The 53,647-nt window shown below is 61.7% G+C and carries 69 protein-coding genes (1 of these 69 cut by a window edge); 21 read left to right on the top strand and 48 right to left on the bottom strand.

The window, feature by feature from the left end; genetic code table 11:
* The 4 genes in view from L0962_RS13610 to L0962_RS13595 are tightly spaced (at most 57 nt apart) and all read left to right on the top strand, a layout consistent with a single transcriptional unit that may run on beyond the window.
* Positions 1–1,282, top strand: the 3' portion of a protein-coding gene (locus L0962_RS13610; RefSeq protein WP_234086999.1) for a methyl-accepting chemotaxis protein. Its footprint begins 803 nt before the window's first position; 1,282 of the gene's 2,085 nt are visible here — the last part of the coding sequence; its start codon lies off the left edge, out of view; it ends in the stop codon at positions 1,280–1,282.
* Positions 1,283–1,339: 57 nt separating this feature from the next.
* A complete protein-coding gene (dacB, locus tag L0962_RS13605; RefSeq protein ID WP_234086998.1) occupies positions 1,340–2,743 on the top strand; it encodes a D-alanyl-D-alanine carboxypeptidase/D-alanyl-D-alanine-endopeptidase in 1,404 nt (467 codons plus the stop codon).
* Entirely contained in the window at positions 2,740–3,477 is a 738-nt protein-coding gene (locus L0962_RS13600) for a hypothetical protein (protein WP_234086997.1), read from the top strand. Before dacB ends, L0962_RS13600 begins: the two co-directional genes overlap by 4 nt.
* A 45-nt stretch (positions 3,478–3,522) precedes the next feature.
* Complete coding sequence (locus L0962_RS13595) at positions 3,523–3,981, top strand: CopD family protein (RefSeq protein ID WP_234086996.1); 459 nt, start codon at positions 3,523–3,525, stop codon at positions 3,979–3,981.
* A gap of 13 nt (positions 3,982–3,994) precedes the next feature.
* On the opposite strand, the gene L0962_RS13590 is transcribed toward L0962_RS13595, so the two are convergent.
* From L0962_RS13590 to L0962_RS13545, 10 genes are read right to left on the bottom strand one after another with little or no spacing between them, the layout of a single operon-like run.
* The gene (locus tag L0962_RS13590) at positions 3,995–4,402 is read right to left on the bottom strand and encodes a hypothetical protein (RefSeq protein WP_234086995.1); all 408 of its coding nucleotides are present in this window, start codon (positions 4,400–4,402) and stop codon (positions 3,995–3,997) included.
* A gap of 43 nt (positions 4,403–4,445) precedes the next feature.
* Positions 4,446–4,922 (bottom strand): N-acetyltransferase, encoded by a 477-nt coding sequence (locus L0962_RS13585; protein ID WP_234086994.1) that lies wholly within the window; start codon positions 4,920–4,922, stop codon positions 4,446–4,448.
* A gap of 2 nt (positions 4,923–4,924) precedes the next feature.
* Positions 4,925–6,400, bottom strand: a complete 1,476-nt coding sequence (ubiD, locus tag L0962_RS13580) for a 4-hydroxy-3-polyprenylbenzoate decarboxylase (RefSeq protein WP_234086993.1) — start codon at positions 6,398–6,400, stop codon at positions 4,925–4,927.
* Positions 6,397–7,272, bottom strand: a complete 876-nt coding sequence (gene ubiA / locus L0962_RS13575) for a 4-hydroxybenzoate octaprenyltransferase (protein ID WP_234087345.1) — start codon at positions 7,270–7,272, stop codon at positions 6,397–6,399. The genes ubiD and ubiA overlap by 4 nt, the downstream gene beginning before the upstream one ends.
* A gap of 14 nt (positions 7,273–7,286) precedes the next feature.
* On the bottom strand, positions 7,287–8,048 hold the full coding sequence (locus L0962_RS13570; RefSeq protein ID WP_234086992.1) for a hypothetical protein: 762 nt from the start codon (positions 8,046–8,048) through the stop codon (positions 7,287–7,289).
* Positions 8,049–8,086: 38 nt separating this feature from the next.
* A complete protein-coding gene (locus L0962_RS13565; protein ID WP_234086991.1) occupies positions 8,087–9,967 on the bottom strand; it encodes an MFS transporter in 1,881 nt (626 codons plus the stop codon).
* Positions 9,964–11,214, bottom strand: coding sequence for an amidohydrolase family protein (locus L0962_RS13560; protein WP_234086990.1), 1,251 nt, complete (start codon positions 11,212–11,214; stop codon positions 9,964–9,966). Before L0962_RS13560 ends, L0962_RS13565 begins: the two co-directional genes overlap by 4 nt.
* A complete protein-coding gene (locus L0962_RS13555; RefSeq protein ID WP_234086989.1) occupies positions 11,198–11,554 on the bottom strand; it encodes a hypothetical protein in 357 nt (118 codons plus the stop codon). The genes L0962_RS13560 and L0962_RS13555 overlap by 17 nt, the downstream gene beginning before the upstream one ends.
* Positions 11,555–11,571: 17 nt before the next feature.
* A complete protein-coding gene (gene aas, locus L0962_RS13550) occupies positions 11,572–13,713 on the bottom strand; it encodes a bifunctional acyl-ACP--phospholipid O-acyltransferase/long-chain-fatty-acid--ACP ligase (RefSeq protein ID WP_234086988.1) in 2,142 nt (713 codons plus the stop codon).
* Positions 13,713–14,024, bottom strand: coding sequence for a helix-turn-helix transcriptional regulator (locus L0962_RS13545; protein WP_234086987.1), 312 nt, complete (start codon positions 14,022–14,024; stop codon positions 13,713–13,715). The genes aas and L0962_RS13545 overlap by 1 nt, the downstream gene beginning before the upstream one ends.
* Positions 14,025–14,623: 599 nt before the next feature.
* Between L0962_RS13545 and L0962_RS13540 the strand changes: the two genes are divergently transcribed.
* From L0962_RS13540 to L0962_RS13530, 3 genes are read left to right on the top strand one after another with little or no spacing between them, the layout of a single operon-like run.
* Entirely contained in the window at positions 14,624–14,929 is a 306-nt protein-coding gene (locus L0962_RS13540) for a DCL family protein (protein ID WP_234086986.1), read from the top strand.
* Between the two features lie 21 nt (positions 14,930–14,950).
* Positions 14,951–15,874: a DUF1837 domain-containing protein gene (locus L0962_RS13535; RefSeq protein WP_234086985.1), complete on the top strand. Its 924-nt coding sequence runs from the start codon at positions 14,951–14,953 to the stop codon at positions 15,872–15,874.
* Positions 15,874–17,997 carry a DEAD/DEAH box helicase gene (locus tag L0962_RS13530; protein ID WP_234086984.1) on the top strand — a complete coding sequence of 708 codons (2,124 nt, stop codon included), beginning with the start codon at positions 15,874–15,876 and terminating at the stop codon, positions 17,995–17,997. The genes L0962_RS13535 and L0962_RS13530 overlap by 1 nt, the downstream gene beginning before the upstream one ends.
* Positions 17,998–18,286: 289 nt before the next feature.
* Here the strand turns inward: L0962_RS13530 and L0962_RS13525 are convergent, their stop codons facing one another.
* Entirely contained in the window at positions 18,287–18,721 is a 435-nt protein-coding gene (locus tag L0962_RS13525) for a Fur family transcriptional regulator (protein ID WP_234086983.1), read from the bottom strand.
* A gap of 136 nt (positions 18,722–18,857) precedes the next feature.
* Here L0962_RS13525 and dksA point away from each other — a divergent pair, with 136 nt between their 5' ends.
* Genes dksA through L0962_RS13485 form a run of 8 tightly spaced genes read left to right on the top strand, consistent with a single transcriptional unit; the run spans position 18,858 to position 25,362 of the window.
* Complete coding sequence (gene dksA, locus L0962_RS13520; protein WP_234086982.1) at positions 18,858–19,268, top strand: RNA polymerase-binding protein DksA; 411 nt, start codon at positions 18,858–18,860, stop codon at positions 19,266–19,268.
* Between the two features lie 8 nt (positions 19,269–19,276).
* Positions 19,277–20,362, top strand: coding sequence for a GTP-binding protein (locus L0962_RS13515; protein ID WP_234086981.1), 1,086 nt, complete (start codon positions 19,277–19,279; stop codon positions 20,360–20,362).
* Positions 20,356–20,949, top strand: coding sequence for a 6-carboxytetrahydropterin synthase (locus tag L0962_RS13510; protein ID WP_234086980.1), 594 nt, complete (start codon positions 20,356–20,358; stop codon positions 20,947–20,949). The genes L0962_RS13515 and L0962_RS13510 overlap by 7 nt, the downstream gene beginning before the upstream one ends.
* Positions 20,946–22,286 (top strand): dihydroorotase, encoded by a 1,341-nt coding sequence (locus L0962_RS13505; RefSeq protein ID WP_234086979.1) that lies wholly within the window; start codon positions 20,946–20,948, stop codon positions 22,284–22,286. The genes L0962_RS13510 and L0962_RS13505 overlap by 4 nt, the downstream gene beginning before the upstream one ends.
* A 46-nt stretch (positions 22,287–22,332) precedes the next feature.
* Complete coding sequence (locus L0962_RS13500) at positions 22,333–22,830, top strand: DUF2796 domain-containing protein (RefSeq protein WP_234086978.1); 498 nt, start codon at positions 22,333–22,335, stop codon at positions 22,828–22,830.
* Between the two features lie 17 nt (positions 22,831–22,847).
* Positions 22,848–23,498, top strand: coding sequence for an ABC transporter ATP-binding protein (locus L0962_RS13495; protein ID WP_234086977.1), 651 nt, complete (start codon positions 22,848–22,850; stop codon positions 23,496–23,498).
* Entirely contained in the window at positions 23,495–24,778 is a 1,284-nt protein-coding gene (locus L0962_RS13490) for an ABC transporter permease (protein ID WP_234086976.1), read from the top strand. Before L0962_RS13495 ends, L0962_RS13490 begins: the two co-directional genes overlap by 4 nt.
* Positions 24,775–25,362, top strand: a complete 588-nt coding sequence (locus L0962_RS13485) for a DUF3299 domain-containing protein (RefSeq protein ID WP_234086975.1) — start codon at positions 24,775–24,777, stop codon at positions 25,360–25,362. Before L0962_RS13490 ends, L0962_RS13485 begins: the two co-directional genes overlap by 4 nt.
* Before the next feature lie 16 nt (positions 25,363–25,378).
* Here the strand turns inward: L0962_RS13485 and L0962_RS13480 are convergent, their stop codons facing one another.
* On the bottom strand, positions 25,379–27,583 hold the full coding sequence (locus tag L0962_RS13480) for an OsmC domain/YcaO domain-containing protein (protein ID WP_234086974.1): 2,205 nt from the start codon (positions 27,581–27,583) through the stop codon (positions 25,379–25,381).
* 154 nt (positions 27,584–27,737) lie between these two features.
* Positions 27,738–28,484: a M48 family metallopeptidase gene (locus L0962_RS13475; RefSeq protein ID WP_234086973.1), complete on the bottom strand. Its 747-nt coding sequence runs from the start codon at positions 28,482–28,484 to the stop codon at positions 27,738–27,740.
* 128 nt (positions 28,485–28,612) lie between these two features.
* Between L0962_RS13475 and L0962_RS13470 the strand changes: the two genes are divergently transcribed.
* Together L0962_RS13470 and L0962_RS13465 are read left to right on the top strand one after the other, a co-directional pair.
* Entirely contained in the window at positions 28,613–29,509 is an 897-nt protein-coding gene (locus L0962_RS13470; protein ID WP_234086972.1) for an alpha/beta fold hydrolase, read from the top strand.
* Between the two features lie 32 nt (positions 29,510–29,541).
* Positions 29,542–30,069, top strand: a complete 528-nt coding sequence (locus L0962_RS13465; RefSeq protein ID WP_234086971.1) for a putative metalloprotease CJM1_0395 family protein — start codon at positions 29,542–29,544, stop codon at positions 30,067–30,069.
* On the opposite strand, the gene recG is transcribed toward L0962_RS13465, so the two are convergent.
* Both recG and L0962_RS13455 read right to left on the bottom strand, forming a co-directional pair.
* Complete coding sequence (gene recG / locus L0962_RS13460; protein WP_234086970.1) at positions 30,070–32,106, bottom strand: ATP-dependent DNA helicase RecG; 2,037 nt, start codon at positions 32,104–32,106, stop codon at positions 30,070–30,072.
* Positions 32,103–32,486, bottom strand: coding sequence for a RidA family protein (locus tag L0962_RS13455; RefSeq protein ID WP_234086969.1), 384 nt, complete (start codon positions 32,484–32,486; stop codon positions 32,103–32,105). The genes recG and L0962_RS13455 overlap by 4 nt, the downstream gene beginning before the upstream one ends.
* Positions 32,487–32,526: 40 nt before the next feature.
* Between L0962_RS13455 and L0962_RS13450 the strand changes: the two genes are divergently transcribed.
* Together L0962_RS13450 and L0962_RS13445 are read left to right on the top strand one after the other, a co-directional pair.
* Positions 32,527–32,856 carry a tetratricopeptide repeat protein gene (locus L0962_RS13450; RefSeq protein ID WP_234086968.1) on the top strand — a complete coding sequence of 110 codons (330 nt, stop codon included), beginning with the start codon at positions 32,527–32,529 and terminating at the stop codon, positions 32,854–32,856.
* Positions 32,857–32,948: 92 nt separating this feature from the next.
* On the top strand, positions 32,949–33,257 hold the full coding sequence (locus L0962_RS13445; protein ID WP_234086967.1) for a hypothetical protein: 309 nt from the start codon (positions 32,949–32,951) through the stop codon (positions 33,255–33,257).
* A 9-nt stretch (positions 33,258–33,266) separates the two neighbouring features.
* Here L0962_RS13445 and L0962_RS13440 read toward each other — a convergent pair whose 3' ends face one another.
* From L0962_RS13440 to L0962_RS13430, 3 genes are read right to left on the bottom strand one after another with little or no spacing between them, the layout of a single operon-like run.
* Positions 33,267–34,079, bottom strand: coding sequence for an SPOR domain-containing protein (locus tag L0962_RS13440; protein ID WP_234086966.1), 813 nt, complete (start codon positions 34,077–34,079; stop codon positions 33,267–33,269).
* Positions 34,080–34,086: 7 nt separating this feature from the next.
* A complete protein-coding gene (locus L0962_RS18340; RefSeq protein WP_234086965.1) occupies positions 34,087–34,641 on the bottom strand; it encodes a DUF2802 domain-containing protein in 555 nt (184 codons plus the stop codon).
* Positions 34,642–34,647: 6 nt separating this feature from the next.
* Positions 34,648–35,829: an OmpP1/FadL family transporter gene (locus tag L0962_RS13430; protein ID WP_234086964.1), complete on the bottom strand. Its 1,182-nt coding sequence runs from the start codon at positions 35,827–35,829 to the stop codon at positions 34,648–34,650.
* Between the two features lie 202 nt (positions 35,830–36,031).
* On the opposite strand from L0962_RS13430, the gene L0962_RS13425 reads away from it, so the two are divergent.
* Positions 36,032–37,846 (top strand): ABC transporter ATP-binding protein/permease, encoded by a 1,815-nt coding sequence (locus L0962_RS13425; RefSeq protein WP_234086963.1) that lies wholly within the window; start codon positions 36,032–36,034, stop codon positions 37,844–37,846.
* Positions 37,843–39,420, top strand: coding sequence for a SpoIIE family protein phosphatase (locus L0962_RS13420; protein ID WP_234086962.1), 1,578 nt, complete (start codon positions 37,843–37,845; stop codon positions 39,418–39,420). Before L0962_RS13425 ends, L0962_RS13420 begins: the two co-directional genes overlap by 4 nt.
* A 53-nt stretch (positions 39,421–39,473) precedes the next feature.
* On the opposite strand, the gene rplQ is transcribed toward L0962_RS13420, so the two are convergent.
* From rplQ to L0962_RS13270, 30 genes are all read right to left on the bottom strand, one after another.
* Entirely contained in the window at positions 39,474–39,875 is a 402-nt protein-coding gene (gene rplQ / locus L0962_RS13415) for a 50S ribosomal protein L17 (protein WP_234086961.1), read from the bottom strand.
* Positions 39,876–39,931: 56 nt separating this feature from the next.
* Positions 39,932–40,906 (bottom strand): DNA-directed RNA polymerase subunit alpha, encoded by a 975-nt coding sequence (rpoA, locus tag L0962_RS13410; protein WP_234086960.1) that lies wholly within the window; start codon positions 40,904–40,906, stop codon positions 39,932–39,934.
* A 24-nt stretch (positions 40,907–40,930) separates the two neighbouring features.
* Entirely contained in the window at positions 40,931–41,560 is a 630-nt protein-coding gene (rpsD, locus tag L0962_RS13405; RefSeq protein WP_234086959.1) for a 30S ribosomal protein S4, read from the bottom strand.
* A 12-nt stretch (positions 41,561–41,572) separates the two neighbouring features.
* Positions 41,573–41,962 carry a 30S ribosomal protein S11 gene (gene rpsK / locus L0962_RS13400; RefSeq protein ID WP_234086958.1) on the bottom strand — a complete coding sequence of 130 codons (390 nt, stop codon included), beginning with the start codon at positions 41,960–41,962 and terminating at the stop codon, positions 41,573–41,575.
* 12 nt (positions 41,963–41,974) lie between these two features.
* Positions 41,975–42,337, bottom strand: coding sequence for a 30S ribosomal protein S13 (gene rpsM, locus L0962_RS13395; RefSeq protein WP_234086957.1), 363 nt, complete (start codon positions 42,335–42,337; stop codon positions 41,975–41,977).
* A gap of 50 nt (positions 42,338–42,387) precedes the next feature.
* Complete coding sequence (gene rpmJ, locus L0962_RS13390; protein ID WP_121458103.1) at positions 42,388–42,501, bottom strand: 50S ribosomal protein L36; 114 nt, start codon at positions 42,499–42,501, stop codon at positions 42,388–42,390.
* 74 nt (positions 42,502–42,575) lie between these two features.
* The gene (gene infA / locus L0962_RS13385) at positions 42,576–42,794 is read right to left on the bottom strand and encodes a translation initiation factor IF-1 (protein WP_234086956.1); all 219 of its coding nucleotides are present in this window, start codon (positions 42,792–42,794) and stop codon (positions 42,576–42,578) included.
* Positions 42,795–42,799: 5 nt separating this feature from the next.
* A complete protein-coding gene (gene secY / locus L0962_RS13380) occupies positions 42,800–44,122 on the bottom strand; it encodes a preprotein translocase subunit SecY (protein ID WP_234086955.1) in 1,323 nt (440 codons plus the stop codon).
* Positions 44,123–44,139: 17 nt separating this feature from the next.
* Positions 44,140–44,574, bottom strand: a complete 435-nt coding sequence (gene rplO, locus L0962_RS13375) for a 50S ribosomal protein L15 (protein WP_234086954.1) — start codon at positions 44,572–44,574, stop codon at positions 44,140–44,142.
* A gap of 3 nt (positions 44,575–44,577) precedes the next feature.
* Positions 44,578–44,760 (bottom strand): 50S ribosomal protein L30, encoded by a 183-nt coding sequence (rpmD, locus tag L0962_RS13370; RefSeq protein ID WP_205201544.1) that lies wholly within the window; start codon positions 44,758–44,760, stop codon positions 44,578–44,580.
* Between the two features lie 5 nt (positions 44,761–44,765).
* Complete coding sequence (gene rpsE / locus L0962_RS13365) at positions 44,766–45,293, bottom strand: 30S ribosomal protein S5 (protein ID WP_234086953.1); 528 nt, start codon at positions 45,291–45,293, stop codon at positions 44,766–44,768.
* Positions 45,294–45,320: 27 nt separating this feature from the next.
* A complete protein-coding gene (gene rplR, locus L0962_RS13360) occupies positions 45,321–45,677 on the bottom strand; it encodes a 50S ribosomal protein L18 (RefSeq protein ID WP_234086952.1) in 357 nt (118 codons plus the stop codon).
* A 9-nt stretch (positions 45,678–45,686) separates the two neighbouring features.
* A complete protein-coding gene (rplF, locus tag L0962_RS13355; protein ID WP_234086951.1) occupies positions 45,687–46,217 on the bottom strand; it encodes a 50S ribosomal protein L6 in 531 nt (176 codons plus the stop codon).
* Between the two features lie 14 nt (positions 46,218–46,231).
* Positions 46,232–46,627, bottom strand: a complete 396-nt coding sequence (rpsH, locus tag L0962_RS13350; protein WP_234086950.1) for a 30S ribosomal protein S8 — start codon at positions 46,625–46,627, stop codon at positions 46,232–46,234.
* A gap of 14 nt (positions 46,628–46,641) precedes the next feature.
* The gene (rpsN, locus tag L0962_RS13345; RefSeq protein WP_234086949.1) at positions 46,642–46,947 is read right to left on the bottom strand and encodes a 30S ribosomal protein S14; all 306 of its coding nucleotides are present in this window, start codon (positions 46,945–46,947) and stop codon (positions 46,642–46,644) included.
* 7 nt (positions 46,948–46,954) lie between these two features.
* Positions 46,955–47,494, bottom strand: a complete 540-nt coding sequence (gene rplE / locus L0962_RS13340; RefSeq protein ID WP_234086948.1) for a 50S ribosomal protein L5 — start codon at positions 47,492–47,494, stop codon at positions 46,955–46,957.
* A gap of 9 nt (positions 47,495–47,503) precedes the next feature.
* Positions 47,504–47,821 carry a 50S ribosomal protein L24 gene (gene rplX, locus L0962_RS13335; RefSeq protein ID WP_234086947.1) on the bottom strand — a complete coding sequence of 106 codons (318 nt, stop codon included), beginning with the start codon at positions 47,819–47,821 and terminating at the stop codon, positions 47,504–47,506.
* Positions 47,822–47,830: 9 nt separating this feature from the next.
* Entirely contained in the window at positions 47,831–48,199 is a 369-nt protein-coding gene (gene rplN / locus L0962_RS13330; RefSeq protein ID WP_028994194.1) for a 50S ribosomal protein L14, read from the bottom strand.
* A gap of 151 nt (positions 48,200–48,350) precedes the next feature.
* Positions 48,351–48,617, bottom strand: a complete 267-nt coding sequence (gene rpsQ, locus L0962_RS13325; protein ID WP_234086946.1) for a 30S ribosomal protein S17 — start codon at positions 48,615–48,617, stop codon at positions 48,351–48,353.
* The gene (gene rpmC / locus L0962_RS13320) at positions 48,614–48,808 is read right to left on the bottom strand and encodes a 50S ribosomal protein L29 (protein ID WP_234086945.1); all 195 of its coding nucleotides are present in this window, start codon (positions 48,806–48,808) and stop codon (positions 48,614–48,616) included. Before rpmC ends, rpsQ begins: the two co-directional genes overlap by 4 nt.
* A gap of 2 nt (positions 48,809–48,810) precedes the next feature.
* Complete coding sequence (gene rplP, locus L0962_RS13315) at positions 48,811–49,224, bottom strand: 50S ribosomal protein L16 (protein WP_028994191.1); 414 nt, start codon at positions 49,222–49,224, stop codon at positions 48,811–48,813.
* 1 nt (position 49,225) lies between these two features.
* Positions 49,226–50,011, bottom strand: a complete 786-nt coding sequence (rpsC, locus tag L0962_RS13310) for a 30S ribosomal protein S3 (protein WP_234086944.1) — start codon at positions 50,009–50,011, stop codon at positions 49,226–49,228.
* 9 nt (positions 50,012–50,020) lie between these two features.
* Positions 50,021–50,350, bottom strand: a complete 330-nt coding sequence (rplV, locus tag L0962_RS13305) for a 50S ribosomal protein L22 (RefSeq protein WP_234086943.1) — start codon at positions 50,348–50,350, stop codon at positions 50,021–50,023.
* A gap of 9 nt (positions 50,351–50,359) precedes the next feature.
* A complete protein-coding gene (rpsS, locus tag L0962_RS13300; RefSeq protein WP_234086942.1) occupies positions 50,360–50,635 on the bottom strand; it encodes a 30S ribosomal protein S19 in 276 nt (91 codons plus the stop codon).
* Positions 50,636–50,645: 10 nt separating this feature from the next.
* Positions 50,646–51,473 (bottom strand): 50S ribosomal protein L2, encoded by an 828-nt coding sequence (gene rplB, locus L0962_RS13295; protein ID WP_234086941.1) that lies wholly within the window; start codon positions 51,471–51,473, stop codon positions 50,646–50,648.
* On the bottom strand, positions 51,473–51,775 hold the full coding sequence (gene rplW / locus L0962_RS13290) for a 50S ribosomal protein L23 (RefSeq protein ID WP_234086940.1): 303 nt from the start codon (positions 51,773–51,775) through the stop codon (positions 51,473–51,475). Before rplW ends, rplB begins: the two co-directional genes overlap by 1 nt.
* Positions 51,772–52,395, bottom strand: a complete 624-nt coding sequence (gene rplD, locus L0962_RS13285; protein ID WP_234086939.1) for a 50S ribosomal protein L4 — start codon at positions 52,393–52,395, stop codon at positions 51,772–51,774. The genes rplW and rplD overlap by 4 nt, the downstream gene beginning before the upstream one ends.
* A gap of 9 nt (positions 52,396–52,404) precedes the next feature.
* The gene (rplC, locus tag L0962_RS13280; RefSeq protein ID WP_234086938.1) at positions 52,405–53,043 is read right to left on the bottom strand and encodes a 50S ribosomal protein L3; all 639 of its coding nucleotides are present in this window, start codon (positions 53,041–53,043) and stop codon (positions 52,405–52,407) included.
* 110 nt (positions 53,044–53,153) lie between these two features.
* Entirely contained in the window at positions 53,154–53,465 is a 312-nt protein-coding gene (gene rpsJ / locus L0962_RS13275) for a 30S ribosomal protein S10 (protein ID WP_028994183.1), read from the bottom strand.
* Between the two features lie 63 nt (positions 53,466–53,528).
* A partial coding sequence (locus L0962_RS13270) for a hypothetical protein (RefSeq protein ID WP_234087344.1) occupies positions 53,529–53,647 on the bottom strand: 119 nt, incomplete at its 5' end.

Here is a 53,647-nt window from a genome sequence, read left to right as displayed (position 1 = left end):
CGAAACCCGCGAACGCTTTTCCAAGGAAGGCGTCAACGCCGCCCGCGAACTGCTCAAGGCAGGCAGTTACACCGAAGCCAACGTCGTCCTGCTGCGCAACATCAACCCGCTGTACGCGGAAATGCAAAAGGATGGGCAAGCGCTGGTCGACGAACTGGCGAAGTCCGCCAGCGAACGATTCGGCAAGGCGGAAATCCACTACGCCGAAATCCGCAATCTGAGCATCGGCCTGCTGGTTGCCGCCATCGCCATCGGCACCATCGGCAGCCTGCTGCTGGTCGGCGCCATCGTCGGCCCGATGCGGCGGGCGATCGCCCATTTCGAGCAGATCGCCGGCGGTGACCTGACCGAGGAAATCGACATCAGCGGCCGCGACGAAACCGGCATCCTGATGTGCAACCTGGCGACCATGCAGGGCACGCTGAAGGCGATTCTCGACGAGATCACCTCGGCCTCGCGCGCCATCGACAACCGCAGCAAGGAACTCGAAGCGCAGATGGCACTGGTCGCCCAGCAATCCGAGCAGCAGCAGTCCAGCGTCGAAGGCGTGGCCGCCGCCACCGAGGAATTCAGCCAGTCGGTCCAGGAAGTCGCCGCCAACGCCGAGGAAACGGCCGGCGCCGCCCGCGAATCCCAGGAACAGGTCAGCCAGAGCAACCACAACATCAATCAGAGCATGGAAGCGACGACCCGGGTCGTCGAGGCGGTCACCGCGTCCAAGCAGACGATCGACCAGCTCAACCGCTCGATCGCCAAGATCGGCGACATCACCCGGGTGATCGCCGACATCGCCAGCCAGACCAACCTGCTGGCGCTCAACGCCGCCATCGAAGCGGCACGGGCCGGCGAACAGGGGCGCGGCTTCGCCGTGGTGGCCGACGAAGTGCGCAAGCTGGCCGAGCGCACGACCTCCTCGACCGCCGACATCAACAACACGGTCAACGAAATCCAGTCGGTCACCGCGCAGGCGGTGTCGAGCATGGAAATCGCCGCCGATGAAGTCGATACCGGCATCGGCAAACTGCGCGAAAGCGTTTCCGGGCTGGCCGGTATCACCGAATCCTCCGGCCAGGTGTCGCTGATGGCCGGCCAGATTTCGGATGCGGCACGCCAGCAGGGCATCGCCAGCGAGGAAGTGGCGGCCAGCATGCAACAGATCACCGACCTGATCGAGCAGAACACCACCGCGGCGCGTTCGGCCCGCCAGGCGGCCGACGATCTGCTCGGCACCGCCCGCCAGCTCGACACGCTGATTTCCGGCTTCGTACTCTACCGGCGCTGAGCGGAGCCGCTTAGAATCCGGGGAGGCTGCGGCCTCCCCTTTTTCATTTCCGTGATCATGCTCGCCCGTTTCCTCTGTTTCTGCCTGGCCCTGCTCGCCAGCCCCCTGCTCCATGCCGAACTGCCGCCGGAAGTCGCCGACGCGCTGCGCGCCGCGCGCATTCCCGAAAGCGCCGTCGGCGTCGTCGTCCAACCGGTCGATGCCGGTCGCCCGCTGCTCGAACACAATGCCCGCCAGGCGATGAACCCGGCGTCGGTGATGAAGCTGCTGACCACCTATGCCGGCCTCGATCTGCTCGGCCCGGCGTGGACCTGGCAGACCGGCGTCTGGACCGACGCGCCTGCGGTCGACGGTGTGCTGAAGGGAAATCTCTACCTCAAGGGCAGCGGCGACCCGCGGCTGGCCATCGAGGACCTGTGGGCGCTGCTGAGAAAACTGCGCGTCCGGGGCGTCGACCGCATCGCCGGCGACATCGTCCTCGACCGCAGCGCCTTCGCCCCCTTCCCCTTCGACCCGGCCGCCTTCGACAACAAGCCGCAGCGCCCTTACAACGTCGGACCGAACGCGCTGCTGCTCAATTTCCAGGCCTTCAACTTCACACTTGCTGCGGTCGACGGCAACGCCCGCGCCATTCTCGAAACGCCCAGCGAAGGCCTGCAGTTCGACAACAAGCTGCGCCTGACGCCAGGCGCCTGCGGCAGCGACTGGAAGGAACGGATCAGCCTGCGCCTGCTGCCCGGCCCGCGGCTGGAAATGAACGGCAGCTACGGCGAGCAATGCGGCGAACGGGCGCTCAACCTGTCGCCGCTGTCGCCGGAACAGCACGCCGACGGGCTGATCCGCGTGCTGTGGCGCGAATTGGGCGGCAAGCTCGATGGCCGCGTGCGCGACGGCCGCACGCCGGAACGGGCGATGCCGCTCGTCCGTCACGAGTCGGCGCCGCTCGCCGACATCGTTCGCGACATCAACAAGTACAGCAACAACGTGATGGCCCGCCAGCTGTTCCTGACGCTGTCCGGCGACGGCGCGCCGGCATCGACCGAACGCGCGACGCGCCGCCTGCTCGACTGGCTCAACGCACGCGGGCTGGCTTTCCCGGAACTGGTGGTCGACAACGGCTCAGGCCTGTCGCGCAGCGAACGCATCGCCGCCGGCAGCCTCAACCGGCTGCTGCTCGATGCCTGGCGCAACCCGGTGATGCCCGAGCTGATCGCCAGCCTGCCGCTGGCCGGTGTCGACGGGACGATGAAGAAGCGCCTGAACGGCTCGCCGGCGGTCGGCCGCGCGCACATCAAGACCGGCACGCTGGATGGTGTGAAGAGCGCCGCCGGCTATGCCCTGGACGGCGACGGCCGGCGTTACGCGGTGACCTTCCTGATCAACGACCCGCGCGCCGCCGCCGGCGGACCGGCGATCGACGCGCTGCTGACCTGGGTCGCCCGGCGCGGCGACCGGCCATGAGCAGCCCGGCCGCACCGCATCCCGAGCTTTTCCCCGACGGCGCGCTGGCCGACGCCGGCCTCAATCTGTGCCACATCTTTGCGGTCGACGCGCTGCCCGACGACATTCGCCGGCAACTCGGCGCCGAGGCCGGCGAAACCCGGCTGATCCTGCTCGGCCACGCCGGCCGGCGCCTGTGGGACTGCGTGCAGGCCGGCGGCATCGCCGGCGACCATCCGATCGACACTTACACGCTGGCTACGGTCGACCGCGTGTTTCGCGAAAAAATGCCGGAACGGCGCTGGCGTGCGCTCTACCCTGCCGCCGTCGAGCCGGATCGACCGATCGGCCTGCAGACGCTCGGTGCGCTGGCCGGCTGGCATCACGATTCGCCATTCCGCGTCGGAGTCGATCCGCACTGGGGCAGCTGGTACGCCTACCGCGCGCTGCTGCTGTGCGACGGCGATTTTTCACCCTCCGTGCCGGTCGACCGCAGCAGTCCTTGCGCCGACTGTCGCGACCGGCCGTGCGTCGCGGCCTGCCCGGCCGGCGCCTGCGGCGAGTCCTTCGACCTGCCGGCCTGCCTCGGCGAACGCCTGCGTCCTGCCGCGCCCTGCGCCACCGGCTGCCTTGCCCGCCAGGCCTGCCCGGTCGGCCGCCAGCACCGCTACGACGACGCGCAGATCCGCCACAGCTACGGCCATTCGCTGGCGATGATCCGCCGCTGCTTTCCCGCCGCGGTCGGTCGCGGCTGAAATCTCGGGCACAATCAGCCTGTCCCCACCGCAAGCGTTCCGACCATGCATTCTTTTCTGATTTTCCTGCATCTCGCCGGCGTCATCGTCTGGGTCGGCGGCATGAGCTTCGCCCATTTCTGCCTGCGCCCGGTCGCCGCCGAACTGCTGCCGCCGCCACAACGCCTGCCCTTGCTGAGCGGCGTGCTCGGCCGGTTCTTTGCGCTGGTCGGCGTCGCCATTGCGGCGATCCTCGTCTCCGGCTTTGCGCTGATCCTGATGCCCGGTTTCGCCCAGGCGCCGCTGTACTGGCATGCGATGGCCGGCCTCGGCCTGCTGATGACCGCGATCTTCATCGCCATCTACGGGGTGTTCTACCGCCGGCTGCGCGCCGGCGTGGCCGCTCAGGACTGGCCGACGGCCGGTGCGGCGATGAACCGCATCCGGCCGCTGGTGGCGCTGAATCTGGCGCTCGGCGCGTTGACCGTGGCCATCGCCACGCTCGGGCCGCTGTTCGTCGGCTGAAGCCGGCGCCGGATCAAACCGGCCGCACGCCGGCCAGGGCCAGCCAGCCGCGGATCACGCGGTAACCGACCCAGATGCCGAGCAGCGGAATGACCAGCCAGGCGGCAAACGGGATGCCGACGATGGTCAGCATCAGCAGACCGGCCACCAGCAGCCACAGCGCGGTAAACCAGAAGGTCCGGATCTGCCAGCTGAAATGGCTTTCCAGCCAGGTACCGCGCACATCGCCGCGCTTCAGGTAATTCAGGAAGACGGCGAGCAGCGACGGCAGGCCGAAGACGAAACCGCCGGCCACCGTGGCGACCGACGAGCTGACGCCGACGATCACCGCGCTGGCGTGCAGCGCGTAGATGACATGGGTCAATTGCACCAGCGACGGACGAACGCCCTGCAGGTCGGGCGCGGGAACCGGTTGGTTCATGGCTTCTCCTCGATGCGGCGGCGACCTTGCCGCCGCGGCAAGACTACAGCATTTTCTGCAGGAACAAGGCCTGACCGGCCGCCGGATCGAGCACATAGGGCGCGAAACCGGCCCGCTCGTAGGTAGCCATCGCCGGGCGGTTGTTCGACAGCACTTCCAGCGTCAGCTTGCAGCAGCCCAGTGCATTCGCCCGCTGTTCCGCCCAGGCGAGCAGCGCCTGGCCGATCCCGCGGCCGCGCCAGGCGCGGTGCACGGCGATGTCGTGGATGTTCAGCAAGGGTCGCGCGGCAAAGGTCGAAAAACCGGCGAAGCAGTGGATCAGGCCGACCGCATTTTCGCCGTCGAAAGCCAGTGCACCGTGGAAATGCGGCACCTGCTTCAGGGCATCGACCAGCGTCGCCCTGACCTCGGGCCTGAGCGGCACGCCGCCGCCCATCGGGTCCTGCGCGTAGTGGTCGAGCAGTTCGACGAGCGCCGCTGCGTGGCGCGCATCGCCCAGATCGACATCGACGACCGTCATGCTCACAAGCCCAAGCCGTCCCAGATTTCGTCGACCCGCGTTTTCACCGCAGCATCCATGACGATCGGCCGGCCCCACTCGCGATTGGTCTCGCCCGGCCACTTGTTGGTCGCGTCGATGCCCATCTTCGAACCGAGGCCGGCCACCGGCGAGGCGAAGTCGAGGTAGTCGATCGGCGTGTTGTCGACCAGCGTCGTGTCGCGCACCGCGTCGAAGCGCGTGGTCATCGCCCAGATCACTTCCTTCCAGTCGCGGATGTCGATGTCGTCATCGACCACGACGATGGTCTTGGTGTACATGAACTGGCGCAGGAAGCTCCAGATGCCGAACATCACCCGCTTGGCGTGGCCGGGGTACTGCTTCTTGATCGACACGATGGCCATCCGGTAGGAACAGCCTTCCGGCGGCAGGTAGAAATCGACGATCTCGGTGAACTGCTTCTGCAGCAGCGGCACGAACACTTCGTTGAGCGCAACGCCGAGCACCGCCGGCTCGTCGGGCGGCTTGCCGGTGTAGGTGCTGTGGTAGATCGGGTTTTTGCGCATGGTGATGCGGTCGACCGTAAAAACCGGGAAATTTGCCTGCTCGTTGTAGTAGCCGGTGTGATCGCCATAAGGGCCTTCGAGCGCCATTTCGTCCGGATGGATATGGCCTTCCAGAACGATTTCCGCCGAAGCGGGCACTTGCAAACCCGAACCGATGCATTGCGTCAGCTCGGTCTTGCCGCCGCGCAACAGGCCGGCGAACTGGTATTCGGACAGCGAATCCGGTACCGGCGTCACCGCGCCGAGAATGGTCGCCGGATCGCAGCCAAGCACCACGGCAATCGGGAACGGCTGACCGGGGTTGGCCAGTTTGAAATCGCGGAAATCGAGGGCGCCGCCGCGATGCGCCAGCCAGCGCATGATCAGCTTGTTCGGGCCGAGCACCTGCTGGCGGTAGATGCCGAGATTCTGCCGGTTCTTGTGCGGTCCCTTGGTGACGACCAGGCCCCAGGTGATCAGCGGCGCGACGTCGCCGGGCCAGCAATGCTGGATCGGCAGCCGCGACAAATCGACATCCCGGCCTTCCCAGACGACTTCCTGACAGGGCGCGTTCGACACCTTCTTCGGTGCCATGTTGAGCACCTGCTTCAGGACCGGCAGCTTGTCCCAGGCGTCCTTCAGCCCCTTCGGCGGCTCCGGTTCCTTGAGGTAGGCAAGCAGCTTGCCGACCTCGCGCAGCGCCTGCACAGATTCCTCGCCCATGCCCAGCGCGACGCGCTTCGGCGTGCCGAACAGGTTGGTGAGTACTGGCATCTCGTGCCGGCGGCCCTGCGTATGGGCCTTTTCGAAGAGCAGCGCCGGGCCGCCGGCGCGCAGCACGCGGTCGCCGATCTCGGTCATTTCCAGGTGCGTATCGACGTCGACCGTGACACGCTTGAGTTCGCCGGTCTTTTCCAGTTGCGACAGGAAGTCGCGCAGGTCGTGGTATTTCATCGGAGCAGGAAGTCCAGGGCGATGCCGGCGAAGATGATGCCGCCGACCCAGTTGTTGTGCAGGAAGGCCTTGAAGCAGGCCATGCGTTCGCGGCCGCGGATCCAGGTGTAATGGACGCCCATGATGCCGGCGGCGATGACCAGCGCGCCGTAGAACGGCCAGCCCAGCGCATAGCTGCTGCCGACCCAGGCGATCAGCGCCAGTGTCGCGGCGTAGCACAGCATCACCGCGGCGACGTCGAAACGGCCGAAGGTGATCGCCGAGGTCTTGATGCCGATCTTCAGGTCGTCGTTGCGGTCGACCATCGCGTACTCGGTATCGTAGGCGACCGCCCAGAAGACATTGGCCAGCAACAGCCACCAGGCCTGCGCCGGCACCTCGCCGAGCTGCGCGGCGTAGGCCATCGGGATGCCGAAGCCGAAAGCAATGCCGAGGTAGGCCTGGGGGATGGCGAAGAAGCGCTTGGTGAACGGGTAGCTGGCGGCAAGGAAGACCGCCGGAATCGACAGCCAGACGACCAGCGGCTTGCCGAGCATCAGGACCAGCGCGAAGGCCGCCAGGCAAAGCGCGGCGAACAGGAGCAGCGCCTCTTTCGTGCTCACCTTGCCGGCGGTCAGCGGGCGTTCCCTGGTGCGCTCGACGTGTTTGTCGAAATCGCGGTCGGCGTAATCGTTGATCACGCAGCCGGCCGAACGCATCAACAGGGTGCCGAGGGCGAACACCCAGACGACGATCCAGTTGGGGCCGCCCTCGGCCGACAGCCACAGCGCCCACAGCGTCGGCCAGAGCAGCAACAGCGTGCCGATCGGCTTGTCCAGCCGCATCAGCTTCTCGTAGAGATCGAGCCGGGCGCGGATCGTCGGCCAGTTCATTGTCGCCTTGTCCATCAGTGCACGGCCGCCGGACGACTGGCCCGTTGCCAGGCGATCACCGCCTGCCCGGAATGCGCCAGGATGGCCTGGTAACGGTCGGCCGGCAACGCATGTCGCAGCGAGGCGAACAGGGTCTGCATCGCGTCCTGCGCCACCGCGCTGGCCGAAGCATCGTTGAGCAGGCTGATCTGGATGTTGGCCAGCGCATCGGCCAGCAGACGCCAGCCGAGCACCGGCATGCGCTGGTCAAGCGCCAGCATCAGGCTGCCCAGCGGCCGGACGATGTTTCCTGCCTGCTCGGCGGTCTCGCAAGCCGCCATGGCATGCCACAAGGCCAGATGGATGGCCCGGCGCAGTTCGATCTTGAAATCGATGGCGGCGCTTTCCTCATCGTCGATTTGTGCGAAATAGCGCTGAAACAGCGCATCGCCTTGCGCATCAAGGCCGGTGCGCAAGGCGCCGACCAGCGCGCTCAGCGCCGGAATTGCCGTCAGCTGGAAAGCCTGGCTGTAAGCCAGCCCCCACTGGTCGAGGCCGCTGATCAGCAGAGCCAGCCGCAAGGCCCGGCCTTCGTCGCTGCCCGCCGCCCGGCACCAGTTGGCACAACGCGCGCCGACCTCGGCCAGCGCGGCTTCGTCCGATGCACCGTCGGCCGACACGGCCTGCCGGAACACCCCGCCGAACACATCCTGCGCCAGGCGCGCCGCCAGGCGTTGCAGGTCGGCATCGGCCAGCGCGACCAGCGGATCTTCGGGTATCGTCGTTACGGCATTCATCGGGCTATCCGGCGGGAAAAACGGCCTATTTTACCCGTTCACCGCAACTCTCCCCGCAGCCCTCGAACGATCTCGAACAAGCCAGCCGGTGTCGCCTCGGCCGCCGCCAGCGGCGCCCCGACCCGGAGCCGGATCGGCGAAAATGGCCCGCGCCGGAACGGACGCTGCATCGCCGCACCGTCGATGCGCGAGAAGAAACTGCCCCACAGGCCGGACAAGGCCATCGGCACGACCGGCACCGGATTGTCGGCAAGGATGCGGTTCACGCCCGGGCGGAAGGGCTGCAACTCGCCGTCGCGGGTAATCCCGCCCTCCGGGAAGATGCCGACCAGTTCGCCGTCGGCCAGTGCGGTCGACACCTCGGCGAAGGCTTTTTCCATCAATGCCGGATCGTCCTTGGCCGAGGCGATGGGAATCGCGCCGCAGTGACGGAACACGAAGCCGAGCACCGGCGCGTTGTAGATGCGCGCATCCATCACGAAGCGCACCGGCCGCGGCGCAGCCCCCATCAGGATCACCGCATCGGCGTAACTGACGTGGTTGGCAACGAGCAGCGCCGGTCCTTCCAGCGGAATGTGCTCACCGCCCTCGACGCGCAGCCGGTACACCGCCTTGACCAGCAGCCAGGCGATGAAACGCAGCAGGAATTCCGGCACCAGGCCGTAGATGTACACCGCCACCGCCGCATTGAGCAGCGCCGCGATGCCGAACAACGCCGGGATCGACAGCCCGGCGCCGAGCGCCGCCGCCGCACCGAGCGCGCCGACGACCATGAACAGGGCATTGACGATGTTGTTGGCGGCGATGATCCGGGCCCGCGTTTCTTCGGCGCTGCGCAACTGGACCAATGCGTACAGCGGCACGATGAAGAAGCCGCCGAAGACGCCCAACATCAGCAGGTCGAACAACACGCGCCAGACCGCCGGCAGGCTGAGCAGCGCGCTCAGCGCGTGCGCCGTCGTACCGACCAGATCGGCCGGCGAAGCCCACCACAGGTCCAGGCCGAACAGCGTCAGGCCGATCGAGCCGAAGGGCACCAGACCGATTTCGACGTGTCTGCCCGACATCCGCTCGCACAGCATCGAACCGGCACCGATACCGACCGTGAACACGGCCAGCAACATCGTCACCGCGCCTTCGCCGCCGCCCAGCACGTTCTTGGCGTAGGCCGGAAATTGCGCCAGCAGCATCGCGCCGAACAGCCAGAACCACGAAATGCCGAGGATGGACAGGAAGACCGTGCGGTTCTGTCGGGCAAAACGGATATTGCGCCAGGTTTCGGTCAGCGGATTGAGGTTGACCGCCAGCCCGGGCGCCGGCGGCGGTGCGACCGGCACGCCGCGGCTGCTCAGGTAGCCGGCAAAAGCAACGACGAAGCCGCCGGCGGCAATCCAGGCCGGATGCTCGACCGAGCCGGCGAGCAGGCCGCCGGCCAGCGTGCCGATCAGGATGGCGATAAAGGTGCCGGCCTCGATCAGCGCATTGCCGCCGACCAGCTCGTCGGTGTGCAGGTGCTGCGGCAGGATCGCGTACTTGACCGGCCCGAACAGCGTCGAATGGCAGCCGAGCAGAAACAGCGCGACCATCAGCACCGGCAGGCTGACCAGGAAGAAGCCGGCGGCGGCGATCGCCATGATCGCCATTTCCAGCACCTTGACCAGCCGCGCCAGCAGCGCCTTGTCGTATTTGTCGGCCAGTTGCCCGGCCGTCGCCGAGAACAGGAAGAACGGCAGGATGAAGACGCCGGCCGCCAGGTTGGCCAGCAACTCCGCCTTGAGCGTCGTCCATTGTGCCGCCTGGAAAGTCAACAACACGACCAGCGCGTTCTTGAACAGGTTGTCGTTGAAGGCGCCGAGGAACTGGGTGACGAAGAAGGGCGCGAAACGTCGTTGCTTGAGGAGGGCGAATTGTCCGCTCATGACCGGTCGACCGTAAAAATGCGGCGGGTATCGAAGACCGCCGGCGAGAAGGAATGACCCTGCCACGAGAGCAGGCGCTTGAGAACGAAATCGAAGAGTAGCGGGTTGTGTTCGCGCAGCGCATCGAGATCGGCGACCGCCGCCTTCGGCAGCAGGCCGGCGCGCGCCAGCGTCGCCGGCGAAATCAGCGGCAGCACGCCGGGCAACGGATAGTCCGAACCGTGCAGCAGGCGCGGATGCAGATCCTCGCGTTCGAGCAGGCTGCGGATCACGGCCGGCTGGCGGTTGCGCAGCGCGATCGCGGAAATGTCGCCGTAGAGCCGGTCGACCGCACGCGGCTCGGCCATCGCCTTGAGGAAGAGGTCGAAACTGGGGCGGACCTGGCCATCGTCGTCGAGGTCCGTGCCCATCGTCGCGCAGTGGGCGACCACGACCCGGACGCCGAGATCGAGCGCCCGGCGCAGGCGCAGCGGGTTGCCGAAGGCCTGGGTATCGCTGCCCTTGACCGCCTTTTCCTCGCCGCAATGGACGATCAGCGGCGTCCCGGCCTCGGCCAGCACGCGGTAGAAGGCATCGCACTTGGGCGACGCCGGGTCCATGCCCTGCGCGGCCGGCAGCCATTTCACCGCCCGCGCGCCGTCGGAAATCGCCTGTTTCAGCTCGTCGACCGCAGCAACGTGGTAGGGATGCAGCGACGCCACCCACTCGAAACGCGCCGGAAACTCGCGCGCCAGCTTGGCCGCCCAGGCGTTCGGCACGTAGAAAGCCGAATGCTCGGGATGCGCGTGGCCGGCCGCGTCGTGAAAACGCTCGAAGGCGAAGAGCATGACCTTGAAGCCTGCCGGCATCGCGTCGCACAGGTTGAGCAGGCGCGCAACGTAGGCGGCATCGACCGCACCCGGCGCGTCGTGGGCGCAGCCGGCGTTCATGTAGAACAGGCGCTGCGCGTAATGCACCGGCTGCAGCGGCGACGACAGTTGCGGCCCGATCTCGATGCCGCTGCCACCGTCGCCCAGCCCGGCCAGATGCACATGGCAGTCCCACAGCCCGGCCGGATCGATGCCGGCCCAGGCCTGCTTCAACCAGGGGCTGTCGAGCAGTTGCAATGGAATCGCCGCGCGACAGGGATTGACCACCACCGGCTTGGCCAGGCTGGCACCGGCGGCGGCCAGCGCGGTGCCGCCGGCGATGAAGCCGAGCAAGCGGCGGCGAGTGCGATCAGGATTTCCTTCAGCAGACACCTTCATGCTCCCTTCCTGCATTCATTCGGATTAAATTTCTGACGCCCCAGACACCGACGATGACGCCCAACGCATAGGCCAAAGCCATCCCCAACCAGAGCGCAAAAGCCAGCCCAACATCCCAGGCTCCGCTCTGGAGCGCGGGATAAATCAGGAACAGCCGGTTGGCCAAAGGGACGAAAAGCTTGAGCAAGCCATAGGGTGCAACGGCTAACCAACTGGCGAATATCAAGCAGGCCTGCCAGCACGGCATTCCGGCAACGCGGACACGCCTTGCCAGGAGACGATAGACCAACCAGGTCAGCCCCAAGAAGACCAACAACTGCACGGCGATGATCGGTTCCACGCGCATGCTGTTTCGGCTTACGCCGCCTCCGCCATCTGCTTCAGCGTCACGTAATCGATCTTGCCCGTGCCGAGCAGCGGCAGCGCGTCGACCACCTGAATCTTCCTCGGCACCGCCAGTTCCGGGACGCCGAGCTCGCGCGCCTTGCCGGCCAGCGCCTCGCGGGTCAGTAGCGGGTCGGTGGTGAACAGCACCAGCGCTTCGCCCTTGGCGGCATCGGGCTGGCTGGACACGGCATGCGGTTTGTCCGGCGAGGTGGCGACGGCGAGTTTCTCGACGACTTCCAGGCTGACCATCTCGCCGGCGATCTTGGCGAAGCGTTTGACCCGGCCGACGATCTTCACGAAGCCTTCGTCGTCCATGTCGACCACGTCGCCGGTTTCGTACCAGCCGTCGCCCGCATCCGAGGTCGGCGCCTGCAGCACGCCCGGCCGGTCGGCCTTGAGGTAGCCGGCCATGACGTTGGGCCCGCGCACGTGCAGGATGCCGCCGTTGGCGATGCCCGGCACCGGCAGCAGTTTGTGCTCGATGCCCGGCAGCAGGTTGCCGACGGTGCCGGTTTTGTAGGCCATCGGCGTGTTGACCGCAAGAACGGGCGCCGTCTCGGTCGCGCCGTAACCTTCGAAGATGCGAATGCCGAACTTCTCGAACCACTGGTTGCGCACCGCTTCCGACAGCTTTTCGGCACCGGCCACGACGTAGCGCAAGCGGTAGAAATCGTACGGATGCGCGAACTTGGCGTAGTTGGCGAGGAAGGTCGAGGTACCGAACAGCACGGTGCAACTGCGGTCGTAGGCGACTTCCGGGATCACCCGGTAGTGCAGCGGCGACGGGTAGAGGAACAGGCTGGCGCCGGTCAGCACCGGCAGCAGCGCACCGGCGGTCAGGCCGAAACTGTGGAAGATCGGCAGGGCGTTGAGCACCTTGTCGTCCACCGAGAAATCGATCACCGCCCGCACCTGCGCAATGTTGGCGAGGATCGCCCGGTGCGGCAGCACGACGCCCTTCGGTTTGCTTTCGGAACCCGACGTGAACAGCACCACCGCCGCATCCTCCGGCGAGGCCGGCAGCTCGAAGGCACGCGGGAAGCGGATCGCCCACAGGATCAGCCACAGCTTGTCGGCCAGCCCGATACGCTCGCGGATGTCTTCCAGATAAACCAGTTCGACCGCCTGCAGACCGGCCAGCTTGTCGGCAAGCTTGGCCTGCTCGACGAAGGCGCGCGAACTGATGATGGTGCGCACTTCTGCCGCGGTGCAGGCGGCCTGCATGGCGTCGGTGCCGGCGGTGTAGTTGAGCATCGCCGGCACCCGCCGCCGGGCGGTCAGGCCGAAGATCAGGCCGATGGTCGGCACCAGGTTGGGCAGCAGCAGGCCGACCCGCTCATCCACCCGGGTGATGCGCTCGATCTGCCTGCCGAGGATCAGCGCCATTTTCTGCAGGTCGCGGTAGGAATACTCGATCTGCTTCATGTCCTCGAGCAGCCGGCGTTTCGGCCCGAAGATCTCGGCCGCGTCGCACAGGGCGTCGTACAGCGTCTGCTGCGGGCGGGAGGCGAAGATCATTTCCTGCATCAGCCGGCGCATCTGCTCACCGGCCTTGCGCCGGCGCAGTTTTGCGGTCGACGCCTCGGGCATCGGAAAATGCGCAGCCGGCAGCACGGTCATCCGGATCTGCGGGAAAAAGGCTTTCGGATACTTGCCGGACAGGCGCGAGAAATAGGTGCGCGAAGCACCGTCCAGACGCACCGGAATCACCGTCGCACCGGTCTTGGCGGCGACGAAGGCCGGACCGTCGTAGACCTTCATCAGCGAGCCGGTCAGCGTGATCCGCCCTTCCGGGAAAATGACCACCGGCCGGCCGGACTCGATCAGCCGGATCACCTGCTTCATCGCCATCGGACTGGTCGGATCGACCGCCAGGTAATCGACCTGCGACAGCAGCAGACGAAAGCCCCATTGCCGGGCAATGCCGGTATGCACGACGAAGACCGGGTCGATCGGCAGGAACAACCCGATCAGCAGACCGTCGAGAAAGGACTCGTGATTGGCAACGATCAGCAGCTTGCGGTGCGAGAAGTCGGACTGGTGAAACTGCACGTCGACACGGAACAGCAGACGCGCGAGAAAGCGCAGGAGCGGACGCAACAGGGCTCGCATCAGGTGGATTCCTTCAGGTAATCGAGAACGTTGGAGAACGTGGTTTCCAGCATCGGCCGGTCGATCCAGAACCAGACCTCCTTGCCGATCTTTTCCGAAGCCAGCACGCCGGCCTCGTGCAGCACTTTCAAGTGGTGAGAGACGGTCGACCGCGCCAGCGTGGAGACTTCGGCGATCTGCCCGACATTCAGGCGCTCGCCCGGCTCGAACAACAACAGGATGCGCTGCCGATGCTCGTCGCCGAGGGCAACGAAAATCTTCGACATCTGGCGCCATTCGGGCGGGATGGTTTGGGTGTAGTCGGATTTCATATCGATAAGTTTAGTTACATCGATATGATTTCGTCAACGGTCTCGATCTATCCCTTCTCTCGTCCGCAGCTTAAGTTGAGACTTTCGCAGCTTAGGTCGAGATAGCAAACATCGGTGCCACAATGGTTTCCAAGGGTTATCAACCGCTAAGAGCTGCAGAATTCGGCAAATCAGAAAATTGGAGTTTCGCAGACACCGTTGAGAAGCCCTACTTTTCAAACCAACTAGAGCCCAATCTAGAATGGCGCTCTTATTAGGCTGGATATCGACCGGAGCCGACTTTGAGGTAGTGCTTGGAACCAGGCAGCTTTGCGATAGTTAGCTGTCACTCGGTAGTTGATCGTACTCAATGACTGCTTTCCTCTTCAGTGAAGAACGGCCCAGAACCCGAAGAGATATTGGCTTCCAATGGGCAAATGTCTGACTTCCGAGACTGAACAGTCAATCCAGAAATTCATGCATAGGTTGCCGTCGAGGTCTTCGACAACTGAACTAGAACTGGCTTGAAGTTCCCTATGCCCCCCTGCCAGGGTGTATGACGAACAATTCGAGGTAACATAGCCCAGATAAATCTTTGAATTCGCTCAGTGGAGGACGAAATGGCAAGAGGGAAATCAGTAGTTCTCGAAACAATCAGCTTTGGCAATCAAACCCAAGCCCATGCCTTTTTCAAGGAAATGCTTAATCGCTATATCCCTGGTGAAATCGTTTCACCCGAGGATTCCACTCATCTCGCAGAACTGTTTAAGAGACACCCGAGCTATTCATCAAAAGTTGGTCCTGGCGTAAATTATTTCGAGGTTATGCCAGAAAAATTCGGTTCTCAGTGCTTTTGTGCGGTGTTGTTGGATGGAACCAAGGAAGGCTTCTCATACAAGAAATGCGTGACGCAAAAAGGCGACTGACCTTTTGATTGGATGACCTCGATGCACTTTGAAATTCTCATCAACGACAACTACCTGAATCTGATTCAGGGCACAGAGCTTGCTCCCGTCGACAACAAAACCGTTTTGAGCCTGGCTAACGATTTTGAGGATGAGAAGTGGCGACGAAGAAAATTCAATAGTTTCGTCTGGGACAACATCGCTTTGACAGCACTAACGGTACAAGAGCGAGAAAAGTTGGCAGGCAAGAGTGATTCGACTCTACGAGAGGCTGCCATGAACTTGCGGCTGACCGACAAGGAGGACGACAAGGGGAAGGGAAGTGAACTTGCCGAAATTGTCCTCTATGGAATCATGCACCACCACTACAAGGCATTGCCCATCGTCCCCAAGATTTTCTACAAGCAAAATGTTCAAGACAATGCCAAAGGGGCAGATAGCGTTCATATTGTTATAGAGGGTAACGATGCTTTTTCGCTTTGGTTTGGGGAGGCAAAGTTTTACAACAGCATAGAAGACGCAAGGTTGGCATCCATCGTCAAGTCAGTCGGAAACTCACTGCTGACAGAGAAGCTGAAAAAAGAAAACAGCATCATCACCAACATGGCAGAGGTAGACCGACTTGTTGAGAACAAGGCGCTGGCTGCCAAGATTAAGCTTGCATTGTCGCCCGACAATTCGATGGACAACATCAAGCCAATCCTACATATCCCCATCCTGCTTTTGCATCAGTGCTCAATAACGGCAGGTACCAAGGAGATGAATGACGAATATAGGGCGAAGCTTCGAGAGCAGCACCTTGACCGAGCGACTGCCTACTTCAAGAAGCAAATTGAAACGCTTGCGGATAAGGTCTCGAAGTATTCATCTATCAAATTTCACATCATTTTGCTTCCCGTTCCAGATAGGCAAGAACTGGTTGATCAGTTCACGAAAGCTGTTGCTTTTTACAAGGATAACGGGTGATGGATATCTTCGAGGAATGCTCCGCCATCAATGACTTACTGCAAGCTAACGAGGAGATTGAAGCAAGAAACCGCCTTATTTGCCTGCTTGATACTCTTGGCAAAACAGAACAAGCCTACACCCCGTTGCTGAACCACCTTATTCGAGAGTCAGGGCTGTTTCCCTATCTCGAACCTGAGACATCGAGTTGGCAAGACAGATTCGTCTATGAATCTTTCAAGGTGGACATCGGACAGGATGAGCCTGTCACGCTACACAGTGAGCAGTCGTTAGTCCTAAAACACCTTCTGGATGGCGACGACCTTGCTGTCAGTGCTCCTACAAGCTTTGGCAAAAGCCTGATCATTGATGCCTACATCGCAATCAAGAAACCTAAAAACGTTCTGATTCTGGTTCCCACCATCGCACTGACCGATGAAACCAGACGTAGATTAAGCAAAAAGTTTTCTGCCGAGTACAAAATTGTGACGACATCGGAGGTCGAACTCGGCGAGAAGAACATCCTCATCTTCCCGCAGGAAAGGGCGATTCACTACAGTGACAAGCTTGAACAATTGGACTTGCTGGTCGTCGATGAGTTTTATAAGGCGAGCCGTGCCTTCGACAAGGAAAGGTCGCCAGCCCTCTTGAAAGCCATGCTCAAGCTGGGAGAGAAGGCAGCACAGAAATATTACTTGGCACCGAACATCGCCGACTTGAACGACAACCCTTTCACGAAGGGTATGACCTTCCTGCGTATGGATTTCAATACGGTGTTCCTTGAGAAACATGAAGAGTTCAAGGACATCAACAAGGATGTGCAGAAGAAAAACGATGCACTTCTCAGGATTTTGGGGAAACACGAAACCAAGTCTCTGATTTACGCAGGCTCCTACCCTGGCGTTGATAGCGTAACCACATTGCTGATCGACAACACCGACAAGGAGGATAGTCCGCTGCTCTCCGACTTTTCCGCCTGGCTTTCGACGAACTATCACCCGAACTGGAAACTGACCAATTTGGTTAAACGAGGGGTCGGCATCCATACAGGACAGCTTCATCGCTCCTTGAGTCAGATACAGGTTCGACTCTTCGAAGAGGAGAAGGACGGGCTACAAACGCTGGTTTCAACCTCATCAATCATTGAGGGGGTGAATACCTCGGCGGAGAACGTCATTGTCTGGAGTAACAAGAAAGCACACCTGAAACTCGATGATTTCACCTATCGCAATATCATTGGGCGAGGTGGAAGAATGTTCAGGCACTTCGTCGGCAAGATTTATATCCTTGAAGAGCCTCCCGCTGCTGCTGATACCCAGCTTGAATTGACCTTCCCTGACGAGTTGCTTGCTGATGTAGATGACGAGAAATACAAGCAGGAACTGACCAAAGAGCAGTTGGCAAAGCTCTTGCACTACAAGGAGGAGATGGCTCAGATCATGGGGGATGAGTCGTTTGAGCGCATGCGGAACGAAGGTGCGTTGATTTCAAGCGACACGGAATTGATTACCGCAATTGCATTTGCAATCAGGAATGACTCCAAATTGGTAAGAGCACTTGCCAACCTATATGCTCCATCAAACGACTATTGGGTTTGGACGCTCTGTAAAGTCCTGAAACTGGTTCCTGGTGGATGGGATGCTTCTCACACGAAATTCGCTGAATTTGTAAGAGCGTTGTCTGGCAATTGGACCCTTTCGATTCCTGATCTGCTGGAGCAGCTATCGGAGCACGACGTAACGATCGAGGCGTTTTTTAAGATGGAGCGCAATGCAACGTTTAAATTGACTGCATTGCTGAACGACATCAATGTCATTCAGAAGGAAATGACTCCGGAGTACAAGGTGGATATCTCTCCCTTCATTGCCAGACTGTCGAAGGCTTTCCTGCCGTCGTGCGTAATGGAGCTTGAAGAGTATGGATTGCCACGCATGCTGGCAAAGAAAATTCACGCCTCTGGTCTCGTAAATTTCGAAGATGAAAAGCTAGATCTTCATTCAGCAATCAATTTTCTGCGTGAGATACAGCCCGATATCATCGGGAAAGTAGGGGGGCTTGATTCGTTCGATAGGTATGTCTTGGACTACTTCTTCGATGGTATTGCCCCGCAACAACTAAGAGCAGTTGAGGCTCCTGCACAATGATGATTTATCGGGGTATATAGCAGGCTGCCGAAAGCTATCTTCTGTATTTTCAAAACACAAATGGCCGCTCTGTCACCAGAACGGCCATTTGCATTTCGAGGGCCACAGTCCGCTAAGGCCGAAGAACGGAAGCCACTCAATCAGCCATGCATCCGATGGTGTCCGCAAAACTTCCAGCGATTACATGGTGACGGGATAAGCCGCAGCTCAAGTTGCGTTGCGAAAAACCAAGCCGCGAACGAGACCGCTGCCAGCACGCCGGAGGGCGTCGCTCAAGCCCATCGCAAACTCAGCGGCAATCCGGGCAGATCGTGGCGATTTCGAGTTCGTGGCACGCCAGGTGATGGCCGCTGCGCTCGACACTGCGCGAGAAGGCGGCCATCAGCGCCGGATCCTGCAATTCGCTGAGTTTTCCGCAGCGCCGGCAGACCATGAACACGCCGGGGAACTGGTGCGACTCATGGCGGCAGATGACGAACTGGTTGAGTCGTTCGATCTTGTGCACCAATCCCTGTTCCATCAGGAAATCCAGCGCCCGGTATACGGTCGGCGGCGTGGCGTTGCTGCGTAGCGCCTTGATGCGGGCCAGCAGGTCGTAGGCCTTCAGGCCGTGCTCGCTGGCGTGCAGCAGGCTCAAGACATCCCGGCGGATCGGCGTCATCTGGGCACCGCGGGCCTTGCAACGTTCGGCGGCCCGATCGACGAACTCGGCGCATTCAAGCATGGGCGGGGATATTTTTCGTGGCATGGACGGATTTTAGGCAGCGGACGCTGGAAGCGACAAATGCAATGTTATAACATTGCATTTGTTTTCCGAACGCCCGGCCTTTCCCGGCGTCGCCGAAACGGAGAAACCATACATGTCCCCCTTGACCGAAGCGGCCTTGCTGTCGGCGCCGGCAGACGACTACATGTCCCCCCGGCAACTCGCGTTCTTTCGTGAGCGCCTGCTGGCGGAAGAGAAGGCTCTGCGCGACGCGGCGCAGGAAACCACCCAGCATCTGCAGGAAAACGCGGCCACGCCGGACTGGACCGACCGCGCCAGCAGCGAGGAAGAACACACGCTGGAACTGCGCGTGCGCGACCGCGAGCGCAAACTGCTGAAGAAGATCCGGGAATCGCTGCGCCGCATCGACGACGGCAGTTACGGCTGGTGCGAGGAAAGCGGCGAGCCGATCGGCATCGCCCGCCTGCTCGCCCGGCCGACTGCCACCCTGAGCCTGGAGGCGCAGGAGCGCCGCGAACAACGTAAACGCCAATTCGGCGACTGAAGGCCATCATGAACCATACCGACCACGACCGGCGCATCCCGGTCACCCTGCTCACCGGCTTTCTCGGCGCCGGCAAGACGACGCTGCTCAACCACTTGCTGAAGCAGCCGGAGATGGCCCGCACCGCCGTGCTGATCAACGAATTCGGCAGTGTTGCGGTCGACCACCATCTGGTGACCAGAATCGACGAGGATCTGGTCCTGCTCGATTCCGGCTGCATCTGCTGCACCGTGCGCAGCGACCTGACCCGGAGCCTGGGGGAGCTGTTCATGCGCAGCCTGCGCCGCGAACTGCCGCCGATCGACCGGGTGATCATCGAAACCACCGGTCTGGCCGATCCGGCGCCGGTGATCTTCACGCTGATGGAGGATTTCTTCATCGCCGAGCGCTTCCGTACCGACGGCGTGGTCACCGTCGTCGACAGCACCCACCTACTCGATCAACTGGCCCGTCATCCGGAGCCGGTCAAACAGGTGGCGATGGCCGACCGCCTGTTGCTCAGCAAGTGCGACCTGGCCACGCCCGGGCAACTGGCTGAAGTCAGCGCCATGCTGACCCGGCTCAATCCCGCCGCCGCGCAGATCTACGTACGGCGCGGCGAGCTTGCCGTTGCCTCACTGACCGACTGCGGGCTCTATGATCCGCGCCGCAAATCGCCCGACGTCGCCGGCTGGCTGGCCGAGGAAAAGGTGCGCGAGGAGCGGCGCAAGGCGCACGAGCATCATCACCATCACGACGTCGACCGCCACGACGCCCACGTATACAGCTTTGCCCTGACCTTCGACGAACCGCTGCAATGGGTCTTCTTTGCCGATGCCGTGGCAACGCTGCTCGACACCATGGGCGACCGCATCCTGCGCATCAAGGGTCTGCTCAATGTCGTCGGCGATCACAAGCCCCGCATCGTGCAATGCGTGCAGCACGTGATGTACCCGTACGCCCGGCTCGACGAATGGCCGGGCGAGGCGCCCTACAATGATCGACGGAGTCGCCTGGTGTTCATCGTCCGCGACATTCCGCAAAGCATGATCGAACAGGCCTTCGCCATGTTCTGCGGTGCCCGCGACGTCGGCGAAACGAAAGCGGCATGCTGATCCGCAAGCTGTTCCGCTTCGAGAATGCGCACATCGTGCGCGGCTGCAGTACACGCCGCTGTTCGCACTCGCTGCACGGCCATTCGTACAAGGTCGAGCTGCTGCTCGAAGCCTTTGCGCTCGACCGCGGCCAGATGGTCTACGACTTCGGCTTGTTGAAGTGCGGCGCGCACACGCTGATCGACGCCTTCGATCACGCCGTTGCGCTCTGGTCGGGCGACGACCCCGAGTACATCGCCGCCGGCCAGCGCTTTTCCGAACGCTGGGTGCGGATTCCCGTTTCGCCCAGTGCCGAGCAGTTCTCGCGCTTGTTCTTCGTGCTGGTTGAGCGACTGCTCGAACTGACCGAGATGAGCAACGGCGAGGCCGACGTGCGCCTGCATTCGGTCATCGTCCACGAAACCGAAACCGGTTACGCCCAGTGCTTCCGCGACGACGCGATCAATCCGCGCATGGGGCCGATCGCGCTCGACGACATCGAATTTTCCGACGCCATCCGCCAGGCCTGGCCCGATCCCGATCTGTTCGAACGGCTCAAGCGCGGCGAGCGCCAGTCAATCCTCGGCACGGCTGAATCGCGACAATGACCACTCTGCTCATCCGCAACGCCCGCCTGGTCAACGAAGGGCTCATCGTCGAAGCCGATCTGCGGGTTCGCCATGGCCGTATCGACAAGATCGCGGCCAGCATCGACGCAACGGCCGACGAGGAAATCGATGCCGCCGGCCAGTGGCTGCTGCCCGGCATGATCGACGACCAGGTCCATTTCCGTGAACCGGGGTTGACGCACAAGGGTTGCATTGCCAGCGAATCGGCGGCAGCCGTCGCCGGCGGCATCACCAGTTTCATGGACATGCCCAACACCCGGCCGCCGACACTGTCGATGGCTGCCGTGGCCGAGAAGAAGGCCATCGCCGCCCGCGACTCGCTGGCCAACTACGCCTTTCATTTCGGCGTCACCAACGACAATCTCGACGCCGTCGCTGCCGTCGATCCGCGCCAAGTGGCCGGCATCAAGGTGTTCATGGGCGCCTCGACCGGCAATATGCTGGTGGACGACCCGGCCGTACTCGAACGCCTGTTCGCCTGCGCGCCGACCCTGCTGCTCGCCCATTGCGAAGACACGCCGTCGATTGCGGTCAACGAGGAGAAATGGCGAAAAACGCACGGCGATGCCGTGCCCTTCTCGGCCCATCCGCTGATCCGCGACGCCGAAGCCTGCTACCGATCCTCGTCGCTCGCCGTGGCGCTGGCCCAAAAGCACGGCACGCGGCTGCACGTGCTGCACATTTCGACCGCCCGCGAACTCGAACTCTTCACCGACCTGCCGCTGGCCGACAAGCGGATCAGCGCCGAGGTCTGCGCCCATCACCTGCTGTTCGACGAGCGCGACTATGCCAGGCTGGGCAGTCATCTGAAATGCAATCCGGCGGTCAAGACACAGGCCGACCGCGACGCCCTGCGCGCCGCGCTGAACAGCCACCGTCTCGACGTCATCGGCACCGACCACGCGCCGCACACGCTGGAGGAAAAAGCCGGCCGCTACTTCCAGGCGCCGGCCGGCCTGCCGCTCGCCCAGCACGCGCTGCCCGGTCTGATGGGCCTGGTGCACGACGGCATCATCGACCTGCCGACCCTGGTCGCCAAAACCAGTCACCGCGTCGCCGACCTGTTCCGCATCGCCGAACGCGGCTACCTGCGCGAGGGCTACTGGGCCGACCTGGTGCTGATCGGCGACCGCGACGTCGATGCGCCGGACGATCCCGTGCTCAGCCGTTGCGGCTGGTCGCCCTTCGCCGGCCGGCGCTTCCGCAGCCGTGTCGCGACGACCGTCGTGTCCGGACGGATCGCCTGGCACGCCGGACAACTGCGTAGCGATTGCCGCGGCCGGGCACTGGCGTTTTTGCCCGATTTCGCCGGTTGACCGCAACCAGCCCTGCGCCAGCCCGTCGGCACGAAAAGGAAATCCCATGCGCCACCTGCTCCCTGCCATCGCCCTGCTGTTTGCCTCGTCGCTGTCCGCCGCGCCACCGCATGTGCATGGCGAAGCCCGGCTGGAAATCGCGCTCGAGGGCGAAACGCTGCTGATCCATTTCGACAGCCCGCTCGACAATCTGCTCGGCTTCGAACATTTCCCGCGGACAGCCGGAGAAAGACAGGCGGTGGCGGCGCTGAAAGCGCAGCTCGAGGCGCCCGAAAAACTCTTCGACCTGACACCGGAAGCCCGCTGCCAGGCCTTGCCGCCGGAGATCGCATCGCCGCTTTTCGCCGGCCGGCGCGAGGCCGCCCATGTCGACCTGGACGCTGACTACCGCTGGCGTTGCACTCGCCCGGACGAGCTGCGCGCGGTGCGCACGCAGCTGTTCGCCGAATTTCCCCGGCTGAAGCGGATCCGGCTCGACTTTGCCGGCCCTCGGGGACAGCAGTCCGACATGCTGACGCCCGCCCGGACGGGGTTCCGCTGGTGACGGGAGCACCTGCCCTGATGATTCGTCAGCTGCAGTTCCGCAGGCCGGGCGCAGATGGCTTTTCCCTGAATCTGCCCGAACTTGCGGTCGACCGCGGCAAAAGCCTGTTTTTGCAGGGGCCGAGCGGTAGTGGCAAAAGCACCTTGCTGAACCTGATCGGCGGCGTGCTGACGCCGCAGGCCGGCCAGATCGAGGTGCTCGGGCAGCCGCTCCGGACACTCTCCGCCGCCCGCCGCGATGCACTGCGCGCCGACCATGTCGGCTTCATCTTCCAGCAGTTCAATCTGATCCCGTATCTGTCGGCCTTCGACAACGTGCTGCTGCCCTGCCGGTTTTCCGTCCGTCGCGCCCGCCGCGCCGGCGATGCGACCGCAGCGGCCCGCGACTTGCTGGCGCAACTGGACATCGCGCCACCGCTGTACCGGCAGCCGGCGCACACGTTGTCGGTCGGCCAGCAACAGCGGGTGGCGGCGGCACGGGCATTGATCGGCAGGCCGGAAATCGTCATCGCCGACGAACCGACCTCGGCACTCGATGCCGCCCGGCAGGCCGCCTTCGTCGAGCTGCTGCTCGCCGAGGCCCGCGCCAACGGCAGCGCGCTGGTTTTCGTCAGCCACGATCCGGCGCTGGCCAGGCATTTCGACAACAGTCTGGCGCTGCCGGCATGACCCGCTGGCGTTTCCTGATCCCGCTGGCCTGGGCCAGCGCCTGGAACCGGCGCGCGACGCTGGGCCTGACCCTGATCGCCATCGTGCTGGCCAGCACGCTACTGCTCGCCGTCGAACGCTTGCGCCATGACGCCCGCGAGAGTTTTGCCCAGTCGGTCTCGGGTAGCGACCTGATCGTCGGCGCGCGCGGCAGCCCGCTGCAACTGGTGCTGCATTCGGTCTTCCACTTGGGCGAACCCGGCAACAACATCGCCTGGCAAAGCTACCGGCAGATTGCGGCCGATCCGGCCGTGGCCTGGAGCATTCCGCTGTCGCTCGGCGATTCACATCGCGGCTACCCGGTACTCGGCACCACCGCCGACTATTTCCGGCATTTCCGCTACGGTCTGAGAACCCCGTTGGCCCTGGCCGCAGGACGCGCTTTCGCGGCCGGGCGCGACGGCATCTTCGAAGCCGTCCTCGGCGCGGAAGTCGCGGCGCGACTGGGTTACCGTCTCGGCCAGGCGATCCTGCTCAGCCATGGCACCGGCGCCCTGCCCGGCCTGGAACACGCCGGCAAGCCCTTCACCGTGGTCGGCATCCTGGCAGCGACCGGCACACCGGTCGACCGGACGGTGCATGTCGATCTGGCGGCAATCGAAGCCATCCACCTGGACTGGCAGGGCGGCATGCCCTTGCCCGGCCTCTCGATTCCCGCCGAGCAGGTCGGCAAATTCGACCTGACGCCGCGCGAAATCACCGCCTTCCTGATCGGCCTGCATCACCGCACCGCCGTCTTCGGGCTGCAGCGCCGCATCGCAGGCTTCAAGGACGAGCCGCTGCAGGCCGTGCTGCCCGGCGTGGTGCTGGATCAGCTATGGCAGAACCTGGCCTTTGGCGAGACACTGTTGCGGGGACTGTCCTGGCTGATCCTGGCGCTCGGCTTGAGTGGCTTGCTGGCGACGATGCTGGCCGGGCTGGGCGAACGGCGGCGCGAACTGGCCATTCTGCGTACGCTCGGCGCCGGACTGCCGCAGATCGCCATCTTGCTCCTGCTCGAAAATCTGCTGCTCGGCCTGAGCGGCGCGCTCGGCGGCCTCCTGCTACTGACGCTGGGCAGCGGATTGCTGGCCCCCTGGCTGGTACAGCATTGGGGGATCGTGCTGCAATCGTCGTTTCCCGGCGGCGATGAAATCCGCCTGATCGCCACCATCGTCGCCACCGCCACACTGGCCGGGCTTCTCCCCGCCTGGCAAGCCAGCCGCCAGGCGCTGGCCGATGGCCTGACACCGAGATTATGAACAGCCCGCAACTGACGTCGCTATGCCTGGCCTTGCTGCTGATCACCGGTGCCAACAGTCTGCCGGCGCAGGACCAGCGCATCGGCGAACGACTGAAACCGCCAGCGACGCCAACCCGGACAGCGTATCGCGAGATGCAGTGGGAAGAACTGCAACCCCGGGACTGGGATCCGATGGCGGCGTTCAAGCACCTCGACCTGAACCGCCTGAAGGATGGCGACCCCCGTGCCCAGGCCCTGCTGGAGAAAATGCGCACCGCCTGGGATGCCGCGCCGGTGGAACCTCGGCTGGCGGGAAAGCGGATTCGCATCCCGGGTTTCATCATTCCCCTCGAGCGCCAGGGCGACCAGATTCTGGAGTTGCTGCTCGTCCCTTATTTCGGCGCCTGCATCCATACACCACCGCCGCCGGCCAACCAGGCGATTCACGTGCTGCTCGCCAAGCCGATGCGCGGGCTGCAGATGATGGATGCCTTCTGGATCAGCGGCACCCTGCAGATCGCCCGCGGCGACAGCGGAATCGGCGTTTACGGCTACCGCATGCAGGCCGACGCGCTGGAACGCTACCTGTTCAAGCGACCGTGACGAGAGGACCCGAGGACTATTTGCCGATCCCCGCCGCCCTCGCTCGTGCCGCGTGCGCCTTGCGGTAGCTGTCGAGCAGGCGCTGGTGGCGGTCCAGGCCTTCCAGCTTCATGCTGGTCGGCGTCAGGCCGTGGAAGCGGATGCTGCCATCCACTGAGCCGATGACCGCGTCCATGCGCTCGTTGCCGAACATGCGGCGGAAGTTGGGCTCGTAGTCTTCCAATTCCAGTTCGTCGTCGAGCAGCACTTCCAGCACCACATTGACCGCCTGGTAGAACAGGCCGCGCTCGGCGGTGTTTTCGTTGTACTGCAGGTAGGCTTCGACCTGCTCCTTGGCCGCCTCGAAATCCTGCAGCGCGAGGTTGATGAGGAGCTTGAGTTCGAGGATGGTCAGCTGGCCCCAGTCGGTGTTTTCGTCGAATTCGACGCCGATCAGCGTGATGATGTCGGTGTAGTCGTCGAGCTCGCTCTCTTCCAGGCGCTCCAGCAGCGCTTCCAGTTGGGCGTCGTCGAGGCGGTGCAGGTTGAGAATATCTGCGCGGAAGGCCAGCGCCTTGTTGGTGTTGTCCCAGATCAGGTCGTCGACCGGGTAGATTTCCGAGTAGCCGGGCACCAGGATGCGACAGGCGTTGGCGCCGAGCTGGTCGTAGACGGCCATGTACACTTCCTTGCCCATGTCGGCGAGAATGCCGAACAGGGTGGCGGCCTCGTCGGCGTTGGAATTCTCGCCCTGGCCGGAAAAATCCCATTCGACGAAGTCGTAATCCGCCCTGGCGCTGAAGAAACGCCACGACACCACGCCGCTCGAATCGATGAAGTGCTCGACGAAGTTGTTCGGCTCGGTGACGGCGTTGCTCTCGAAGGTCGGCCTCGGCAAGTCGTTGAGGCCTTCGAAGCTGCGGCCCTGCAGCAGTTCGGTGAGGCTGCGTTCGAGCGCCACTTCCAGGCTGGGATGGGCGCCGAAGGAGGCGAAGACACCGCCGGTGCGCGGATTCATCAGGGTCACGCACATCACCGGGAACTGGCCGCCGAGCGAGGCATCCTTGACCAGCACCGGGAAGCCCTGGTTTTCCAGTTCCACGATGCCGGCGACGATGCCCGGATATTTGGCCAGCACCTCGGCCGGCACGTCGGGCAGCGCGATTTCGCCTTCGAGGATTTCGCGTTTCACTGCCCGCTCGAAGATTTCCGACAGGCACTGCACCTGCGCCTCGACCAGCGTGTTGCCGGCGCTCATGCCGTTGCTGAGGAAGAGGTTGTCGATCAGGTTGGTCGGGAAATACACCGTCTCGCCGTCCGACTGGCGCACGTAGGGCAGCGCGCAGACGCCGCGCTCGGTATTGCCGGAGTTGGTGTCGAACAGGTGCGAGGCGCGCAGTTCGCCGTCCGGGTTGTAGATTTCCAGCGTGTAGTCGTCGAGCAGCCCCTTGGGCAGCGCATCCTTCTTGCCGGGCTTGAACCAGCGCTCGTTCGGGTAATGCACGAAGGGCGCGTTGGCGAATTCCTCGCCCCAGAACTGGTCGTTGTAGAAATGGTTGCAGCTCAGGCGCTCGATGTATTCGCCGAGCGCCGAGGCCAGCGCGCTTTCCTTGCTGGCGCCCTTGCCGTTGGTGAAGCACATCGGCGAATGCGCGTCGCGGATGTGCAGCGACCAGACGTTGGGTACCAGGTTGCGCCAGGAGGCGATCTCGATCTTGATGCCCAGCCCGGCGAGCAGGCCGGACATGTTGGCGATGGTCTGTTCGAGCGGCAGATCCTTGCCGGCGATGAAGGTCTGGGTGCCGGCGTCCGGGTTGATGGTCAGTAGCGCCTGCGCGTCGGCATCGAGATTCTCGACTTCCTCGATGATGAACTCCGGCCCGGTCTGCACCACCTTCTTGACGGTACACCGGTCAATCGAGCGCAAAATGCCCAGCCGGTCCTTGGCCGAAATGTCCGGCGGCAGCTCGACCTGGATCTTGAAGGTCTGCTTGTAGCGGTTTTCCGGATCGACGATGTTGTTCTGCGACAGGCGGATATGCTCGGTCGGGATGTTGCGCGTGTCGCAGTAGAGCTTGACGAAATAAGCCGCGCACAAGGCCGACGAGGCCAGGAAGTAATCGAACGGCCCCGGCGCCGAGCCGTCGCCCTTGTAGCGGATGGGCTGGTCGGCGATGACCGTGAAGTCGTCGAATTTGGCTTCCTGACGAAGCTTGTCGAGAAAATTGACCTTGATTTCCATGGGGATTCCGAAATGGCGGTGACAACGAAGCGGCCGCCATTATCCGGCTTTCCTGGGAAAAGCCTGTGTTTTCCGGCGGCGCTCCGCGAGGCGCCCCGCTGGATTTTTTGCCGAAACCTGCGGTCGACCGCAGGTTTCGGGCAATTTCCGGCGATCAGGCCTGGGCGCGCATACGCTCGGCCCGCTCGCGCGGACTCGGGTGGGTGGACAACCAGGAGGCCCCGCCGCCGCCCATCGCATCCAGCTTTTCCAGCGCCGTGACGCAGGCCATGCTCGGATAGCGATGATTCTTCATGAAAGCCATCGCCCGGTCATCGGCTTCGTTTTCGTTGGCTTGCGAATGCTGGGCGCGGATCACCTGTTCGAACAGTTCGCCCATCTGCGATTCGGCCAGGGCAGCGACCTTGCCGCCGGTCGCCGAAGCGGCACCGCGCAGCGCGCTGGTACGCATCGCCATCTGGATGCGCGCCTTGGTGTGGCCGGCCTTGACGTGACCGATTTCGTGACCGATCACGTAACGGATTTCATCGTCGGTGAATTTGTCCATCAGGCCGCTGTAGACGCGGATGGTGCCGTTGGCCATCGCGAAGGCGTTCACTTCCGGCGTCATGTAGGCCTTGATGTCGAGCTTGAGGCCGTCGTAGCTTTCCAGCCCCTTGGACAGCTTGGCGATGCGCTTGCCGTAGGCGTCCTTGGGCGTCGCCAGCTTGTTCTTGGCGTCGCTGTCGGCGGCCATCTGGTCGAAATAGGATTGCAGGTCGGCATCGGACAGGGTCTCGGAGTCCATCAGCGTTTTACCGGCTTCGAGCATCTTGCCGAAATTGAACTGGGCGGCGGCGTTGTTAACGGCACTGATGCCGGAAAAAAGCGTGGTCCACAAGACGAAATCACGACGGTTCATGAGCGGTTCTCTCCATCTGGTTATCGGTTGAACCGCCGATTATATGCCGCCGACACATTGGCGTGGCATGGCACGGGAGATTTGCCTTCTCGCCTTAAAATGGCGGCTCCCCTTCCGACACTGCCATCATGCTGCCATCCCGCTCAGAAACGCTGGACCTGCCCGACGTCCGCCTGCACATCCGCCGCTGGGGCAACCCCGACGCGCCCACGCTGTTCCTGTTGCATGGCTGGATGGACGTCTCGATGTCGTGGCAATTCGTGGTCGATGCGCTGGCCGGCGAATGGAACATCGTCGCGCCCGACTGGCGGGGCTTCGGGCCGTCGCAGTGGCTGCACCGGCCGTATTACTTCGCCGAACACATCGGCGACCTCGAAGCCATCCTCGACCACTACGCACCGGCCGGCAAGGTCACGCTGGTCGGTCACAGCATGGGCGGCATCGTCGCCTGTCTGTACGCCGGCATCCGCCCGGCGCGCGTCGAGCGGGTGATCTCGCTGGAAGGTTTCGGCATTGCGCCGCACCAGCCGGAGATGGCGACGGAGCGCTACCGGCAGTGGCTGGATCAGCGACGGACGCCTCCCAGCCTGCATGTCTATGCCGACCGCGAACACTTCGCGCGACGCCTGATGAAGAGCGATCCCTACCTGCCGGCCGGACGCGCCGCCTTTCTGGCCAGGCATCTCGCACGCATCGGCGAAGGCAGCGACAAGCGCGGCAGCACGCGCCACGGGGTGATCTGGAACGGCGATCCCTGGCACAAGAACTTCTCGCCCTACCTGTTCCGGCTCGAGGAATCGATGGCGATCTGGCGACAGATCGTCTGCCCGGTGCTTTGGGTTGCCGCGCGGCAGAGCTGGGTGATCCGTGACTTTGCCGCCCGCCCGGGCGACTGGGAGGCGCGTCAGGCCTGTTTCGCGAACCTGCAGGAACGCTGGGTGGAAGAGGCCGACCACATGATGCATCACGACCAGCCGGAAGCGGTGGCACGCATCGTCGAGGAATTCCTGGCCAATCCGGACTAAGCTGAAAGCCTGCCCCCGGATTATCGCTACCCATGCTCGTCGCCTCTTCCGCCAGCTATCGCACTTACGGCAGCCCTGCCGCCGGCGGCGCACAGGCCGGCAACCGGCAGCAGCTGAGCGACGACGAACAGCAGTTGGTCGCCAGATTGCAGGCCCGCGATCGCGAAGTCCGCCAGCACGAACAGGCGCACCTGGCCGCCGCCGGCGGGCTGGCCGTGTCGGGCGCCAGCTACAGCTACCAGCGCGGCCCGGATGGCAAGAACTACGCGATCGGCGGTGAAGTCGGCATCGACGTATCGCCCGGCAGCACGCCGGAAGAAACCCTGGCCAAGGCTGAGCGCATCCGCGCCGCGGCACTGGCCCCCGCCAACCCGTCCGGTCAGGATCGGGCGGTTGCCGCCCAGGCGGCATCGATGGCTCAGGAAGCGCAGGCCGATAAGGCAACACGCGGCAACGAAAATGCCGCAAATGGCGAGGTTGACCGCAGTGCTGCGGTCAACCGGGCGTATTCGGCAAATTTCGGCACGGCCAGCGGCAATCGGATTCAGGCCTGGGCCTGATCACGACTTGAGCAGCTCCTCGCGCGAGCCGAGCCAGCGCTGCAGGTGCTTTTCGGCAGCAGCGGGATGATCGCGCAGCATCTCTTCGGCAATCTCCCGCGCCATGTCGACCAGATCGGCGTCGAGCTCCAGGTCGGCGTAGCGCAGCAGCGGCACGCCGCTCTGGCGAGCGCCGACGAATTCGCCGGGACCGCGGATCTGCAGATCCTGGCGGGCAATCTCGAAACCGTCGGTATGCTCGAAGATGATCTTCAAGCGCTGCCGGGCGATCTCGCCGAGCGGCCCGGCGTAGATCAGCACGCAGCTTGATTCGTACTGGCCGCGGCCGACGCGGCCGCGCAGCTGGTGCAGCTGCGAGAGGCCGAAGCGCTCGGCGTGCTCGATGACCATCAGGCTGGCGTTGGGTACATCGACGCCGACTTCGATCACCGTCGTCGCCACCAGCACGTCGATCTCGCCGGCGGCGAAGGCGCCCATCACTGCCTGCTTCTCGTCGGCCTTCAGCCGGCCGTGCACCAATCCCACGGTCAACCCCGGCAAATCGACGGATAGCTGTTCATAGGTGTCCTGCGCGGTCTGCAACTGCAGCGCCTCGGATTCCTCGATCAGCGGGCATACCCAATAAGCCTGACGGCCTTCCTCGACATGTTTCTGCACGAAGCCGACGACGTCCTGGCGCCGGTTGTCGGCGACCAGCCGCGTCTTGATCGGCGTCCGCCCGGGTGGCAGCTCGTCGAGCACGGTAACGTCGAGGTCGGCGTAGTAGCTCATCGCCAGCGTGCGCGGGATCGGCGTTGCCGACATCATCAGCTGGTGCGGGTTGCTGCCCTTCTTGCGCAGCGCCAGGCGCTGGGCGACGCCGAAGCGGTGCTGCTCGTCGACGATGGCCAGGCCCAGCCTGGCGAAGTCGACGCCGTCCTGGATCAGCGCGTGCGTGCCGACCACCAGTTGCGCGTCAGCCGCCGTCGCCGCCAGTTGCTCGCGCTTGGCCTTGCTCTTCAGGCTGCCGGACAGCCAGGCGACGCGCACACCGAGCGGCTCCAGCCAGTCACGCAGTTTCAGGTAATGCTGCTCGGCGAGGATTTCGGTGGGCGCCATGAAGGCCGCCTGCCAGCCGGCGGAAATCGCCTGGCAGGCCGCCAGCGCGGCGACGATGGTCTTGCCGGCGCCGACGTCGCCCTGCAGCAGGCGCTGCATCGGGTAAGGCTGGGCGAGGTCGCCGGCAATCTCGGCCATCGCCCGCAATTGCGCGCCGGTCAGGCCGAAGGGCAAACGGTCGAGCAGGCGGGCGCCGAGGTCGTCCTGCGCCACCAGCACCGGCGCGCCTTGCTCGCGGCGGGCCAGGTAGGCACGACGCAGCGACAGTTGCTGGGCCAGCACCTCGTCGAACTTAACCCGCCGCCAGGCCGGATGGTTGCGCGCATGCAGCGTATCCAGCTCGGTGCCGGGCGGCGGCCGGTGCAGAAAGCGCAGGCTGCGCGCGAAGCCCGGCAGTTTGAGGCGCTGGCGGATTTCATCGGGCAGGCTGTCGGCCAGGTCGCCGTCATCGAGTGCCCGGGCAATCAGCTTGTGCAACGCCGAATTGGCCAATCCTGCGGTCGACGGGTAAATCGGGGTCATTTCCGTCGGCAGCGGGGTGTCTTCCTCGACTTTGTGGAAACGCGGATGCACCATCTCCAGCCCGAAGAAACCCCCGCGCACCTCGCCGAAGGCGCGAACCCGCGAGCCGACCGCCAGCGCCGCCTGCTGGCTCGGATAGAAGCTGAAGAAACGCAGGGTCAGCTCACCGCTGTCGTCGGCGGCGCGCACGACCATTTGCCGGCGCGGCCGGAACTGCACCTCGTTGCTCAGCACCACCACCTCGACTTGCACCGGCTCGCCGGTAAAGGCGTAGGACAGCGGCGTGACGCGCGTTTCGTCCTCGTAACGCAGGGGCAGGTGAACCAGCAGATCGGCTTCGGTCTGCAAGCCGAGCTTGGCGAGCTTCTTGCGCAGCGCGTCGGATGCCCGGATCGCTACCGGGCCGCTTGCCGTCATCCGCCGATGACCAGTACCGCGTCGGCCTCGACCAGGGCGCCGCGCGGCAGTTCCTTGACGCCGACCGCGGCGCGCGCCGGATACGGCTCGCTGAAATACTTGGCCATCGTCTCATTCACCTTGGCAAAATTGGCCAGATCGGTCAGATAGACATTGAGCTTGACGGTATCGGCCAGCGATGCACCGGCGGCTTCGGCAACGGCCTTCAGGTTGTCGAAGACGCGAACGATTTGCGCATCGATGCCGTCTACCAGTTGCATGGTGGCCGGATCGAGCCCGATCTGCCCGGACAGGTAAACGGTATCGCCCGCCTTGACGGCCTGCGAATAGGTACCAATGGCGGCCGGGGCGTTCGGAGTGGCGATGATGGTCTTGGCCATGGGAAACTTCCTTGTCTCAACACGAAAGCAACGATTTTAGATGAACCCGCGCATCGAATCCCTTGAAAAGATGGTCGACGGCCCGCGCGACGGCGCGCTGCTGCGTTTCTCGCTCGGCAACGAATACCTGAAAGCCGGCGCACCGGCCGACGCCGCCCGCCATTTTCGCGCCGCCGTCGACGTCGACCCCAGCTATTCGGCCGCCTGGAAGGCACTTGGCAAGGCGCTGACGGAAGCCGGCGAGGCCGACGGCGCACTCGCCGCTTATGAGCAGGGCATCGCCGTCGCGGAAACCCGCGGCGACATCCAGGCGGCGAAGGAAATGGGCGTTTTTGCCAGGCGTATCCGGAAAGCCCGGGGAGAAGCCTGAGCATGGTCGAGGCCGGCAAGGAATTTCCGGGATGGCGTCAGCGGATCGCCGTGCCGGACGTTATTCGGGCATCACGGAGTACGATTGAAACGATGCGAAATCCCGCCGTCCTGCGTTTGTGCCTGATGCTATCCGCCATCGCCGGCCTGTCGGCCTGCGCGACTGGGCCCGGCGACTACGCCGCTTACCGCGACGAAGCGATCTACCGGGACAGCTATCGCTACCCGGGTTATCGCGGCTATCCCTACGGCGACCCGTATTACCGCGACGGCTATCGCAGCGCGCCGCCTCCGGCTTACAACGACGGACCTCGGCGCGGCAATCCGTTCGACGACGCCATGCGCCTGCATCGGGACACGCGTCGCTCGCTGGGTCTGCCGCGGCTTCCCGGCATGCCCTGAACGGCGGATTCAACGCTTGCCGGCAGGCGGCACCAGAATGGTATCGATCCCCAGTTCGCGCAGCTTCTGCTGCGCGGCTTCGGCTTCCTGGCGCGTCTTGAACGGCCCGACCTGCACCCGGGTTTCGACCGTCGACGGAACGCCGCTCAAGGTCAGTTGGGCATGCAGTTCTTCAGCTCGCTGCACGCTGCGGAAGACTCCGGCCTGCAGCACGAATCCCGAAAACAGGCGGGAAGCGCCCGCCGACGGTTCCCGACTCAGCACACGGGCCGGCGCCGGCGGGACGGCAGTGGGCTGAGGCTGGGGTACGGGCGACGGGGTCGGTTGCACCTGCGGTGCTGCGGTCGACTCGGGAACGGCGGCAATTTCCGGCCGGGCCGGCGTGGCCGGCCGGACGACAGCCTGAGGACGCGATACCGGCTTCGCGCCGCCCTGCGCATGTGCGGGTTCACGGCTGGCGGCATTCTCCGGGGCGGCCGGCTGCGCCGGAACGTCGGGCGGCGGCGGCGTTTCTGCCACAGGTTGTGCCGTGGAAGCTTCGCCAGCAGATGCGGGTTTGTCCTCGGCCGGCGGCTCCGGTACGGCATCGACCGGCGTCACCGGCTGCGTTGCCGGTTTCTTCGGCGCAACGGGAACCGGCTGGGTGAACACCGGTACCTCGTCCTCTTCCGGCGCCTGCGAGAGATAGTCGAAGATGGTCAGGATGCCGAGCAGTAACGCCACGATGATGGCGGCAACGGACAAGCGACGGATCAGCTGGCCACGCAGGTCGGCACCGCTATCGGCGGTTTCCGCGGCGGGAGCGTTCGGTTTTTCGGTCATGTTTTCCTCACTGGGCCTGACTGCGGGCCAGCGCAACCACCAGATCGGCTTCGGCACGGGCAATCCCGCAACGCTCGGCGATCGTCGCCGCATCGTAGCCGGCGGCTGCCATCTGCATCGCATCGCCATAGATCGGCGAGACTGACTGGGTCGCTCTCAGATGGGCGAGTTCTTGATGCATGTCGTTACGCAATGCCGCCAGTTCGCCGCGGATGGCATCGACCTCGTCGCGCAGCATGGCCAGTTCCCGCGTCGCCATGTCGTCGCGCCGGATTTCCCCGACGGGAATGCGAACGTCAGGCAACGGCAGATCGGCATCGGCGATTTCCTGCGCGTCCAGCGTGTCGACCGCAGCCAGGCCGGGATCGCTTTCCCCGCCCGTCGATTCTGCCCGGTGCGCGGCGGGCGTCGGCGCCGAGCGCTCTCGCTCTCGCTGCAGCCGTTGCATGCGCAGCAATACGAAAACGATATAAACAGCGACCAGGACAACCAGGCCCAACACGACGTCGCGCAGCCCGATGCTCAGGCCCGCGATGTTCAGGGAAGGCAGTCCGCCGAACACGGCCCCTTAGAATCCAACCGAGTACTGGACGCCGACGATATGCGCATGCGCATTGTATTCGCCGTGCAGGATGTTGCCGTTCTTGTTCTGGTCGATGCTCGGATCGCGCACGTAGAGGTAGGCGTAGCCGACATCGACCTTGCCGTAACGGCCGGTGTTCCACTGACCGCCCAGCGAGAACCAGATGCGATCGTTGTCCGGCACACGCGCGGAACGATCGGCGTCCTGCACCGGCGTCCGGTCGTAGGCGACGCCGAATTTGAACTTGAAGGCATCACTGGCCTTGTAGGCGGCACCCCAGGCGATGCGCCACGAATTGCCGTAGTTGAAACGCTCCGAGGTCAGCAGCGTACCGTTCGCACGATTGATGACATCCAGCGACTGCAGGCTTTCCCAACGGGTATAGGAAAGATCGCCCATCGCCTCCCAGCGGTCGGATACCTGCTGCCAGACCGACAGGATGAAGGTATCGGGCAGTTTCAGGTCGGCCCGTACCGGCGTGTTGTTGGCTTCGCCTTCCAGCGTGTGCTTGATGGCCGAGCGGTAGGAAACGCCTACCCGCATTGCCGGCGACAGCGTGAACAACGCACCGGCGTTCCAGCCCCAGGACTTGTCGTCACCGGTCAGGCGCGACAGCGAGGTAGTCAGTTCGCCGTCGATCTTCTGGTAATTGACACCGAAGCCGAGGGCCACTTTGTCGTTCACCCGGTAGGCGATCGCCGGATTGATGTTGACCGTGCGGATTTCGGATTTCTGCGAATGGAATTGCCCCACCCAGCCGCTGTCGTATTCGGTCGCCAGACCGAACGGCGTGGAGATGCCCAGACCGGCCGTCAGCGAAGGGGTCAGTTGCCAGCTCATGTAGGCATTCGGCAACGCCGACCAGCCGCCGGCATCGCCGCCGTCGCCATTGCCGATCAAGGGCCCCGACGATCCGCCATCCCGGAATTTGTAGCTCGGCCCAACGAGGCTCGCCCCGACCGAGACCTGCACGCCACCAAGCTGGCTCATGCCGGCCGGATTGAAGAAGATCGTGCTGGCGTTGTCGGCGATTGCCGCCGAGCCTGCATAGGCCGTGCCAAGGCCGCTGGCGTTCTGTTCCAGCAGCTGGAAAGCGGCGGCCGAAGCGCTGCCGGAAAAAGCCAGCGCGATCACGGCGGGCAAGGTTCGCAGGGTGGTCTTGTACATGGGGTGTTCCCTTCAACGGGGGAAATCGACGAATTGCGCGATTTTATTCCATTTCTGTGTGAAATTAGGGAAGCGTTTGCACCCCGGCGGCGAGGGTTTAGCCTGACGATTGACGGTATTCCACCGATTCGCTGCAAATCCTCACCGCAGGCTTCCGGCTTTTTTCTATACTGGCCGGCTCATCCTCTTATCCATCGCTTCCATGGCACACCACGGCAGACAGTCCCGCGACGCCCCGCCGGCAACAGACCTGCATGTCTGGGCAACCATTCGCCTGCTCTTTCCGTATCTCTGGCAATACCGGCTGCGGGTCGGTGCGGCGCTGACCTGCCTGCTGGCGGCCAAGTTGGCCAACGTCGGCGTTCCGCTGATTTTCAAGGAAATGATCGATGGCCTGAGCGGCCCCCAGCAACTGCTGGCGATGCCGGCGATGCTGCTGGCGCTCTACGGCTTGCTGCGCTTTGCCACCTCGGCATTCACCGAACTGCGGGAAATCCTGTTCGCCCGGGTCACCCAGCGGGCGATCCGGCGTATCGCACTGGAGGTATTCCGCCACCTGCACACGCTGTCGCTGCGTTTCCATCTCGAACGTCAGACCGGGGGAATTTCACGGGATATCGAACGCGGCACCAAGTCGATTTCCAGCCTGATTTCCTACACGCTGTATTCCATCCTGCCCACCCTGGTGGAAATCGCGCTGGTGCTCGGCATCCTGTTCGTGCAGTACGACATCGGTTTCGTGGCCATCACCGCAGTATCGCTGGGCGCTTACATCGTGTTCACGGTCAAGGTCAGCAACTGGCGCATTGCCATCCGGCGCGCGGTGAACGAAAGCGATTCTGCCGCCAATACCCGTGCGGTCGACAGCCTGCTGAACTACGAAACGGTGAAGTATTTCAACAACGAGGACTGGGAGGCCAGGCGCTACGACGAGCAGTTGCTGAAGCTCGAGGATGCCAGCACGCGCAGCCAGACCACACTGGCGATGCTCAATCTCGGTCAACAGGCGATCATCGCACTCGGCGTCACCGCCATGATGTGGCGCGCTGCCGACGGTGTGGTTGAAGGACGGATGAGCATCGGCGATCTGGTGCTGGTCAATGCCTTCCTGATTCAGCTTTACATGCCGCTGAACTTTCTCGGTATCGTTTATCGCGAAATCCGTCAGGCACTGACCGATATCGAACGGATGTTCAACCTGCTGTCCACACAACGGGAAATCGCCGACGCGGCCGAGGCCGGCATACTGCCCGAGCGAGCGGCACAGACCGTGGATTTTGTTGCGGTCGACTTCGCCTACGAGGCAAAAAGACCCATCCTTCACGAGCTCAGCTTCCACATTCCAGCGGGTGGCAAGCTTGCCGTCGTCGGTCATTCCGGTGCCGGAAAATCCACGCTGTCGCGCCTGGTCTACCGTTTCTACGACGTGACCGGCGGCCGCATCCTGGTCGGGGGCCACGATATCCGGCAGTTGACCCAGCACAGCCTGCGCTCGGCGATTGGTATCGTGCCGCAGGATACGGTTCTGTTCAACGACAGCATTCTTTACAACATCCGCTACGGGCGCCCGGACGCCACGGACGAAGCGGTCGTTGCCGCAGCCCGGGCAGCCCATCTTGACGCATTCGTCAGTTCGCTGCCTGACGGCTACCAGACGCGCGTCGGCGAACGCGGACTCAAGTTGTCCGGTGGCGAGAAGCAGCGCGTCGCCATTGCCCGCGCATTGCTGAAGGACCCGGCCATCCTGATCTTCGACGAAGCAACATCGGCACTCGACTCCGCCACCGAGCGCCAGATTCAGCAGGAAATCCGCCTGGCCGCCAAGGGAAGGACGACGTTGATCATCGCCCATCGCCTGTCTACCGTGATGGACGCCGACCACATTCTGGTCATGGCACACGGACGTATCGTCGAGCAAGGACAGCACGACGAACTGCTGGCCCGGCGCGGCGAGTACTGGCGGATGTGGCGCTTGCAGCAGGATGCGGCCGACGACGGGCAGGCGACTGACGCATGATAGGATTCGGCACCGGCTTGCCCCCCGCTAATATGAACCGCTCATTCGACAAGATGAAAGTTCTGGCTGTCGACGACAACCGGACCAACCTCCACATCCTGCAGGTATTCCTGAAGAAGCTGGGGCATCAGGTCATCCTGGCGGCAGACGGTGCGCAAGCCGTGGAGAAGTTCGCCGAAGAACAGCCCGACCTGGTCCTGCTCGACATCATGATGCCGATCATGGATGGTTTCGAGGCGGCACGGCGAATCAAGGCGGCCAGTCAGGCAAGATGGACGCCGATCATTTTCCTGTCAGCCTTGAGCCGGGACGAAAATCTGGTGGAGGGTCTGGAGGCAGGCGCCGACGACTACCTGACCAAACCGGTCAACTTTGTCGTTCTCGAGGCCAAGCTGCGCTCCATGCAGCGTTCGCTGGCCCTGCAGGAAGCTGCGCTCAGTTCGGCAGCGCGCCTGCAGGCCATCTCGGACAATGTACTCGATGCCATCATCACTGCCGACGAGCGGGGAAGGATCACTACGGTCAACCGTGCAACCGAACGGATTTTCGGTTGGCGAGAAGAAGAACTGCTTGGCCAGTCCATCGAGCGGCTGATGCCCGACAGCTTCGAGTCCCGTCACCGTCAGGCTTACGATGCGGCAGTCGCCGGCGACACGGATCGCAAGGCCGGCACGGAAAGGGACGGCGACGCAATGAAGCGCGACGGTACGTTGTTTCCGGTTTCGGTCGGCATCCGGGTGGCGCAAACCGAAGAGGGAAAACTGTTCGTTGCCGTGGTACGCGACATGTCGGAGCGCAAAGCCGCCGAAAAAACGCTCAAGGAAAACGCGGCACTGCTCCAAGCCTACTATGACAGGACGCATAGCGAACAAACGCTGGCCCTGCGCCTGATGGAAAAACAGTTGCATCGCCCGGGTCTGAAGGACCATGGCCTGCGCTACAAGGTCATCGCCAGCGAACACTTCAGTGGTGATATCGTCGGCGCTTTCCGCTCTGCGGAAGGCCGTCTCTACGGACTACTGGCCGACGCAACGGGACACGGCCTCACCGCCGCCATCAGTGTCCTGCCGGTGCTTGCCCTGTTCTACCGCATGACCCGGTTAAACCGCGACATTCGGGAAATCGTCTACGAACTCAACCAGCAGCTCTGCGAATCGATGCCGATCGGTCGCTTCGTGGCGGCAACGATGGTCTGCCTGGATGAGCGCCAGCGCCGCGGCGAAGTCTGGATCGGTGGGACGCCGGATGCGATCCTGACAGCGCCGGACGGAGAAGTTTTATCCCGCTTTCCGTCCAGCAACCTGCCGCTTGGGATCAGCCCCTGCACTGCGGAAGAGATAACCCCCGCAGGCTTTTCGTGGCCAGCTGGAGCACAACTGGTCCTTTGCTCTGACGGCCTGCTGGAAGCCGCCGATCGGGAAGGACGCCAATTCGGAATCGAACGCCTGTTGCGCGTTCTGACAGCGAACCAGCCGGCAATGCGCTTCACGGCTATCGAAACGGCCTTTGCCGAGCATCTCGGCGACGCCACCGCTGGCGATGATGTATCGCTGATGGTGATCGACTGTCCCTGAAATGAAAAAAGGCCGGACGAACCGGCCTTTAAACAAGCGTGACGAGTAATTAATTACTCGGCAGCTTCGTCAGCAACTTCGACTGCTTCCGTCGGTTCCGGACGATCCAGCAGTTCGACAAACGCCATCGGCGCATTGTCGCCGACGCGGAAGCCGCACTTCAGGATGCGCAGGTAGCCGCCCGGACGGGTAGCGTAGCGCGGACCGATTTCGGCGAACAGCTTGACCACGATCTCGCGGTCACGCAGACGGTCGAAAGCCAGGCGCTTGTTGGCCAGGGTCGGGTTCTTGCCGAGGGTGATCATCGGCTCGACGACACGACGCAGTTCCTTGGCTTTGGGCAGCGTGGTCTTGATCGCTTCGTGGCGGAGCAGCGAAACGGTCATGTTGCGCAGCATCGCCAGGCGATGGCTGCTGGTACGGTTGAGTTTGCGAAGTCCATTACGGTGACGCATGGTTAATCCTTTCTATGTTCTGCAGGCGTCCCTAGACCACCGCGGCTGAAAAAGGCTTACGCCTTTTCCAGACCGGCGGGCGGCCAGTTTTCCAGTTTCATGCCGAGGGTCAGACCGCGGGCGGCCAGCACTTCCTTGATTTCATTCAGGGACTTGCGACCCAGATTCGGCGTCTTGAGCAGTTCGTTTTCCGTGCGCTGAATGAGATCACCGATGTAATAGATGTTCTCGGCCTTCAGGCAGTTGGCAGAGCGAACCGTCAGTTCCAGGTCGTCGACCGGACGCAGCAGCACCGGATCCACCTGGGCCGGCTTGGAAGCCTCGGCCACCGGGGCGGTGCCTTCGAGGTCGGCGAACACGGAAAGCTGTTCCATCAGCACGCGGGCAGCGTAGCGGATGGCTTCTTCCGGCTCGACGACACCGTTGGTCTCGATATCGACGATGAGCTTGTCGAGGTCGGTGCGCTGTTCGACACGGGCGTTTTCCACCGCGTAGGCAACACGACGGACCGGGCTGAATGAGGCATCCAACACCAACTGACCGATCGTCTTCGAGTCACCAAGGTTGCGAACGTTGCCGGGCACATAACCACGACCTTTTTCGACCTTGATCTCCATGGCCAACTTGCCGCCGGCCGAGAGATGCGCGATGACATGCTCGGGATTGATGATTTCGACATCGTGCGGCAACTCGATATCGCCCGCCCGGATCGCGCCCTCGCCTTCCTTGGAAAGCTTGAGCGTGACCACTTCACGGTTGTGCAGCTTGAACACGATGCCCTTGAGGTTCAGCAGGATGTCGACAACATCCTCCTGTACGCCATCGATGGTCGAGTACTCATGGAGCACGCCTTCGATGGAGACTTCGGTCGGTGCATACCCCGGCATCGACGACAGCAGGATGCGACGCAGCGCGTTACCAAGCGTATGTCCGTAGCCGCGTTCAAACGGCTCCATGACGACCTTGGCTTCGACCGGCGAAACACTTTGCACATCGATGATGCGGGGCTTGAGAAGTCCACTGCTTTGCATGGGCTATATTCCTCTGCTTGCGGGTTACTTCGAATAAAGTTCGATGACGAGGCCTTCGTTGAGCGTCGCCGGCAGTTCCGAACGCTGCGGCAGCGCCTTGAACGTACCCTTGCCTTCCTTGACATCGACAGCAATCCATTCCGGGAAACCACGCGACTCGGCAGCTTCGAGAGCAGCCTTGCAACGCAGCGACGCACGGGCACGGTCGGTCAGTTGAACGACATCGCCCGGCTTGACCTGGTAGGACGGGATGTTCACGCGCTTGCCGTTGACCAGAACGCCGTTATGACGAACGATCTGACGCGATTCGGTGCGCGAAGCACCAAACCCCATACGGTAAGCGACGGAATCCAGACGGGCTTCCAGCAGTTGCAGCAGGTTTTCGCCGGTCTGGCCCTTGCGGCGTTCAGCTTCGAAGAAGGTCTTGCGGAACTGTCCTTCGAGGACGCCATAGACACGACGAATCTTCTGCTTGGCGCGCAGGTGGACGCCATAGTCGGACAGACGGGCACCGGACTTCTGACCATGCTGGCCAGGCGCATACGAGCGACGCTCGATAGCACACTTGTCGGTGAAGCACTTTTCGCCCTTCAGGAACAGCTTTTCGCCTTCACGGCGGCACTGACGGCATTTCGGATCGAGATTACGAGCCACTTGTCTTTCTCCTTAGATGCGGCGCTTCTTCGGCGGACGGCAGCCGTTGTGCGGCACCGGCGTCACGTCGGAAATGGCGGTGATCTTCATGCCCAGAGCATTCAAGGCACGAACAGACGATTCGCGGCCAGGACCCGGGCCCTTGATGCGGACTTCCAGGTTCTTGACGCCACATTCCTGAGCGACCTTGCCGGCAGCTTCCGCGGCCACCTGAGCTGCGAACGGGGTGGACTTCCGCGAACCGCGGAAACCGGCACCGCCGGACGTTGCCCAGGACAACGCGTTACCCTGGCGATCGGTAATGGTGATGATGGTGTTGTTGAACGATGCATGGATATGCGCAATACCCTCGGCAACGTTCTTCTTGACCTTCTTGCGGACTTTCGGTGCAGTCTTAGCCATGTTCAATCCCTATCACTTCTTGCCGGCGATGGCCTTGCGCGGACCCTTGCGGGTACGGGCGTTGGTACGGGTACGCTGACCGCGGCAGGGCAGACCCTTGCGGTGACGCAGACCACGATAGCAACCGAGGTCCATCAGGCGCTTGATGTTCATGGTGACTTCACGGCGCAGATCACCTTCAACGGTGAACTTGCCGACTTCATCACGCAGACGGTCCATGTCCGTATCGGACAGGTCCTTGACTTTGGTGTTACGAGCCACGCCGGCCGCATCACAGATCTTCTGTGCGCGGGTACGGCCGATACCGTAGATCGCCGTCAAAGCGATCTCGGCATGCTGATGGTTCGGAATGTTTACCCCTGCAATACGGGCCATTGATTCACTCCAATATTTCGAAAATTAACGAATGCCGAATTCGTCAGGAATTAACCCTGGCGCTGCTTGTGACGGGGATCCTTGCAAATGATGCGCACGACACCCTTGCGACGGATCACCTTGCAATTGCGGCAAACGCGCTTCACTGAAGGTTGCACTTTCATGTTTCACTCCTCGTCTGCGAGAGCTTGGAAGCAGCCGTGATTCCTTGCCCTGCGGTTTATTGCGTAGAGAACTTTTACTTTGCCCGGAAAACGATCCGGGCCTTGCTTAAATCATACGGGGTCAACTGAACGGTGACCTTGTCTCCCGGCAGGATGCGGATATAGTGCATCCGCATCTTGCCGGAGATGAATCCATGGACGATATGTCCGTTTTCCAGCTTAACCTTGAAAGTTGCATTGGGAAGGTTTTCGATCACCTCACCCTGCATTTCGATGTAATCCTCTTTTGACATCTTGCTTACTTGACCAGAGGCGAACCCTTGAAGTTTGCCTTCTTGAGCAGGCTCTCATACTGGTGCGACATCACGTAAGCCTGGACCTGCGCCATGAAATCCATGGTCACGACAACAATGATCAGCAGCGAGGTGCCGCCGAAGTAGAACGGGACATTCCACTTCAGGATGAGGAACTCCGGAAGCAAGCAGACCACGGTGATGTAAGCAGCACCGATCAGCGTCAGCCGCGTCAAAATCTTATCGATGTAGCGGGCCGTCTGCTCGCCAGGGCGAATGCCAGGAACGAAAGCGCCGCTCTTCTTCAAGTTGTCGGCCGTTTCCTTCGAATTGAAAACCAGCGCAGTGTAGAAGAAACAGAAAAACACGATCGCGGCAGCGTAGAGCATGACGTAGATCGGCTGCCCCGGGGAAAGCGTAGCTGCCACATCCTTCAACCACAGCATCGACTCGCTGGAGCCGAACCAACCGGCCAGCGTGGCGGGGAAGAGAATGATAGACGATGCGAAGATCGGCGGAATGACGCCGGCCATGTTCAATTTCAGCGGCAGGTGTGAACTCTGTCCGCCATAAATCTTGTTGCCGACTTGCCGCTTTGCATAATTGACCAGAATCTTGCGTTGACCGCGCTCGACGAAAACAACGAAGGCAGTAACCAGAACAACCAGCAGGCAGATGACGATAGCAGTCAGCGGATGCATTGCCCCGGTACGAACTAGCTCAAGCAAACCGCCGATGGCGTTCGGCAGCCCCGCAGCGATACCGGCGAAAATGATGATCGAGATACCATTGCCCAAACCGCGCTCAGTAATCTGTTCGCCCAGCCACATCAGAAACATCGTACCGGTCAGCAATGTCGAAACAGTGGTCAGACGGAACATGAACCCGGGATCGTTGACCAGACCAGGTTGGGCTTCAAGCGCAACGGCAATACCGATGCCTTGAAAGAGCGCCAGCACGACAGTACCGTAGCGCGTGTACTGGGTAATCTTGCGCCGCCCGGCCTCACCTTCCTTTTTCAAGGCTTCGAGTTGAGGGCTGGCAACGCTCATTAATTGCATGATGATCGAAGCCGAGATATACGGCATGATCCCCAGTGCAAAAATCGTGAAACGAGACAGGGCGCCACCCGAGAACATGTTGAACATGCCCAAGATACCGCCTTGCTGCGAATTGAACAGATCGGAAAGAACGTTGGGATCGATGCCCGGCACGGGGATGTGCGCCCCGATCCGGTAAACGACCAGCGCGCCGAGCAGGAACCAGAGTCGGCGCTTGAGATCGCCGAACTTGCCACCTTTGCCAACGGTATTGGGATTCGCAGCCAACGTTCTGACCCTTCTACTTACTCAGCGACGGAGCCGCCGACAGCCTCAATGGCAGCCTTGGCACCCTTGGTTGCACCCACGCCCTTGAGGACGATCTTGCGAGTAATGGCACCGGAAAGGATCACTTTCGCGGACAGAGCATCACCAGGCACAACGCCCGCGGCCTGCAACACCAGCAGATCGATTTCTTCAACCGGCAGACGCTCAAGATCGGTCAAACGGATCTCGTAGTTGCGAGCACGCGTCAGAGAGTTGAAACCACGCTTCGGCAGACGACGCTGCAAGGGCATTTGACCGCCCTCGAAGCCAACCTTGTGGAAGCCGCCCGAGCGGGATTTCTGACCCTTGTGGCCACGGCCGCAGGTCTTGCCAAGGCCGGAACCGATGCCACGACCGACACGTTTGGCGGCTTTCTTGGAGCCTTCACCCGGCTTGATGGTATTCAGACGCATGGCTTAACCCTCAACCTTCACGAGATACTGAACCTTCTGGATCATGCCGCGAACAGCCGGCGTATCCAGCAGCTCGGCAGAGCTGTTCAGCTTACGCAGACCCAAGCCGCGCACAGTAGCGCGATGGTCCTGCTTGGTGCCGATGACGCTCTTGACGAGCGTTACTTTGATTTTCTTGTCAGACATGGTGTTCACCCCAGAATCTGATCGACCGACAGACCACGCTTGGCGGCAATCTCGGCCGGCGTGTTAACCTTCGACAAGCCGTCGATGGTTGCGCGCACGATGTTGTAGGGATTGGTCGAGCCATGAGCCTTCGCGACGACGTTGGTGACGCCGACAACTTCAAAGACCGCACGCATTGCACCACCAGCGATGATGCCAGTGCCATCCGGGGCCGGCTGGATCATCACCGTCGTGGCGCCATGACGCCCCATCACGGTGTGGTGAACAGTACCGTTCTTCAGGCTGACCTTGGCCATCTTGCGACGCGCTTCGTCCATTGCCTTCTGAACCGCCACAGGCACTTCGCGGGACTTGCCCTTGCCCATGCCGATACCGCCATCGCCATCGCCAACCACGGTCAGCGCTGCGAAACCGAGAATGCGACCGCCCTTCACCACCTTGGTGACGCGATTGACCGCAACCATCTTTTCGCGCAAGCCGTCGTCGCGCTCTTCAGCCTGTTGCGGCTTCTTGTTACGTTCGGGTTTAGCCATTTCTTAACCTCGTCCTTTCGCCGTCGGTTAGAACTTGAGACCGCCTTCACGCGCGGCTTCCGCCAACGCCTGAACGCGACCGTGGTACTGAAGACCGGAGCGATCAAAAGCAACCTGCTCGATGCCTGCAGCCTTTGCCCGCTCGGCAATCAATTTACCGATTGCGGCCGCTGCAGCCTTGTTGCCACCATTAGCGACGCTAGCCCGAACGTCCTTGTCCAGCGTGGATGCCGAGGCCAGCACCTTGCCGCCACACGGCGAGATAACCTGTGCATAGATGTGGCAATTCGTGCGATTGATACACAGACGCACAGCCTTGAGCTCGGCGATTTTGGCCCGGGTTTTGCGGGCGCGACGCAGACGCGCTTCATTTTTGTTAAACATATGCCACCCTTACTTCTTCTTGGTTTCCTTGATAACCACGACTTCGTCCGAATAGCGAACGCCCTTGCCCTTGTAGGGCTCCGGCTTGCGATACGCACGAATTTCAGCGGCAACCTGGCCGACCTGCTGCTTGTCGGCGCCCTTCAGAACGATTTCGGTCTGAGTCGGGCACTCAACCTTCACACCGGCCGGCATCTTGTGAGCAACCGGGTGAGAAAAGCCGAGGGAGAGATTCAGCGTATCGCCGGCAGCCTGGGCACGATACCCCACGCCAACCAACTGCAATTTACGCTCGAAGCCCTTAGAAACGCCGGCCACCATGTTATTCAGGTTGGCCCGCATCGTTCCCCACATGGCGGCACCATTGACAGCGCCCTCAATCTTGGAAACAACGACGCTTTGACCATCCAGAGCAACACTCACAGCCGGGTTTGCGGCGGTTTTCAAAGTACCCAACGGTCCTTTGACGACGATCTGCTCACCGAGAGTTACTTCGACACCGGCAGGCAGGACGATCGGATTCTTACCAATACGAGACATGATTGCTTCGCTCCTTACGCCACGATGCAGAGGACTTCGCCACCAACCTTGGAGGCACGAGCCTTGCGATCGGTCATCACACCCTTCGGCGTGGAGACGATGGCGACGCCAAGACCATTCATGACACGCGGAATGTCATCAACGCCCTTGTAAATGCGCAGACCAGGCTTGGACACACGCTCGATTCGCTCGATAACCGGGCGACCGGCGTAGTACTTCAATGCGATATCAAGCGTCGCCTTACCATCAGCCTGACGCACAGCAAAATCTTCAACGTAACCTTCGTCTTTCAGAACCGCGGCAATCGCCACCTTCACCTTGGACGACGGCATGGACACAGACGCCTTCTCGGCGAGCTGGGCGTTGCGGATGCGGGTCAGCATGTCCGCGATCGGATCGCTCATAGCCATTCTGTATCTCCCTCTTACCAGCTGGCCTTAACAACACCCGGAATTTCGCCATTCATGGCGAGCTCACGGATCTTGTTACGGCACAGACCGAATTTGCGGAAAACGCCACGCGGACGACCGGTCAGCTGGCAACGATTGCGCAGGCGAGACGGGCTGGCGTTGCGCGGCAGGGCCTGCAACTTCAGCCGAGCTTCGTAACGCTCTTCATCAGTCAGACCTGCATTGTTAATGACCGCTTCCAGTGCCGCACGCTTTTTTGCGTACTGCACCACCATTTTGCGACGCTTTTCTTCACGGTTGATCAGAGCAAGTTTTGCCATGATTGCCTCAATTCTTGAACGGGAACTTGAACGCCACAAGCAACGCCTTCGCTTCGGCATCGCTCTTCGCGGTCGTGGTGATGCTGATGTTCATCCCGCGGAGGGCATCGATCTTGTCGTACTCGATTTCCGGGAAAATGATCTGTTCCTTGACGCCCATGTTGTAGTTACCCTGGCCATCGAAACCCTTGCCGGCCACACCACGGAAGTCACGCACACGCGGCAGAGCGATCGTTACCAAACGATCCAGGAACTCGAACATGCGAGGACCACGCAGCGTCACCATGCACCCAATCGGGTAACCATCACGAATCTTGAAACCGGCGATGGATTTACGCGCCTTGGTAGTCACGGGCTTTTGACCCGCAATCTTCTGCATATCACCGACGGCGTTCTCAAGAACCTTCTTATCAGCAACCGCCTCACCAACCCCCATATTCAGGGTAATCTTGGTAATCCGGGGAACTTCCATGACAGACTTGTAACCGAACTGCTTGATCAGCTCAGCAACAACGCTGTCCTTGTAAAACTGTTGCAAACGCGCCATGACTCCCCCTTATGCGTTCACCAGTTCGCCGTTCGACCTGAACACGCGAACCTTGCGACCATCTTCCAGGGACTTGATACCGACACGATCGGCCTTCTTGGTCGCCGGATTGAACAGCGCAACATTGGAGATATGGATCGGCATGTCCTTGTCAACGATGCCACCCTGAACACCCTTGACCGGATTCGGCTTCACGTGCTTTTTAGCGCGATTCACCCCTTCCACAACCAAATGCTCAGCATCGACACGACGCAGCACGGTACCGCGCTTACCCTTGTCCTTGCCGGTGATGACGACAACCTCGTCACCCTTGATAATCTTTTCCATCTCAGCTCCTTACAGCACTTCGGGCGCCAGGGACACGATCTTCATGAAGCGCTCGGTACGCAGTTCGCGAGTAACCGGGCCAAAGATGCGCGTGCCGATCGGCTCGAGCTTGTTGTTGAGGAGAACGGCCGCATTGCCATCAAAGCGCACCAGCGAACCATCAGGACGACGAACACCCTTCGCGGTACGAACCACGACAGCATTGTAGACATCGCCTTTTTTGACACGACCACGCGGAGCCGCATCCTTGATACTGACCTTGATGATGTCACCAATGCCCGCATAGCGGCGCTTGGAACCGCCAAGCACCTTGATACACATAACCGAACGCGCGCCAGTGTTATCGGCGACATCCAGTGTCGTCTGCATCTGAATCATTTAAATAAACTCCAACTTAATCCGCAGAGCGGTCAGTCTTGGAACCCGTACGGGTCGAACACCTTTATCGCAACCAGAGCGGTCAGCAATAAAAAAGAAGCCGGATTATACCGGCTTCTTCTGACTTCGCGCAAGCGTTTCTGCGAAAATATTAGACGATCACAGCCTTCTCGAGGACACTGGTCACCGCCCATGCCTTGGTTTTGGAAATCGGCTTCGTCTCGACGATCTCCACCAGGTCACCGGACTTGGCCAGATTACCTTCGTTATGTGCGTGATACTTTTTGGAACGGACCATAACTTTGCCGTACACAGGGTGCTTTACCTTGCGCTCGACGAGAACAGTCACTGTCTTCTCCATCTTGTCGCTAACCACGCGCCCTACAAGACCGCGCTTAACGCTACTGGCTTCGCTCATTGCTGCACCGCCTTTTCACGAATAAGGGTACGAACACGCGCGATGTCGCGACGCACCTTGGACATTTGGCTGGTGTTGGACAGTTGCTGGGTAGCAAGCTGCATCCGCAGACCAAACTGGGCCTTCAGCAACTCCAGCAGTTCAGTATTGAGCTCGTCTGCGCTCTTGGTTCTCAGTTCACTAGCTTTCATGATTACCCCAGATGACGAGTCACGAAGGTGGTTGCAATCGGCAGCTTGGCAGCAGCGAGGGCGAATGCCTCACGGGCCAGCGCTTCATTGACACCGTCCATTTCATACAGGACCTTGCCCGGCTGGATTTCTGCAACCCAGTACTCAGGATTGCCCTTACCATTACCCATACGAACTTCGGCCGGCTTCTTGGAAATCGGCTTGTCCGGGAAGATACGGATCCAGATACGACCACCCCGCTTGATGTGACGGGTCATCGCACGACGGGCTGCCTCGATTTGCCGGGCGGTCAAACGCCCACGCCCGGTCGCTTTGAGACCCCACTCACCAAACGACACCTTGGTGCCGCGGGTAGCCAGACCTTCATTGCGTCCCTTGTGCTCCTTACGGAACTTGCGACGATTAGGTTGCAGCATGTCAAGCACCTGCCTTTCTTACTCGCTTGGCGGGCGCCGCATCACCGTCGGCTTTCTTTACCGTACGAGTGCGGGGCTTGTCGCCATCGGTCTTACCCGGGGCACGACGGCCGCGACGATCATCCGCCGTCGGCTCAACGACTTCAGGCTGTTCGTTGCGGTCAAGCATGTCGCCCTTGTAGACCCAAACCTTGATACCGATGATGCCGTAAGTTGTCAGCGCTTCGGAAGTTGCGTAATCGATATCAGCACGCAGGGTGTGCAACGGCACACGCCCTTCACGATACCATTCGCTACGGGCGATTTCCGCGCCATTGAGACGACCAGCACTCATCACCTTGATGCCCTGAGCTCCGAGACGCATCGCATTCTGCATCGCACGCTTCATTGCGCGACGGAACATGATGCGCTTTTCGAGTTGCTGGGCGATCGAATCGGCGATCAGCTGAGCATCGACTTCCGGCTTACGGATTTCCTCAATCGACACATGGACAGGAACGCCCATGATGCGCTGAAGATCCGTACGCAGTTGTTCGATGTCTTCGCCCTTCTTGCCGATGACAACACCCGGACGAGCCGAGTAAATGGTGACACGGGCATTCTTGGCAGGACGCTCGATCAGAACGCGACCCACAGAAGCGTGCGCCAGTTTGCGCTTCAGATATTCGCGCACCTTGACGTCTTCCTGCAGCATACCCGGGAAGTCCTTGCTGTTGGCATACCAGCGAGAGCTCCAATTTTTGGTGACGGCCAGACGGAAGCCAGTCGGATGAATTTTCTGTCCCATGGCTCTTCCTTAGTTACCAACGGTCAGATAGATATGGCAGGTCGGCTTGCTGATCCGATTGCCACGACCCTTGGCGCGCGCCGTGAAGCGCTTCAGCACCATGCCCTTTTCAACGTAGATGGTTTTCACCGTCAGTTCGTCGATATCGGCACCATCGTTGTGTTCCGCGTTGGCAATCGCCGACTCAAGAACTTTTTTGACGATTCCGGCGCCCTTCTTAGGGCTAAAAGCCAGGATGTTCAGAGCCTGACCAACCGGCTTGCCACGCACCAGATCCGCAACAAGGCGGCCCTTCTGCGCAGAGAGGCGTACGCCTCGCAAACTTGCACGAGTTTCCATGTCAGCTCCTTACTTCTTGGCCTTCTTGCCGGCGGTGTGACCCTTGAACGTCCGGGTCAGCGAAAATTCGCCAAGCTTATGACCGACCATATTCTCGGTCACGAAGACCGGAATATGCTGCTTACCGTTGTGGACCGCGATCGTCAGACCGATGAACTCGGGGAGGATCGTCGAACGACGCGACCAGGTCTTGATCGGGCGCTTGTCGTTGGTAGCGCGAACTGCTTCGACCTTGTCGATCAGATACGCATCAACAAACGGGCCCTTTTTGAGAGAACGTCCCATTTCCTACCCCTTAACGCTTATGACGACGCTGAACGATCATGCTGTTCGTGCGCTTGTTGCTGCGGGTGCGATAGCCCTTGGTCGGCTGACCCCACGGGTTGACCGGCACACGTCCCTCGCCCGTCTTGCCCTCACCACCACCATGCGGGTGATCGATCGGGTTCATCGCGGTACCACGGACGGTCGGACGAATACCACGCCAGCGCTGGGCACCGGCCTTGCCGATTTTGCGCAGGTTGTTTTCTTCGTTGCCGACTTCACCGATGGTGGCGCGGCATTCAATGTGCACGCGACGCACCTCTCCGGAACGCAGGCGGATCTGAGCGTACGCACCTTCCCGCGCCAGAAGCTGGACAGAAGTGCCCGCAGAGCGCGCAATCTGCGCCCCCTTGCCAGGCATCATTTCAACGCAGCAAATGGTCGTACCAACCGGAATATTTCGGATTGGCAAGGCGTTACCGGACTTGATTGGCGCTTCCGAACCACTGACCACCTGCTGGCCAACCACCATACCCTTGTTGGCGATGATGTAGCGGCGCTCGCCATCGGCATAGAGCACGAGCGCAATGTTGGCAGTGCGATTCGGATCATATTCCAGACGCTCAACCTTGCCAGGAACTCCATCTTTGTTACGCTTGAAATCAATGATGCGATAAGCCTGCTTGTGACCACCGCCTTGATGACGAACCGTAATACGGCCATTGTTGTTGCGACCGGACTTCTTGCTCTGCGACTCGACGAGGCCGGCGAACGGCTTGCCCTTATGCAGATCGGCATTGACAACCTGCACTACGCCACGACGCCCCGGGGAAGTCGGCTTGACTTTAACGAGTGCCATTAAGCGTTACCCCCTTCAACGAAGTTGATTTCCTGACCAGGCTTTAGGCTCACAAAAGCCTTCTTCCAGCCCTTGCGACGCCCCACGGCGCCACGGAAACGCTTGACCTTGCCCTTGACATTGGCAGTCTGGACAGAATCAACCTCAACCTTGAACAGCAACTCAACCGCCGCCTTGATTTCAGGCTTGGTTGCATCAGAGGCAACGCGGAACACAACCTGCTCGTTCTTCTCGGCAATGAAAGTTGCCTTTTCGGAGATTTGCGGTGCCAGCAGCACCTGCATCAGACGTTCCTGGTTCATCCCCACATCTCCTCGAACTTGGCCACAGCATTCTTGGTGACCAGCACCTTGGCGAAGCGCACCAGCGAAACCGGATCAGCCTCCTGGGCTTCAAGCACCAGAACATTGGGCAGGTTGCGCGACGACAGATAGAGGTTTTCGTTCAATTCGTCGGTAACAACCAACAGATTGCCTTCAAGCCCCATACCCTTCAGCTTCTGAGCGAACAGCTTGGTCTTCGGCGCATCGACCGCCAGATCGTCGACGACGACAAGGCGATCCTGACGCGCCAACTCGGAGAGAATCGCAGCCATGCCGGCGCGGAACATCTTCTTGTTGACCTTCTGGGAGTAATTCTGCTCAGGCGAATTCGGAAAAATCCGACCGCCTCCACGCCACAGCGGCGAGCCATTCGAACCGGAACGAGCTCGGCCGGTACCTTTCTGGCGCCACGGCTTGGTGGTGGTGTGACGAACTTCGGAGCGATCCTTCTGCTTACTGTCGCCAGAACGCGCGTTTGCCTGATAAGCAACGACAATCTGGTGCACCAGCGCTTCATTGAATTCGCGACCGAACAGAACGTCCGAAGCCTGCAGCTTTGCAGCTTCCTGACCTTGTTCGTTGATAACCTTCAGTTCCATGTCGCCCCCTTAAGCCTTGACTGCCGGACACACGACAACGTCGGCGCCCTTGGCACCCGGAACGGCACCCTTGACAAGAAGAAGCTGCCGTTCAACATCAACGCGAACCACAGTCAACCCCTGGGTCGTAACCTGCTCGTCGCCGAGATGGCCCGCCATGCGCTTGCCCGGAAAAACGCGCCCCGGATCTTGTGCCATACCAATGGAACCCGGTGCGTTATGCGACACCGAGTTACCGTGAGAGGCACGATTGGAACTGAAGTTATGACGCTTAATGCCGCCCTGAAACCCCTTACCGATAGAGGAGCCGGTGACATCAACTTTCTGCCCTTCGGCAAAAATGGTGACAGCAACCTGATCACCCGCCTTGAAAGAGGCGAGTTGCTCGACATCAATCTGGAATTCCTTGAGCACATGCCCGGCTTCCACACCCGCCTTGGCCAGATGACCAGCCAGGGGCTTGGAAACACGCGAGGCACGGCGCTGACCGAAAGCAACCTGAATGGCTGCGTAGCCATCGGTTTCCGGCGTTTTAACTTGGGCCACACGGTTATTCGACACGTCAAGCACCGTCACCGGGATGGAAGCACCATCCTCAGCAAAGATGCGAGTCATGCCGACCTTGCGACCAACAAGGCCTAGACTCATGGTTATTCTCCTCATCGCCGGCTGCGATTGGCCGGTCGATGTAAAACAACAAACGGGCAACCGTTACCGGCCACCCCCGAAAAGCGCGGATTATATCCGCAATACAGCAATTACTGCAACTTGATCTCGACGTCGACGCCAGCAGGCAGATCCAGCTTCATCAGGGCATCAACAGTTTTGTCGGTCGGATCAACGATATCCATCAGACGCAGGTGCGTACGAATTTCAAGCTGATCGCGGGAAGCCTTGTTGACGTGCGGCGAACGAAGGATATCAAAACGCTGCTTACGGGTCGGCAGCGGCACAGGGCCACGAACGACAGCACCGGTACGCTTGGCGGTTTCGACGATCTCCTGGGCGGATTGATCGATCAAGCGATAGTCAAAGGCCTTCAGGCGAATACGGATTTTTTGGCTTTGCATTTTCTTGGCTTCCTAAAAGAACAATGGGGCGACATTCACCGCCCCGGTTTTCAAAAGAGCGAATTACTCGATGATCTTGGCGACGACGCCGGCGCCGACGGTACGACCGCCTTCACGGATGGCGAAACGCAGACCTTCTTCCATGGCGATCGGCGCAATCAGCTTGACCGTCATCGAGATAT

The sequence above is a fragment of the Azonexus sp. R2A61 genome (assembly GCF_021401135.1).
In the GTDB taxonomy this organism is placed as follows: domain Bacteria; phylum Pseudomonadota; class Gammaproteobacteria; order Burkholderiales; family Rhodocyclaceae; genus Azonexus.
Note: the sequence above shows the minus strand (reverse complement) of the source record. Positions and strands in the feature narration are given on the sequence as shown.

Excerpts from the sequence above, each read along its gene's own strand:
- L0962_RS13475 (WP_234086973.1), bottom strand. The coding sequence starts at position 28,484 with ATGAACCGTCGTGATTTCGTCTTGTGGACCACGCTTTTTTCCGGCATC.
- L0962_RS13600 (WP_234086997.1), top strand. The coding sequence starts at position 2,740 with ATGAGCAGCCCGGCCGCACCGCATCCCGAGCTTTTCCCCGACGGCGCG.
- L0962_RS13545 (WP_234086987.1), bottom strand. The coding sequence starts at position 14,024 with ATGAAATCCGACTACACCCAAACCATCCCGCCCGAATGGCGCCAGATG.
- L0962_RS13500 (WP_234086978.1), top strand. The coding sequence starts at position 22,333 with ATGCGCCACCTGCTCCCTGCCATCGCCCTGCTGTTTGCCTCGTCGCTG.
- ubiA (WP_234087345.1), bottom strand. The coding sequence starts at position 7,272 with ATGAACTGGCCGACGATCCGCGCCCGGCTCGATCTCTACGAGAAGCTG.
- rplF (WP_234086951.1), bottom strand. The coding sequence starts at position 46,217 with ATGTCTCGTATTGGTAAGAATCCGATCGTCCTGCCTGCCGGTGTCGAA.
- L0962_RS13430 (WP_234086964.1), bottom strand. The coding sequence starts at position 35,829 with ATGTACAAGACCACCCTGCGAACCTTGCCCGCCGTGATCGCGCTGGCT.
- rplP (WP_028994191.1), bottom strand. The coding sequence starts at position 49,224 with ATGCTGCAACCTAATCGTCGCAAGTTCCGTAAGGAGCACAAGGGACGC.
- rpsQ (WP_234086946.1), bottom strand. The coding sequence starts at position 48,617 with ATGAGCGAAGCCAGTAGCGTTAAGCGCGGTCTTGTAGGGCGCGTGGTT.
- rplW (WP_234086940.1), bottom strand. The coding sequence starts at position 51,775 with ATGAACCAGGAACGTCTGATGCAGGTGCTGCTGGCACCGCAAATCTCC.
- L0962_RS13425 (WP_234086963.1), top strand. The coding sequence starts at position 36,032 with ATGGCACACCACGGCAGACAGTCCCGCGACGCCCCGCCGGCAACAGAC.
- L0962_RS13440 (WP_234086966.1), bottom strand. The coding sequence starts at position 34,079 with ATGACCGAAAAACCGAACGCTCCCGCCGCGGAAACCGCCGATAGCGGT.
- L0962_RS13570 (WP_234086992.1), bottom strand. The coding sequence starts at position 8,048 with ATGAATGCCGTAACGACGATACCCGAAGATCCGCTGGTCGCGCTGGCC.
- rpsM (WP_234086957.1), bottom strand. The coding sequence starts at position 42,337 with ATGGCCCGTATTGCAGGGGTAAACATTCCGAACCATCAGCATGCCGAG.
- aas (WP_234086988.1), bottom strand. The coding sequence starts at position 13,713 with ATGCGAGCCCTGTTGCGTCCGCTCCTGCGCTTTCTCGCGCGTCTGCTG.
- rplC (WP_234086938.1), bottom strand. The coding sequence starts at position 53,043 with ATGAGTCTAGGCCTTGTTGGTCGCAAGGTCGGCATGACTCGCATCTTT.
- L0962_RS13560 (WP_234086990.1), bottom strand. The coding sequence starts at position 11,214 with ATGAAGGTGTCTGCTGAAGGAAATCCTGATCGCACTCGCCGCCGCTTG.
- rpmD (WP_205201544.1), bottom strand. The coding sequence starts at position 44,760 with ATGTCTGACAAGAAAATCAAAGTAACGCTCGTCAAGAGCGTCATCGGC.
- rpsH (WP_234086950.1), bottom strand. The coding sequence starts at position 46,627 with ATGGCTATGAGCGATCCGATCGCGGACATGCTGACCCGCATCCGCAAC.
- L0962_RS13495 (WP_234086977.1), top strand. The coding sequence starts at position 22,848 with ATGATTCGTCAGCTGCAGTTCCGCAGGCCGGGCGCAGATGGCTTTTCC.
- rplV (WP_234086943.1), bottom strand. The coding sequence starts at position 50,350 with ATGGAAACTCGTGCAAGTTTGCGAGGCGTACGCCTCTCTGCGCAGAAG.
- recG (WP_234086970.1), bottom strand. The coding sequence starts at position 32,106 with ATGACGGCAAGCGGCCCGGTAGCGATCCGGGCATCCGACGCGCTGCGC.
- rpsN (WP_234086949.1), bottom strand. The coding sequence starts at position 46,947 with ATGGCAAAACTTGCTCTGATCAACCGTGAAGAAAAGCGTCGCAAAATG.
- rplX (WP_234086947.1), bottom strand. The coding sequence starts at position 47,821 with ATGGAAAAGATTATCAAGGGTGACGAGGTTGTCGTCATCACCGGCAAG.
- L0962_RS13530 (WP_234086984.1), top strand. The coding sequence starts at position 15,874 with ATGGATATCTTCGAGGAATGCTCCGCCATCAATGACTTACTGCAAGCT.
- rpsC (WP_234086944.1), bottom strand. The coding sequence starts at position 50,011 with ATGGGACAGAAAATTCATCCGACTGGCTTCCGTCTGGCCGTCACCAAA.
- rpmJ (WP_121458103.1), bottom strand. The coding sequence starts at position 42,501 with ATGAAAGTGCAACCTTCAGTGAAGCGCGTTTGCCGCAATTGCAAGGTG.
- rpsS (WP_234086942.1), bottom strand. The coding sequence starts at position 50,635 with ATGGGACGTTCTCTCAAAAAGGGCCCGTTTGTTGATGCGTATCTGATC.
- rplQ (WP_234086961.1), bottom strand. The coding sequence starts at position 39,875 with ATGCGTCACCGTAATGGACTTCGCAAACTCAACCGTACCAGCAGCCAT.
- rplE (WP_234086948.1), bottom strand. The coding sequence starts at position 47,494 with ATGGCGCGTTTGCAACAGTTTTACAAGGACAGCGTTGTTGCTGAGCTG.
- L0962_RS13455 (WP_234086969.1), bottom strand. The coding sequence starts at position 32,486 with ATGGCCAAGACCATCATCGCCACTCCGAACGCCCCGGCCGCCATTGGT.
- L0962_RS13515 (WP_234086981.1), top strand. The coding sequence starts at position 19,277 with ATGAACCATACCGACCACGACCGGCGCATCCCGGTCACCCTGCTCACC.
- L0962_RS13535 (WP_234086985.1), top strand. The coding sequence starts at position 14,951 with ATGCACTTTGAAATTCTCATCAACGACAACTACCTGAATCTGATTCAG.
- L0962_RS13585 (WP_234086994.1), bottom strand. The coding sequence starts at position 4,922 with ATGACGGTCGTCGATGTCGATCTGGGCGATGCGCGCCACGCAGCGGCG.
- dksA (WP_234086982.1), top strand. The coding sequence starts at position 18,858 with ATGTCCCCCTTGACCGAAGCGGCCTTGCTGTCGGCGCCGGCAGACGAC.
- L0962_RS13490 (WP_234086976.1), top strand. The coding sequence starts at position 23,495 with ATGACCCGCTGGCGTTTCCTGATCCCGCTGGCCTGGGCCAGCGCCTGG.
- rpoA (WP_234086960.1), bottom strand. The coding sequence starts at position 40,906 with ATGCAAAGCAGTGGACTTCTCAAGCCCCGCATCATCGATGTGCAAAGT.
- L0962_RS13465 (WP_234086971.1), top strand. The coding sequence starts at position 29,542 with ATGCTCGTCGCCTCTTCCGCCAGCTATCGCACTTACGGCAGCCCTGCC.
- infA (WP_234086956.1), bottom strand. The coding sequence starts at position 42,794 with ATGTCAAAAGAGGATTACATCGAAATGCAGGGTGAGGTGATCGAAAAC.
- rplO (WP_234086954.1), bottom strand. The coding sequence starts at position 44,574 with ATGCGTCTGAATACCATCAAGCCGGGTGAAGGCTCCAAGAAAGCCGCC.
- L0962_RS13505 (WP_234086979.1), top strand. The coding sequence starts at position 20,946 with ATGACCACTCTGCTCATCCGCAACGCCCGCCTGGTCAACGAAGGGCTC.
- rplB (WP_234086941.1), bottom strand. The coding sequence starts at position 51,473 with ATGGCACTCGTTAAAGTCAAGCCGACTTCCCCGGGGCGTCGTGGCGTA.
- L0962_RS13565 (WP_234086991.1), bottom strand. The coding sequence starts at position 9,967 with ATGAGCGGACAATTCGCCCTCCTCAAGCAACGACGTTTCGCGCCCTTC.
- dacB (WP_234086998.1), top strand. The coding sequence starts at position 1,340 with ATGCTCGCCCGTTTCCTCTGTTTCTGCCTGGCCCTGCTCGCCAGCCCC.
- L0962_RS13445 (WP_234086967.1), top strand. The coding sequence starts at position 32,949 with ATGCGAAATCCCGCCGTCCTGCGTTTGTGCCTGATGCTATCCGCCATC.
- L0962_RS13450 (WP_234086968.1), top strand. The coding sequence starts at position 32,527 with ATGAACCCGCGCATCGAATCCCTTGAAAAGATGGTCGACGGCCCGCGC.
- L0962_RS13595 (WP_234086996.1), top strand. The coding sequence starts at position 3,523 with ATGCATTCTTTTCTGATTTTCCTGCATCTCGCCGGCGTCATCGTCTGG.
- rplD (WP_234086939.1), bottom strand. The coding sequence starts at position 52,395 with ATGGAACTGAAGGTTATCAACGAACAAGGTCAGGAAGCTGCAAAGCTG.
- rplN (WP_028994194.1), bottom strand. The coding sequence starts at position 48,199 with ATGATTCAGATGCAGACGACACTGGATGTCGCCGATAACACTGGCGCG.
- L0962_RS13510 (WP_234086980.1), top strand. The coding sequence starts at position 20,356 with ATGCTGATCCGCAAGCTGTTCCGCTTCGAGAATGCGCACATCGTGCGC.
- rpsJ (WP_028994183.1), bottom strand. The coding sequence starts at position 53,465 with ATGCAAAGCCAAAAAATCCGTATTCGCCTGAAGGCCTTTGACTATCGC.
- L0962_RS13590 (WP_234086995.1), bottom strand. The coding sequence starts at position 4,402 with ATGAACCAACCGGTTCCCGCGCCCGACCTGCAGGGCGTTCGTCCGTCG.
- L0962_RS13420 (WP_234086962.1), top strand. The coding sequence starts at position 37,843 with ATGATAGGATTCGGCACCGGCTTGCCCCCCGCTAATATGAACCGCTCA.
- rplR (WP_234086952.1), bottom strand. The coding sequence starts at position 45,677 with ATGTTTAACAAAAATGAAGCGCGTCTGCGTCGCGCCCGCAAAACCCGG.
- rpsE (WP_234086953.1), bottom strand. The coding sequence starts at position 45,293 with ATGGCTAAACCCGAACGTAACAAGAAGCCGCAACAGGCTGAAGAGCGC.
- L0962_RS13480 (WP_234086974.1), bottom strand. The coding sequence starts at position 27,583 with ATGGAAATCAAGGTCAATTTTCTCGACAAGCTTCGTCAGGAAGCCAAA.
- ubiD (WP_234086993.1), bottom strand. The coding sequence starts at position 6,400 with ATGAAATACCACGACCTGCGCGACTTCCTGTCGCAACTGGAAAAGACC.
- L0962_RS13470 (WP_234086972.1), top strand. The coding sequence starts at position 28,613 with ATGCTGCCATCCCGCTCAGAAACGCTGGACCTGCCCGACGTCCGCCTG.
- rpmC (WP_234086945.1), bottom strand. The coding sequence starts at position 48,808 with ATGAAAGCTAGTGAACTGAGAACCAAGAGCGCAGACGAGCTCAATACT.
- L0962_RS13485 (WP_234086975.1), top strand. The coding sequence starts at position 24,775 with ATGAACAGCCCGCAACTGACGTCGCTATGCCTGGCCTTGCTGCTGATC.
- L0962_RS13525 (WP_234086983.1), bottom strand. The coding sequence starts at position 18,721 with ATGCTTGAATGCGCCGAGTTCGTCGATCGGGCCGCCGAACGTTGCAAG.
- rpsK (WP_234086958.1), bottom strand. The coding sequence starts at position 41,962 with ATGGCTAAGACTGCACCGAAAGTCCGCAAGAAGGTCAAGAAGAACGTT.
- L0962_RS13540 (WP_234086986.1), top strand. The coding sequence starts at position 14,624 with ATGGCAAGAGGGAAATCAGTAGTTCTCGAAACAATCAGCTTTGGCAAT.